Raw genomic sequence first — 55,947 nt, forward strand, 5'->3', positions numbered from 1 at the left:
CGCTTCCCCTCGTTTTCACCGCGCCCCGGCGTGGGATGCCGCCCAAGCATCTCGCGGACCTCGACTCCGCCGAGCGGCGGGAGGCCGTCAAGGAGCTGGGTCTGCCCGGGTTCCGGGCCGACCAGCTGGCCCGGCAGTACTACGCGCGGCTCGAGGCCGATCCGGAGAAGATGACCGATCTCCCCGCCGCTGTGCGCGAGCAGGTGGGCGCGGCCCTGTTCCCGACGCTGCTCACCCCCGTCAAGCACCTGGCCTGCGACGGCGGGGACACCCGCAAGACGCTCTGGAAGGCGAACGACGGGACGCTGCTCGAAAGCGTCCTCATGCGCTACCCCGACCGCGCGACGCTGTGCATCTCCAGTCAGGCGGGGTGCGGAATGGCGTGCCCGTTCTGCGCGACCGGTCAGGGCGGGCTACAGCGCAACCTGTCGACCGCCGAGATCGTCGACCAGGTGCGTGCCGCCGCGGCCGCTCTGCGCGACGGTGACGTCCACGGCGGTCCGGGCCGGTTGTCGAACGTCGTCTTCATGGGGATGGGGGAGCCGCTCGCCAACTACAAGCGAGTGGTCGCCGCGGTCCGTCGCATCACCTCGCCCGCCCCCGACGGCCTCGGGTTGTCGCAGCGCTCCGTGACGGTGTCGACGGTGGGTCTGGCGCCTGCGATCCGCAAGCTCGCCGACGAGGACCTCAGCGTGACGCTGGCCGTGTCTCTGCACACCCCGGACGACGAACTGCGCGACACCCTGGTGCCCGTGAACAACCGCTGGTCGGTGGCGGAGGTCCTCGACGCCGCCCGCTACTACGCGGACAAGTCCGGCCGACGCGTCTCGATCGAGTACGCGCTGATCCGGGACGTGAACGATCAGCCGTGGCGCGCCGACCTGCTGGGCAAGAAGCTGCGCAAGGCACTCGGGTCACTGGTGCACGTGAATCTCATTCCGCTGAACCCCACACCGGGCAGTGAGTGGGACGCGAGCCCGAAGCCGGTGGAGAAGGAATTCGTCCGGCGCGTGCTGGCGCAGGGTGTGTCCTGCACCGTGCGGGACACCCGCGGCCAGGAAATCGCGGCCGCCTGCGGGCAGCTCGCCGCCGAGAACTGAGCGTCCGCCGAACAGGCAGAAACGACGAACCCCTCGCCCGAGTGATCGGGGCGAGGGGTTCGCTCGTGGTTCGTGTTACCGGGGCTTGCGCCGCAGGACGATGTCGCGAACGAGGATCAGGACCATCAGGGCCGCGCAGGCGATCAGCCACAGGTCCTCGACCAGGCCGGTGTGGTTGCCGATGATCATGAGCAGCAGGAACACGGCGAAGAACCATCCGAAGAACCGGAACGTCTTCGGCGCCTCACCGCTCCAGCCCCATGCTGCCGACGGGACCTCCGCGGTGTCGATGTGTGCGGCCACGATGGGGTCGCTGGACGAGGGCTCCAACTGGGTACCGGCCACGATCGATCCTCCTGCAGATTCGGTTGCGCTACTCGACATATCGTGACATACGACTGCCCGTCGTATGTAGTGGGGCCATCCATGGCGGGCCGTCCGCATTTCATCAGGAACAATGGGTGGGTGGATGAAAACAGGCCCACTCGCGTCCTGCTGCTCGGCAGCACAGGTTCGATCGGTACCCAGGCGTTGGAGGTGGTGGCCGCCAACCCGGACAAGTTCACGGTGGTGGGACTCGCGGCCGGTGGCGGAAACGTCGAACTGCTGAACCGGCAGATTCGTGAGACGGGTGTGTCCTCCGTCGCAGTCGCGGATCCGCGGGCGGCTGCATCGCTGGATCGGCCCGGCGTGCTGAGCGGACCGGACGCCGTCACCGAACTCGTGCGGACCACGGAAGCGGACGTCGTGCTCAACGCGCTCGTCGGTTCGCTGGGACTGGAGCCGACGCTCGCCGCACTCGACTCCGGTGCGCGGCTCGCCCTGGCCAACAAGGAGTCGCTCGTCGCCGGCGGCCCCCTCGTCACCGCAGCGGCGGCTCCGGGACAGATCGTGCCGGTCGACTCCGAGCACTCCGCGCTGGCCCAGTGCCTGCGGGGCGGCAGCGCGGACGAGGTGGACCGGCTGGTTCTCACCGCCTCGGGCGGACCGTTCCGCGGCTGGACTTCCGAACGGCTCGAATCGGTCACACCCGAGCAGGCCGGTGCCCACCCCACGTGGTCGATGGGGCCGATGAACACGCTGAACTCCGCGACACTCGTCAACAAGGGGCTCGAACTGATCGAGACCCACCTGCTGTTCGGCGTCGACTACGACCGGATCGACGTCACCGTCCACCCGCAGTCCATCGTGCACTCGATGGTCACGTTCACCGACGGGTCGACGCTGGCGCAGGCCAGCCCACCCGACATGAAACTCCCGATCGCCCTGGCGCTCGGCTGGCCGCACCGTGTCGCCGGCGCCGCCGCGGCCTGCGACTTCAGCACGGCGTCCACCTGGGAGTTCGAGCCACTCGACTCGCAGGTTTTCCCCGCCGTCGACCTCGCCCGCGAGGCAGGTAAGGGTGGGGGATGCCTCACCGCGGTCTACAACGCTGCGAACGAAGTCGCGGCTCAGGCATTCTTGGACGGGATCATCCGGTTCCCGCGCATCGTCCGCACCGTCGCCTCCGTGCTGTCCGAGGCGGACGAGTGGTCGGCGCCACCGGCTACCGTGGAAGACGTACTGGCCGCCGACGGCTGGGCACGTGAGCGAGCACGTCAGCTCGTGAAGCAGGAAGGCTAGAACTGCATGGTGTTCGCAGTGGGCGTTGTTCTCTTCGCCCTCGGGATCGCGCTGTCGATCGCACTTCACGAAGCGGGGCACATGTGGGTGGCGCAGGCCACCGGCATGAAGGTCCGCCGGTACTTCATCGGTTTCGGACCCAAGGTCTTCTCCTTCCGCCGCGGTGAGACCGAGTACGGGCTCAAGGCGCTCCCACTCGGCGGGTTCTGCGACATCGCCGGGATGACGGCGCTGGACGAACTCGACCCGGACGAAGAAGACCGGGCCATGTACAAGAAGCCGACCTGGAAGCGCCTCGCGGTGATGTCCGGCGGCATCGGCATGAACTTCGTCCTCGGGCTCGTGCTGGTCTACGTCCTCGCCGTCGGGTGGGGGCTGCCCGATCTCAACCGGTCCACCGACGCGGTCGTCGGTTCGGTCGGGTGTGCTGCGCCCACCCAGGGTCCCGGCCCCGACTACGCCCTGTCCGAGTGCACCGGACCGGGCCCCGCCGAGCAGGCGGGCATCAGGACCGGCGACGTCATCACCGCGGTCGACGGCAAGGACACGCCCTCGTTCGCCGACGTGGCCGCCGCCACGCGTTCGCTGTCCGGTCCGGTGGACTTCACCATCGAGCGGGACGGCGAAGAGCAGACGATCGTCGTCCCGGTCCAGCAGGTGCAGCGCTGGGTCCAGGAGGAGGGGGACACCGAACCCCACGAGGCGACGGTCGGTGCCATCGGCATCGGCGCGACCCCGAGCGTCGTCGAGCACTCGGCGCTCTCGGCGGTGCCCGCCTCGTTCGAGTTCACCGGCGACATGTTCGTGATGACCGCCGAGCGGCTGGTGCAGATGCCGAGCAAGGCCGTCGACCTGTGGCACGCGGTGACGGGCGGCGAACGCGACCCGGAGACCCCGATCTCCGTATACGGCGCCAGCGTCATCGGCGGTCAGATCGCCGAACAGGGCATCTGGGAAGCGTTCGTGCTGCTGCTCGCGAGCCTGAACTTCTTCCTCGGGATGTTCAACCTCCTGCCGCTGCTGCCGCTCGACGGCGGGCACATGGCGGTCACCGTGTACGAGCGGGTCCGGGACTGGTTCCGCAGCAGGCGCGGACTGCCCAGCGGGGGACCCGTCGACTACATGAAACTTCTGCCCGTCACCTATGTGGTGATCGTCATAGGCGGCGCATACATGCTCCTCACCCTGACCGCCGACATCGTCAACCCGATCAAGCTCTTCCAGTGATCGCTAAACTCGGACTTGAAGCTACGAAAGAAGGCACCCACGTGACCAGCCCTGTCGGATTGGGTATGCCCGAAGGCCCGGCCGCCGTTCTCGCCCCCCGCCGCAAGACTCGCCAGCTCCAGGTCGGAACTGTCGGTGTCGGCAGCGACTTCCCGGTATCCGTGCAGTCGATGTGCACCACCAAGACCCACGACATCAACGCCACCCTGCAGCAGATCGCGGAACTCACGGCGTCGGGCTGCGACATCGTCCGTGTGGCCTGCCCACGGCAGGAGGACGCCGACGCGCTCGCGACCATCGCGAAGAAGAGCCAGATCCCGGTCATCGCCGACATCCACTTCCAGCCCCGGTACATCTTCGCCGCCATCGAGGCGGGCTGCGCGGCCGTCCGCGTGAACCCCGGCAACATCAAGGAGTTCGACGGACGCGTCAAGGAGGTCGCGAAGGCCGCGGGCGACGCAGGCATCCCGATCCGCATCGGTGTCAATGCCGGTTCCCTCGACCCGCGCCTGATGCAGAAGTACGGCAAGGCCACGCCGGAGGCGCTCGTCGAGTCCGCGCTGTGGGAGGCGGGACTGTTCGAGGAACACGGGTTCGGCGACATCAAGATCTCGGTGAAGCACAACGACCCGGTGATCATGGTCGAGGCCTACCGGCAGCTGGCGGCGCAGTGCAACTACCCGCTGCACCTCGGGGTGACCGAGGCCGGTCCGGCCTTCCAGGGCACGATCAAGTCGGCGGTGGCGTTCGGTGCGCTGCTGGCCGACGGCATCGGCGACACCATCCGGGTGTCGCTGTCCGCTCCGCCCGCCGAGGAGATCAAGGTCGGCACGCAGATCCTGCAGTCGCTGAACCTGCGGCCCCGGAAGCTCGAGATCGTCTCCTGCCCGTCGTGCGGGCGCGCCCAGGTAGACGTGTACACGCTCGCCGACGAGGTCACCGCCGGTCTCGAGGGCATGGAGATCCCGCTGCGCGTGGCCGTCATGGGGTGCGTCGTCAACGGTCCCGGTGAGGCCCGCGAGGCCGACCTGGGTGTCGCGTCCGGCAACGGCAAGGGGCAGATCTTCGTCAAGGGCAAGGTCATCAAGACCGTGCCGGAGGCGCAGATCGTCGAAACTCTCATCGAGGAAGCCATGCGGATCGCCGAGGAGATGGAGGGTGATGCGACGTCCGGATCACCCGTCGTGACGGTCAGTTGAGTCGGCGCAGGCAGCGGCCAACGAAACGTCTCCCGTTTCCGGCGAGTTCATGGCAATCTGGTGGGCAGGTCCACTAGCTGACAAGGTTGGGTAGATGCTCAAGCTCCTCGGTGCCAAACAGTTGAGCAGTCGGGACGCAGCACACGTGCTCCGCGTTCTCGACGCCGATCCTGTCGCCGCCTGCATGGTTGCCGCTCGCGTAGAAGAGGGCGGCATCGATCCCCGGATGATCCACGGAGAGTTGTGGAGTCGGGGCGGGCCGCTCGAGTCGTTGTGCTTCTCGGGCGCGAATTTCGTGCCGCTGCGTGGCAGCATCGACGACATGCGGGCGTTCGCCGACCGGGCCTGTCGCACCCCGCGCATGTGTTCGTCGCTGGTCGGCCGGGCCGAACTGACGTTGCCGCTGTGGGAGATGCTCGAGATGGATTGGGGGCCTGCCCGCGAGGTCCGGCCCGACCAGCCGCTGCTGGCGCTGGCGAGTACCCCGCAGTGCCGCCCGGACCCCTTGGTCCGGCAGGTGCGGATGCACGAACTCGAGCAGTACCTGCCTGCCGCGGTCGCGATGTTCATCGAAGAGGTCGGCATCGATCCCCGCGCCAACGACGGAGGACGAGGGTACCGGCGCCGCGTCGCCAATCTCATCGCCGCCGGCCGGGCGTGGGCCAGATTCGACGACGGTCAGGTGGTGTTCAAGGCCGAGGTCGGCTCGGTGTCCTCCCGGGTGGGGCAGATCCAGGGTGTGTGGGTGCATCCGATGTATCGCGGGCACGGGTTCGGGGCGGCGGGTACCGCGACGGTCGCGGAGGCCGTCATCGCGGAGGGCCGCATCGCCAGCCTCTACGTCAACAGCTTCAACACGGTGGCCCGCAGCGCGTACGCGCGCATCGGCTTCAGCCAGGTCGCGACGTTCGCCACAATTCTCCTGGACTGACTCGCTGTCCGCCTACCGTGTCGGCGGTGTCCGCCGACATAGCATGGGCGGCGATGAACCTGCGGCCATATTCTCGCTTACGCGTCGTCCAGTCGATCGCCCTATGCGGCGCCGCTGTGCTGACGGTGGGTCTCACGGCGTGCACGCCGAGACCGGACGGTCCGGAACCGGCCGCGCAGGCGTTTCTGACGGCCTTCGCCGAGCAGGATTCGGGGCAGGCCGCCGATCTGTCGGATCGTCCCGACGTCGCCCGCCAGGCCCTCGAGTCCGCGTGGACGTCGCTGCAGGCCGAGTCTCTCGACGCCCGGACGACGGACGTTCACGTCAGCGGTGACACGGCCACCGTCGGGTACACGTACGAATGGCATCTGCCGAAGGACCGGGTGTGGACGTATTCGGGTGAACTCCAGATGGGGCGGCGCGGCGGAGACTGGGCCGTGCGCTGGAGTTCCACCAACGTCCATCCCCGGCTGGGTGACCGGCAGACGATGTCGCTGCGTTCCACGGCCGCCCCGCGGGCGCGGGTCAACGAGCATTCGGGGTCGGACGTCCTCGTCCCCGGCGTGGTGTACCGCGTGAAGTTCGATGCGGCGCAGTCGGGCAACGTGATCGGCAGTGCCCAGTCCCTCGCGTCGGCGCTCGCCACGTTCGACAACACGCTCACTGCGCAGTCGATCGCCGAATCGGCGACGGCGGTCAAGGGCGACTACCTCGTCACGAGGCTGCGGTCGGACGACTACGAACAGGTCGCCGGCGTGCTCGGCGCCATTCCCGGTGTGAGCGTGTCCGACGAGGCGGATCTCGTGGCCACCGACCGGAACTTCGCACCCGATCTGGTCGGTCAGGTGAAGAAGACCGTGATCGACGAGGTCGACGGCAAGGCCGGCTGGAGTGTGGTGACGGTCAACCAGAACGGTGTCGACACGGACGTGCTCACCGAGACGGCGCCGCAGACCTCCCCGTCGTTCTCGATCAGCCTCGACCGTCCCATCCAGATCGCCGCGCAGAACGCCGTCAATGCTCGCACCGACCAGACGATGATGGTCGTCATCCAGCCGTCGACCGGCGACGTCCTGGCCGTCGCGCAGAACAAGGCCGCGGACAGGGACGGCCCGGTCGCGCTCACCGGCCTGTATCCGCCCGGTTCGACGTTCAAGATCATCACCGCGGGCGCCGCGATCTCGTCGGGCATCGCGACACCCGACACGATGGTGCCGTGTCCGGGACGCATCGAGATCGGTGAGCGCAGCGTCCCGAACTACAACGAATTCGCGCTCGGCACCGTGCCGATGGCCACGGCGTTCGCCCGCTCCTGCAATACGTCGTTCGCGAAACTCGCCAGCGAGATGCGTCCCGACGCGCTGACGGTCGCTGCGTCGCAGTACGGTATCGGCCCCGACTACGAAGTGGTGGGCCTGCCCACCGACTCGGGTTCGGTGCCGCCTGCCGAGGATCTGGTGCAGCGAACCGAGGACGGATTCGGTCAGGGCAAGGTGGTGGTCAGCCCGTTCGGGATGGCGTTGGCCGCCGCGACCATCGCGCACGGTTCGACGCCCGTGCCGCGGTTGATCGCCGGACGGGAAACCACGATCGACGGCGAGCATCCGCAGATCAGCCCGGAAATGGTCGACGGCCTGCGCGGGATGATGCGCCTCGTGGTGACGAGCGGTACCGCCGAGCGGATCGAAGACCAGGGCGAGGTGTACGGCAAGACGGGTGAGGCCGAGGTCGACGGCGGTTCGCACGCCTGGTTCGTCGGCTACCGCGGCGACCTCGCGTTCGCGACGCTGGTGGTGCGCGGCGGCAGTTCCGACAACGCCGTCGCCGTCACCCGCGACATGTTCGCCGCGCTGCCCGAGGGGTACTGACGCGGGCCGCTGTCCACCGATCGAGGGACAGCGGAATTCATCCTGTTCAGGGGCTGATCGGTGGACAGACGCTGCCGCCGGGGCGGTCCATAGTTGGTTGCAGACGGAAGAACCCGCACAGTCGGGATCGAAAAGCCAACGTGGACAGGAAGTCGGACCATGACCATCAGTGCAGAAGTGAATCGCGTGGAGACAGCGAACGGTACCCGGAGGGTGTTGTTCGTTGGGCGCCCGGGCGGCGGCACCGAGCTGACGCGGTGGGTTGCGTTGCGGCAGTGGGCTTCCGACCGCGGAATCGAATCGATCAGCGAATGTGAGGGTGACGTCGTCTGCGCGATCGCGACCGAGGACGTCCTGGACGGACTCTGTTCGCCGTCCGATGCGATGGCGATGCAGCTGGCGCGGGCTCGAGGGGTGCCCTGCGTCGGCGTTCGCGACGCACACGTACTCGAAGATGCGATCTGACATGGGCTTCGAGATCATCGAGCGCGGCGAGACCCTGGTGGCCGGTCTGCCCGTGCGAAGCCCCCAGCGCGCGTTGGGGAAGCTGAGCGACCCGCGCCTGGACCGCGCATGGACGAGAGTGCTCCACCACGAGGTCGGGGGGCCGCTCGCCTCCACCTACATCGACTTCGCTCCCGACGTCGAGTCGTATTACACCCAGATCGTCGGGTACGAGTGCGCGACGGTGGACGACGCCACGCGGGGTCACGTCATTTCGCGGATCCCGCCCGGCACGTACGCCAAGTTCTCCTCGCGGGGAATGTTTCCCGACGTGATGCTGCGGCTGTGGGCGCAGGTCAGCGAGGCGGAGACGAACGGCGACATCGAGCGGACGTACACCGGGGACCTCGAAGCGTATCCGCACGCCTACGCCGTGGACCTGTACATTCCGATCCACGTGGACGAGTCCGGGGCGCCGTCGAGTGCGATGGGTGAGAAGCGATGATCGAGATCGTCAAGCGGCAGGCCGAATCGTTTGTGGGCCTGACCATTCCCGAAGGCAAACCCGGACGACCCGGGCCGGGCCGCGAACTCGTCGACTACACGGTGGAGCGGATCAGGGATCGGGGGATCTCCGAGATCTTCGTCGTCTACGCGGCCTCCCCGCCGCCGCGCACGTTCACGGTGGTCGTCGGATATCCGTGCGATTCGCCCGACAAGATGGAGCCCGGCGACGTCCTGGTCGGCGTACGTTCCGGCTATTTCGCCCGATTCTGTTGCGAGGACGAATCGGAACCGGATGCGCTCGCCGAGACGTGGAGCGTCGCCGACTACGCGGCGGCGCGCGGCCGGATCGAACGCGCCTTCACCGAGGACCTCGAGGTGCATCATCCGGACGGGTCCGTCGATCTGTTCCTCTCACTGCATTGAGCGGCGACCGGGCGGGTCACTCGTGCTCGGCGAGTTTCTCGGGGTCGATCTGGGGCCCGCCCTTGCCGAGCCTCTTGTTCACGAGGACGGTCCCGGCCCACAGCACGACACCGATTCCGAGGAGAACGCCCGCGATCTGGTACTGCACCGCGGGACGGTCGGCGAAAGGAGTGACGAGGAAGCCACACGTGAGGGCGCCGATGATCGGAAAGATGGTCGGCACCCGGAAATGCTTGTGCTCCACCGGCTGCTTGCGCAAGACGAGCACGGTGATGTTGACGATGGTGAACACGCCCAGCAGCAGCAGTGCGGTGGTGCCGCCGAGTTCGGGGACCTCACCGACGAACGTGATGAGGCCGAAGGCGAGGATCGTGGTGAAGACGATGGCCACGTACGGCGTGCGCCGGGTGGCGTGAACCTTGCCGAGCGGGGGAGGCAGGACACCCTCGCGGCTCATGCCGTACAGCAACCGGCTCGCCATCAGCATGTTGATCAGTGCCGTGTTGGCGACGGCGAACATGGTGATGAACGCGAAGATCCCGATCGGGAACCCGGGCGCCCCGGCCTGAACGACCTTCAGCAGCGGAGTGTCACCCTCGCCGAGTTCGGCCACCGGCACGAGCGCGATCGCGGTGATCGACACGAACACGTAGATGCAGCCGGTGATGATCAGGCCGGTCAGCAGGACCTTGGGGAAGATGCGGCTCGGCTCCTTGCATTCTTCGGCCATGTTGACCGAGTCCTCGAACCCGACCATCGCGAAGAAGGCGAGGGCGGTTCCCGCGACGACCGCGCCGAGTGCGGATCGGTCGCCGGTGTCGAACGTGGCCACCCGGGAGAAGTCGCCGTCGCCGACGCCGAGGGCCCACAGCCCGATCATGATGATGATCAGGAGGCCGGACAGCTCGACACAGGTGAGTACGACGTTGGTCTTGACGCTCTCGCTGACCCCGCGGAAGTTGACGAGCCCCACCAGCGTCATGAAGCCGAGACCGAGCAGGGTGATGCCGATCCCGGTGGAGAAGTCGAGGTGGAACGCCTCGACGAAATTGGCGGCGAACGCCCGCGACGCCGTCGACGCGGACGTGATTCCCGAGCACATCACCGCGAACGCGACCATGTACGTGAGGAAGTGCACCCCGAACGCCTTGTGCGTGTACAGCGCGGCGCCGGCGGCCTTCGGGAACTTGGTGACCAGCTCCAGATAACTGAATGCGGTGATGATCGCGACGACGAACGCCACCAGGAACGGCAGCCACACCGCGCCCCCGACCTGGTTGGCGACCTTGCCGGTGAGCGCGTAGATCCCGGTACCCAGGATGTCGCCGACGATGAACAACAGCAGCAGCCCTGGGCCCATCACCCGTTTGAGGCTCGGCTGTTCGGGCGAACTCGAATCCGGTGCGTTCGAACTCGTGGCGTCCGCTGTCGATCCCATGATCCACCGCCTTTCGCTACCGCCTGCGTCCCTCGTTCGAGAAGACTGTGTTCGCTAGGGGAGCAGCCCGAGCCTGCGCGCGGTCACCACCGCCTCGTGCCGCGACCGTGCGTCGAGCTTGCTCATGGCACTACGCAGGTAACTCTTGACCGTCTCGGGTCCCACCGAGAGGCGCTGTGCTGCTTCGCTGTTGGTGCATCCCAGGGCCACGTGGGACAGGACGTCGATCTCACGTGGAGTGAGGCGGACGCCGGGGTCCTCGTCGCCGCCGTCGGCGTCCGGCCGCAGAATGCCCGCCAGTCGCTGCGACAACCCACGGAGACGGGCCTGCAACGAGGTGTCGGCGACGGTCTGCGCCACACTCCGCAGCTCCGCGTGGATGTCGCGGAGCTCCTCGGTGGTGGCGCCGCCGGCACCGCCCACGTCGAGCGTCTTCATCATCTCGAGGCGGCGATCGACCTCGTCCCGGATGGCGATCTCGGTGCCGAGGCGCCGGGATGCCGCGACGACGATGTCGGCGGTGCGGTCGCCGATCGGTGCGCAGTCGCGGATGGCGGCGTAGAGCACGGCGCGCGAGCTGCCCCGCACCATGACCGGTACCGCGAGGATGGACCGGAGCCCCTCACTGAGGACGGGCCGGTCGTAGTGGTGGGTAATGGTCGAGGAGCGGCCGTAGTCGTTGACCGCCGCCGGTGTGCGCTGGGCGACCACGCGGCCGCCGAGACCGGAACGCGAGGGGATGGCGAGGCCCTTGAGGTTGTTGGTGCGAGTGCCGACGAACTCGCTGAGGTGCAGTGTGCCGTCCTGGACCTCGCCGCCGAACAGGACCGGCGCGACGCCGTGAGCTGCGATGGAGCGCAGCTCACCGCGAAGTGCGTCCCCGTCCCGAGGGCGCAGCAGCGACGGTGCACGAGCAACCAAGTCGGTCACCCCTTTCCGGGGGTAGTCACAGCGGTCTGTGAGCTAGATCATAACCGTAGTGAGTTCGGGCGAGGGCCCGACCATCTGTCACGGGCCATGAGAGCACAAGGAGTACCGCATGACCACCGATCCCACCGCACGCGTGCGTGAGCTGCTGGACCAGTACGACACGCCGACGGCGTCCGCCGCGGAACTGCTGTGTGATCGACACCCCGCCGACGACGTGGCATTCACCGTCGTCGAATCGGATCTGTCGTCGACGGACCTCACCTACGGCTACCTGCGCGAGCAGTCGACGCGATTCGCCGCCGCACTCGCGGACCTCGGCGTCGAGCCGGGTGACCACGTCGCGACGCTGATGGGCAAGTCGGCCGAACTGGTCGTCGCGCTGCTCGGCATCTGGCGCCGGGGTGCCGTCCACGTTCCCCTGTTCACCGCGTTTGCGCCGCCCGCGATCGCGTTCCGGCTGGGTGCGAGCGGGGCGAAGGTCGTCGTCTCCGACGCCAACCAGCTCGACAAGCTGACCCCCGGGGAGGACATCCCCGCGGACGCGTCCTGGCAGGTCGTCGTCGTGGGCGGGGCCGGCTGCGATGCTCTCGACTTCGCGACGCTGGTGGAGTCGCACGACGCCGCGGATGCGAAGGGTGCGGCCGTCACGGTCGGCGGCGACGGACCCCTCGTCCAGTTGTTCACGAGCGGCACGACCGGAACACCGAAGGGAGTGCCGGTGCGGCTGCGGGCCCTCGCGTCGTTCCACGCCTACCAGGAGTTCGGCCTCGACGTCCGCAAGGACGACGTGTTCTGGAACGCCGCCGACCCCGGCTGGGCCTACGGCCTCTACTACGCCCTGCTCGGACCCCTCGCCGCGGGCACCCGCAGCATCCTGCTGCACGCCGGATTCTCCGCGCCCCTCACCTGGCAGGTGATGGAACGCTTCGGCGTCACCAACTTCGCCGCCGCGCCGACGGTCTACCGCAGCCTGCGGGCCGACCCCACGCCGATCCCCGAGACGGTGACACTGCGACGCGCGTCGTCGGCGGGTGAACCGCTCACTCCCGACGTGATCTCGTGGGCCGAGGCCAACCTGAACGTGTTCGTGCGCGACCACTACGGCCAGACCGAGCACGGCATGTTCATCGCCAACTCCTGGGCCGACGGACTGCGGGAAGAGGTGCGCGACGGGTCCATGGGCAAACCACTGCCGGGGTGGGCGTGCGCCGTGCTCGAGGACGACTCCGACGCGATCGCCCCGCCGCGGACCCCCGGCCGGGTGGCGATCGACACCCTGGGCAGCCCGCTGATGTGGTTCACCGGCTACGTCGACGCCCCGGAGAAGACCGCGCAGCGGTTCACCGCCGACGGTCGCTGGTACCTCACCGGCGACGCCGGGCAGACCGACGAGGACGGCTTCTACTTCTTCTCCGCCCGCGACGACGACGTGATCATCATGGCCGGCTACCGGATCGGGCCCTTCGACGTGGAGAGTGTGCTCGTCATGCACGACGACGTCGTCGAGGCTGCGGTCGTCGGGATGCCCGACGAGTTGCGGGGTGAGGTACTCGAGGCGTTCGTGGTCCTGCGCGACGGCGTCGACGGGACCGACGAACTGGAGGTCGAGCTGCAGACGCTGGTGAAGAAGAAGTTCGCGGCGCACGCCTACCCGCGCACCGTGCATTTCGTCCCCAACCTGCCGAAGACCCCCAGCGGCAAGGTGCAGCGGTACCTGCTCCGCCAGAAGTAGGCCCTCCGGGCCCGTGCGCCTTTCCGGTAGCTCCAGCTACCGGAAAGGCGCACGGGTGCGTCAGCGCCTGCGGAGGCGGCCGACGACCAGCAGGGCGAGGAGGGTGACCGCCAACAGCAGGGTGGTGTCGGCGGCGGCGAGGAACACCTGACCGCGGTCGGTGAGCCCGAAGATGCTCACCGGCAACGTCTTCCATGTTGCCGGATACACCATCACGGTGGCGCCCAGTTCGCCCATCGACAGCGCGATCGACAGGCCCGCGGCGGCGCCGAGCGCAGGGAGCAGGAGCGGCAGCGTGATCCGCAGCAGGACGCGGGTGGGACCGGCGCCGAGGGATTCGGCCGCCTGCCGGTAGGCCGGATCGAGCCGGTCCAGTGCCGCCGACACGGCACTGAACGTGAAGGCCAGCACGAGGATCGTGTGCGCCAGGATCACGATCCACTTGGTTCCGCCGAGCAGGAGCGGCCGCGAGTTGAACGTGATCAGCAGACCCAGACCGATCGCCACGGACGGGATCGCGATCGGCAGGTGAAAGACGGCGTCGGTGATGCGGCGCAACCACGCCGGCGCCTCCCGCGCAGCGAGTGCCGCCCACGTCCCGACCACCAGCGCCAGTGCGCCCGCGACGAACGCCGTCTGCAGGCTGACGGCAAGGCTGGCGAGATTCTCGTCGGACAGTGCCGCCGCGAAGTTCCGGCCGCCGAGGTTCGAGGGCAGTGGGCCCGTCCAGGATCCGGCCAGCGCGGCAGCGACCACGGTGGCGATCGGTGCCGCGAACACGACGGTCACCACCAGTGCGAACAGGCTCAGGGTCAGCGCCCTAGATCTTGTCGTCCACAGCAGCACGGCTGCCTCCCGTCAGCTTCGCGAACACGAATCGGTACGTGAAGTACAGGGTCAGCGACAGCGCCACCTGGACGGTGGCGATCACGGCGGCGCCCGGCAGGTCGAACGTGACGATGCCGCGCGTGTAGATCAGGACGGGCAGCGTCACCACGTCCTTGGCGCCCGTGAACAGGACGATGCCGAACTCGTTGAGGGTGAGCAGCAGCACCAGCGATCCACCCGCCATCAGTGCGGGCCATGCCTCGGGCATCACCACGGTCCGGAGTACCCGCAGCGGCGACGCCCCGAGACTGGCGGCGACGTCGAGTTGTTCGCGGGGGATCTGGGTGAACGCGGCGAGCAGGGGGCGGACGACGAACGGCGTGAAGAACGTGATCTCCGCGGCGATCACCCCGAGTGGGGTGCCGAGGAAGTTCAGCGGTCCGTCGGCGTCGCCGGTGATCCGCGCGATCAGCGCGTTCACTGCCCCCGCCGTGCCATAGAGGAACGTGAACGCCAGCGTGATCAGGAACGACGGCAGCGACAGCACCGCATCGATCAGCCGTCCCACGACCTTCGATCCCGTGAACGGGACGAACGCCAGCACGAGCGCCAGTAACGTGCCGAGGATCAGGCAGCCGAGGGTGGAGAGGGCGGCGATCTGCACCGTCCGCCACAGCGCCGTGCGGAACAGTTCCGACCCGAGGACGCCGGACCAGGTGTCCAGACCCGAACCGGTATCGGAGTCGAGGGATTCGGTGAGCACCCGGGCCATCGGGTAGGCGGCAAGTACAAGTACGAGCAGCAGGGGTGGGAGCGTCCACGCGATGCCCCGCCACCGGACCGGCTCGGGGCGGGGCGGGGCCGTCGCGGCGGGCGGACGCTCGAGGGTCGCGGTCATGTCGCCGGCACCAGGACGCTGCCGTCGGACGGGAACTGCACGCCGACGACGGTGCCCGGAGCGCGCTGGTCGTGACCGGACACGTCCGCGTCCACCTGCACTCCCTCGAAGTCGTCGACGGCGAGTGTGATCCGCGTGGTCGATCCCCGCCACACCGTCGAGACGATCCGCGCCGAGAACGAACCCCGCGCGCCGGGCGCGGTCAGCGTCACCGCATGCGGGCGGACACACAGGAACGCGGGCAGGTCCGACTCCCATTCCACGTGCCCGATGTCGGGTTGAGGGGCGGTGGCAGTGACGGGAACACCGCCGATCGACACGAGCGCCGACGTCCCGATCACCCGGGTGACGGTGCACGGCAGCAGGTTGGCACCGCCGAGGAATTCCGCGGTGAAACTGCTCGGCGGCCGCTTCCAGAGGTTCTCGGCGGTGTCGATGTCGGCGAGCCGTGAGTTCCGCATGACGGCGATCCGGTCGGCCAGCGCCAGCGCCTCGCTCTGATCGTGCGTGACGTAGAGCATCGCGGTGTCGGGCAGGGCCGCACGCAGTCGCGAGAGCTCACCGAGCATGCTCTCGCGCAGTTGCGCGTCCAGCGCGGCGAGTGGTTCGTCGAGCAGCAGGACTGCGGGCCGGATCGCGAGGGCCCGCGCGATCGCGATCCGCTGCTGCTGTCCGCCCGACAGTTCACGCGGCAGGCGTTTGCCGTAGGCGGCCATGTCGACCATGTCGAGGGCCTCGGCCACCCGCGCGCAGATCTCCGCCCGCGGCACCCGATGGGAGCGGAGGCCGAACGCGACGTTGTCGGCCACCCGCATGTGCGGGAACAGCGCGTACGACTGCACCACGACGCCGATTCCCCGTTTCGCGGGCGGTAGGTCGGTGACGTCGCGGGATCCGAGCCGCACGGAACCCGAAGTGGGGCGGACGAATCCCGCGAGCGCCTTGAGCGCGGTCGACTTCCCGGACCCGCTGGGGCCGAGCAGGGCCACCGTCTCACCGCGGCCGACGCGCAGGTTGAAATCGATCAGGGCGTGGGTGACGCCCTTCCCGCGGCCGTAGGCGACGGTGACGCGGTCGAACGTGACGGCCGGCGCGGAGAAATCGGTGGCTCCGCGGACCGCGGTGGTGTACGACGGGTCTACCCGCCTGGCTGGAAGTCCCGACACGATCAGCTCCCGGTGGCCTTCTGGTACGCGGCGACGTCCGAATCGAGTTCGGTGAGTACGTCGTTCCAGTTCGGCGACCACACCTGGACCCCCTGCAGTGCCCGCGCCGGGGCGCTCTGGCCCGCGGCGGCGCGCACGTCCTCGCGGACCGGCATGCCGAGCGCCTCGTCGGCGACCGTCTTCTGCGACTCCTCGGCGAGCAGGAACTCCATCAGCTGCCTGCCCTGCTCGCTGCGGGGCGCCCCCTTCGCAAGACCCATCACGTACGGCAGGGCGACGGTGGTGCGGGTGGTGCCGTCCGCGGCAGCGGGGAAGAAGAGGTCGAATTTCGAGCCGTCGTCGGCGATCGACGTGAGGTTCATCTGCACGTCACCGTTGGCCACGAGCAGTTCGCCGTTGCTGACCTTCGGCTGCAGCTTGCCGGTCGAGGACGACGGTCCCACGTTGTTGGCCTGCAGCTTCGCGAGGTAGTCGAGCGCGCCCTCCTTGCCCCTCAGATGCTGCAGGAGCAGCAGCACTGCGGTGCCGTCGCCGGCCTGGCCGGGGGTGGAGTATTGGATCTTGCCCTCGAACTGGTCGGACAGCAGGTCGTCCCAGGTCCGGGGAGCAGGTGCGGCCGCCGGGTTGGCGATGAAGGACAGGTAGTTCTCGACGACGGGAACGTAGTGACCGGCCGCGTCCTTCTCCGCCGCGGGAACCGCGGAGGTGTCGACACCGCTCGGAACGAGGAGTCCCTGGGAGTCGGCCTTCTGGATGAATGGCGGCAGCGTCACGACGACGTCGGCCTGCGGGTTCGACTGTTCCTTCTCGAGACGAGAGACGACTTCGCCGGATCCGGCCTCGACGAGGTTCACCGCGATTCCGGTCTGTGCGGTGAAGGCGTCGAAACGCGACTGGTACCAACCGGACAACCCGTCGGCGCTGTAGACGGTGACCGTGTCGGTGCCCGAATCGGCGGCGGTGCCGGTTCCGCCGCAGGCGGTTCCGAGGGTGAGGAGGGTCGCGGCCAGCGCGGCCGCGACGATCCGGGGACGAAGACGCATGGGGTGTTCCTAACGATGAGGGGACTGTGAAAAGGAGCTTGCCGTTTGGTCTAGACCATTGGGCCACTGCGAGGAGAACGCCGGGTGAACAATTGGTATAGACCATTTTTCGGGTACGCTCGGCCGCATGAACGACGACGGCAGCGCGTCCGGAGAGTCCGTGCTGATCGAAACTGCCGGGGCACTGTGGTCGCTGCGCGACGTCTACGACGGCGAGGCGATCGACGAACTCGACCACGCCCTCCAGTCCGCGGGGCGGGCGATGGACGACGGTGCCGACGACGAGTTGATCCTCGCCGCCGCACTGCACGACATCGCCCGCAGTCCCGCGCTCGGGTTTCCCGACGACTGCGCGCACGATCGCGAGGCGCGTGACTGGCTCACGCCGCGATTCGGGGAACGCGCCGGGTGGCTCGCCGGGGCGCACGTCGCGGCCAAGCGCTATCTGGTGGCCACCGAATCCGGTTATGCGGCAACCCTCTCCGCGCAATCGGTGACGACATTGGAAGTTCGGGGCGGCGCCGCCGTGGACGCCGCGTTCACCGGCCACCCGTACTGGCCCGACGCCGTCCGGCTCCGGCGCTACGACGACGCCGCGAAAATCCCCGGGGCGCAGGCCCCGAGCGTCCCCGACGTGATCGCCGTCGCGCGCAGAGTGCGGCTTGCGGTGACAGCCACGCTATGACGGAAACGCCGAACGTCCCCAAGTACTACCGGGTCCGCACCGAACTCGAGTCGATCCTCGCCGAACTCGAGGTGGGCGACGCGATCCCTGCGGAGCGGGAACTGGCCCTGCGGTTCACGGTGTCCCGCGAAACGGTGCGGCAGGCCATCCACGAACTGCTGGTCGAGGGTCGCGTCGAGCGTCGCGGCCGCGGCACCGTCGTCGCCAGCCCGAAGCTCGTGCAACCGCTGTCGTTGCGGTCCTACACCGAGGGTGCGGTCAGTCAGGGCCGGGTGCCCGGGCGCGAACTGGTGACGTTCGAGGAACTCGGCGCCGACGCGGATCTCGCCGAGGCGCTCGGTCTCGCGTTCGGAGCGCCGGTCATCCACCTCGAACGCGTCCTGCTCGCGGACGACGAGAAGATCGGGCTCGAGAGCACCCATCTGCCCGCCGGCCGGTTCGGGGAGATGGCGCGCCGATTCGATCCGGGTACCTCGCTGTACGCGGCGATCCGCGAGACCGGCGTGGTGTTCGCGTCGGCGACCGAGCGGATCGAGACCGTGCTGGCCTCCCCGCGGGAGGCCGCGCTGCTCGACTCGACCACCGCGATGCCGATGCTTCGGCTCCACCGCGTCTCGCTCGACACCGACGGCGTGCCGATCGAACGGGTGCGTTCCCTCTACCGCGGCGACCGGATCGCCTTCCTCACCACACTGCGGGAGTGACGTCGACGCGCCCGACGGGTCCGGAGGCGACCGGGCCGTGCACGGGGCTAACCTGGTACCCATGTCTGTCCGCACAGCACTGAGCCCCGGAACCGTGTCTCCCGTCCTCGCCGTACCGGCGGGGATCGAGCGTCCCGAGTACGCGTGGAAGCCCACGGCGAAGGAAGGCAACGAGCCGTGGGTTCAGACCCCGGAGACCATCGAGGCCATGCGGGTGGCGAGCAAGATCGCCGCCCGGGCCCTGCAGGAGGCCGGTAAGGCGGTGGCGCCGGGTGTCACCACCGACGAGCTCGACCGCATCGCGCACGAGTACATGATCGATCACGGCGCCTATCCGTCGACGCTCGGCTACAAGAGCTTCCCCAAGTCGTGCTGCACGTCGCTGAACGAGGTGATCTGCCACGGCATCCCCGACTCGACGGTGATCCAGGACGGCGACATCGTCAACATCGACGTCACCGCCTACATCGGCGGCGTGCACGGAGACACCAACGCCACGTTCCTCGCCGGGGACGTCGCCGAGGAGAACCGGTTGCTGGTGGAGCGGACCCACGAGGCGACGATGCGCGCCATCAAGGCCGTCAAGCCGGGCCGCGCGCTCAACGTCATCGGCCGCGTCATCGAGTCGTACGCGCACCGCTTCGGCTACGGCGTGGTCCGCGACTTCACCGGACACGGCATCGGCACCACCTTCCACAACGGCCTCGTCGTCCTCCACTACGACGAGCCCTCCGTGGACACGGTCATCGAACCCGGCATGGTGTTCACGATCGAACCGATGATCAACCTCGGCGGCATCGGCTGGGAGATCTGGGACGACGACTGGACCGTCGTCACCAAGGATCGCAAGTGGACGGCTCAGTTCGAGCACACCATCGTGGTCACCGAGACCGGCAACGAGATCCTCACCCTGCCTTGAGCGAGAGCCGGTGGAAGGGCGCCCTGCTCGTCGCCGGCACCACGTCCGACGCGGGCAAGAGTGTGCTCGTCGCGGGACTGTGCCGGATGCTCGCGCGGCGAGGTGTCCGGGTGGCGCCGTTCAAGGCGCAGAACATGTCGAACAACTCCGTCGTCACGCTGGACGGCGGCGAGATCGGCCGGGCGCAGGCCCTGCAGGCCGCGGCCTGCGGACTGGAGCCGAGTGTCCGCTTCAACCCCGTGCTGCTGAAGCCGGGTAGCGACCGCACGTCGCAACTGGTGGTGCGCGGCCGCGCGGTGACGACCGTCGGAGCCCGCGACTACATCGAGCACCGGCAGCACCTGCGCGCGGTGGTGGCCGAGGAACTGGGCTCGCTGCGCGCCGAGTACGACGTCGTGATCTGCGAGGGAGCGGGCTCACCCGCCGAGATCAACCTGCGAGCCACGGACCTCGCGAACATGGGCCTCGCCCGGGCCGCCGACCTGCCGGTGGTCGTCGTCGGCGACATCGACCGCGGTGGAGTGCTCGCCCACCTGTTCGGCACCGTGGCGGTCCTCGAGCCCGAAGACCAGGCGTTGATCGCGGGATTCGTGATCAACAAGTTCCGCGGCGACGTGTCGTTGCTGGCGCCGGGCCTCGAGCAGTTGACGGCCATGACGGGACGCCCGACGCTCGGGGTGATTCCCTTCGCCGAGGACCTGTGGCTCGACGCGGAGGATTCGCTCGGTGTGGTGGCGGACGCCCCGGTCGGACGTCCGGCACCACCGATCGGCGACGACTGGCTGCGCGTGGCCGCGATCCGCCTGCCCCGCATCTCCAATTCGACGGACGTCGAGGCGCTCGCGTGCGAACCCGGGGTGTCGGTGCGCTGGGTCACCGACCCGTCGCGGCTGGAGGACACCGACCTGATCGTCCTGCCCGGCAGCAAGTCGACCGTGTCGGATCTGGAATGGTTGCGCCGCAACGGCATCGCGGATGCGATCGCCGCGCACGCGAAACGCGGCGGCCCGGTGCTCGGCGTGTGTGGCGGCTACCAGATGCTCGGTTCCGTGATCGTCGACGACGTCGAATCCGGCCGGGGTACGGTGGCCGGCCTCGGACTGCTCGACCTCGAGGTCGAGTTCGCCCCGGACAAGGTGCTCGCGCAGGCGCGCGGCGACGCCCACGGAGTTCCGGTGTCCGGGTACGAGATCCATCACGGCCGGGTGCGGCGCAACGGCGACCAGCCGCTGCTCCACGCGAGCAGCGGCGCCGCGGAGGGCAGTATCCGCGGCGCCGTCTACGGCACGCACTGGCACGGACTGCTCGAGACCGACCGCTTCCGCCGGCTCCTGCTGGAAGACGTGGCCGAACACGCGGGGAGAACTGGTTTCGTCACTGCGCCGGACACGGATGTTGCCGCGATCCGGACGGCTCAACTCGATCTGCTGGCGGACCTGGTGGAGCAGAATCTCGATCTCCGCGCCCTCGAGGACCTCCTCGGCGCGGGCGCCCCGAAAATCCTCCCGGCCATCGCGTCGACCCTGGTGCGTTAGGCCGTCGCGCGCCGGACGAGTGCCCACGCCGCGACGATCCCTGCCACCGCGGCCAGTGCCGGAAGCCACACCAGCGGCACCGACCGGGGCACGTCGGCGAACCAGTGGCCGATGTCCGGCCACCACTTCTGCCACGTGATCACGAACGCGGCGGCGCCCGCGGCGAGGAGAGTGCCGACGCCGAGCGTGAAGAGTCCCACCACCCGCCACCGGTGATGCAGTGCGCCCAGGAACATTCCCGCCGCCGCCGTCAGCGACAGGAAGGCGAAGTCGGCGGCCAGCTGGATCGCCGGGTCGGACGTGAAGTAGTTGGGTATCGCGAACATCCGCATCCCGACACCCCAGCCGCCGGTGGCCTCCTCGATCAGCGACAGTCCGTAGAGCATCACCCCGAACACGAAGACCTGGACGGCGGCGACGATCAGGGTGGCCGCGAAATAGTCGCGCCGGGTGACGCTCATCCCCAGTGCGAATGGGAACGTCTGTGTCATGGCCTGCAGGTAGAACACGAGGGCGAACCCGAACAGCGAGAAGACGCCGCCGGTGAAGTTGGTGTCGCTGCCGGTGTCGCCGACCATCGCGAAGATGGCCGCCCCGATCGTGAACGACGCGACCAGCACGCCCAGTGGCCACGCGACGAGCAGGGGCCAGGCGACGGTGTGGATGCGGGAGACGGTCAGGACCCGGTTCGTCATCGTGCGTCCTCCTTGGTGGCCGTGGTGCTGCGGACCACGAGTTGTTGAAGGCTGAGCGGCTCGAAATGCAGGCCGTCGTCCATCGCTCGGTCCCGTTCGGAGTCCGACAGGCTGGCCTGCACGGTCGCCCGTTCGTGATTGCCCAGCGATTCACGGTGCAGGACAGTCTTGTTCGAGGTGAAGTCGGCGACAAGCGGGGCCAGGCCGGAGACGACGACGGCGCCTTCCCGAAGCGCGTCGGTGTCCTCGTCGAGGACGATCCGTCCCTTGTCGATCAGGATCACGTGTTCGATCAGGTCGCTGACCTCGTCGATGAGGTGTGTGGAGAGCACGACCGTGCGCGGGTGTTCGGCGTAGTCGGCGAGAAGGCGGTCGTAGAAGAGGTGCCGTGCCACCGCGTCGAGGCCGAGATACGGCTCGTCGAACAGGGTGAGCGGTGCGCGGGAGGCCAGACCGACCGTCACACCGAGCGCGGACGTCATGCCCCGCGACAACTTCTTCACCTTGCGGCACAACGGAAGATCGAAATCCTCCAGCAGTGTCTGTGCGAGTTCCTCGTTCCAGTGGGGGAGCAGGTGCCGTGCGGTCGCGAGGACGTGCCCGACCCTGAAGTCGTCCGGGTACTTCTGGCTCTCCTTGACGAAGCAGACGTCGGTGAGTACCCGGGAATTCTCGTGCGGGTCCTGACCGAAGATCTCGACCACACCCGAAGTCTGGAACTCCTGGCCGGTGAGGATCTGCATGAGCGTGGTCTTGCCGGCGCCGTTTCGGCCGAGGAGACCGTAGATCTTGTTCTCCTGCAGGGAGAAGTCGATCCCGTCGAGTGCGATGAAGTCGCCGAATCTCTTGCCGAGGCCCCGCGCCGAGGCGACCGTCTTCGTGTCGAACGCTGTGCCGATCATCGTGCTCCCTCCCGTTGGTCGAGCATGGTCTTGAGTTCGGCGATGCTGACGCCGAGTTTGTCCGCCTCGGTGACGAGCGGATCGATGAACTGGCGCGCGAACCGCTCGCGTCGCCGGAAGCGCAGCGCGTTCCGGGCGCCGGAGGTGACGAACATTCCGATTCCCCTCTTCTTGTAGAGGATCCCGTCGGCGACGAGCTGATTCAGTCCCTTGGCTGCGGTCGCCGGGTTGATCCGGTGGAAGGCGGCGAGCTCGTTGGTGGACGGCACCTGGCCTTCCTCGGGAAGGGTTCCGTCGATGATCGAGTTCTCGATGAGTTCTGCGATCTGCTGGAACAGCGGTCTGCCGTTGTCGATCATCGACGCCCGCCCCGCCGGTTGATCGGTTCATTACTCATGTAATGAACCATAGAACCAGGGAGGTCCGAGCGCAAGACGTCCCCGATCGCGTAGTTTTTAGCCCATGGAACTGACGCACGTGGCGGTGGGAAATGGAACCTGCACGGTCCGCATCGACGGACCGGAGAGCAAACACACCGTTCTCCTGCTACCGGGGGCCGGCGACGGACCGGATGTCTACGACGGCGTCTGCGAGCGCCTGCACAATTCCGATCTGCGCACGATCGTGCCCGAGGACATCACCGGTCTCGACGAGACGACGATCATGGCGCTGCTCGACGAACTGAAGGTCGGGTGGGTCAACCTCGTCGGCAGCCGGGAAGGAGCCGAACTGGCGTGGTCGCTGGCGGCTCGCCAGTTCGGACGCTTCGCCAGCCTCGTGGTGGCCGACCGGGGGCATCCGGCCGCACCCGACGCCGCCGGTGCGGTGCGCGGATCCGACTGCCCGCCGGTCGAACTCCCCACGACCGTGATGATCGGCAGCCCCGACCGGCGTGCCGAGGCGGATGCGAGCGGACGCTTCGTCTACTCCGACTTCCGCGTCGTACAACTCGACAACGTCACCAACGTCCCGGCGGCCGCGGCGGCGGAGCTGGCCACCGAGATCGTTCTCCGCACCAGCCCCTGGTAGATCCCGGCCCCACGCCGAGTGCGACCGTGCTCAGCGTGGGGCGTACATGATGACGGCCATGCCCAGCAGGCAGATCAGGGCGCCCGAGACGTCCCAGCGGTCCGGGCGGAAACCGTCGGCCACCATGCCCCAGATCAGCGAGCCCGCGACGAACACCCCGCCGTACGCGGCGAGGACGCGGCCGAAGTTGGCGTCCGGCTGCATCGTCGCGACGAACCCGTACGCCCCGAGTGCCGCGACACCGGCGCCGATCCAGATCCAGCCCCGGTGCTCGCGGACGCCCTGCCACACCAGCCACGCGCCGCCGATCTCGAACAGCGCCGCGATGGCGAACAGCGCGACGGATTTGGCGACCGTCACTCGGCCGGTAGGTCGAGGCCGAGGAGAGCGTTCTCGACGACTTCGGGCAGCGCCGGGTGGATCCAGTACTGCCCCCGCGCCATCTGCTGCGCCGTCAGCCCGAAACTCATTGCCTGGATCAGCGGCTGGATCACCGTGGGCGCCTGGGCGCCGATCACGTGCGCTCCGAGCAGCCGCCCGGTGCCGCGTTCGGCGATGACCTTGCACAGACCCTCGTCGTCCTCCATCGCCCACCCGTAGGCGACGTCGCCGTACGCCTGTACCTTCACGGTGATGTCCCAGCCAGCCTCCCGGGCCTCGGCCTCGGTCAGCCCGACGTGCGCGATCTGCGGGTCGGTGAACACGGCGGCGGGAACGAACCGGTGGTCCGCGGCGCGCAGACCCGACGTGTCTCTCCACGCGTCCTGCAGGAGGTTGTGCTGAACGACACGCGCCTCGTGGTTCGCCACGTGCTTGAGCTGGTACGGCGAGGAGACGTCACCGAGCGCGAAAACGCCTTCGGCACTGGTCCGTTGATAGTCGTCGACCACGACACGTCCCTCGTCGTCGAGGTCGATGCCACCGGCGGCGGCCCCGATGGCGTCCCCGTTCGACTGCCGCCCGGTCGCCACCAGGAGAACGTCACCCGAGACGACGCTGCCGTCCTCGAGTTCGACCGCGACGCCGTCACCGTCGCTGCGCACGGCTGCGACGGCGCTGCCGCGGTGCACGTCCCATTTCTTCTGAGCGAGATCCGTGAACCGGCGGGAGACGTCCTCGTCGAGGTGCCGCAGCAGGTGAGCGCTGCGCGCGATCAGCGACACCCGGGTGCCCAGCGCGGAGAAGACGTGTGCGAACTCGGCGGCGATGTATCCCGCGCCGATGATCACCATGCGTTCGGGCAGCTCCGGCAACCGCATGATGTCGTCGTTCGTGTAGTACCGCACGCCGGATTCCCGGACCACGTCGGGAATGATCGGGCGGGACCCTGCCGCGATCACCACCTGGTCGGCGGTGACGACCTCCCCGGTTCCGGTGTCGAGGGTCCGTGGGCCCACGAACGTCGCGTGCCCGCGGAACAGCGTGGTGTTCGGGCTGTCCTCGGCGCGGTAGCGCTCCCCGCCGGCCGAGATCGGGTCGATGCGGCCGAAGACCCGTTTGACGATGTCCGGCCAGCGCACCCCCTCGAGCTCCGCGTCGACGCCGTACTTCGCGGAATTGCCGACCGTCCGGGCCACCTCAGCGGCGTAGACGAACATCTTCGTCGGGATGCAGCCCACGTTCAGGCACGTCCCACCGAACGTGCCCTCCTCCAGGATCGCGACCGTCTTGTCCGCGAACCGATCGTCGGGCAGCGAGTTGCCGGACCCTGAACCGATGATCGCCAGATCGAAATGTGTCATCGGTTGGCCTCCGCGGCGTTGTGGCCGTGCAGCCAGTCGAGCCAGAGGTCCACTTCGGCGAACGCCTCCGCCCGCGGCTGATCGGCGGACAGGAATACGTCGTGCCGGGCGCCCGCGATGGGGACGATCGTGGTGCGGTCGCCGAGGCACCCCGCCCAGCGGGCGATCTGCCGGACGTCGAGGACGGCGTCGGCCGTGTCGACCCTGGGGTCGTACCGCGGCGCGAAGTACGACGCCTTGGACCGGAGGATCAGGGCGGGAACCCCGATGTCGAGACCACGGTGTAGTTGGGCATGGCCGCGGCGTACCGCGCGCAGCCACCCGAACGTGACCGGGAAACCGCTCAGCGGCTTCCAGTCGAGGTTGTAGTTCCAGATGCCGTTGCCCTCCACGTGCAGGCTCACGCCGTACGTGTCGAGCCCGGTCTTCGGGATGATCGACTTGCGTTTGACGCGCCCGAGCGCGTCGACGGCCACCGTCCCCACGTTCCGCAGGTACGACGGACCCTGCAGGTCGAACCACGGGCTGTTGAGGATGACCCCGCTGATGCCGAGCGCGGCGGTGCCGCCCGGCCTGCGCTGCAGGCGGTGCAGCCACAGCGGCAGAACCAGACCGCCCGTCGAATGCGCGACCAGCAGAACCTCCCCGTCACCGGTCTGTTCCCGGACCTGGCGCAACGCCTCGTTCAGTTCGGCGTCGTACAGCGTCAGATCGGAGACGAAGTGCGGCGTCTGGCCGGGTTCGAGCGAGCGCCCGCACTTGCGCAGATCGAGTGCGAAGAAGGCGTAACCCTGTTCGGCGAAGTGCTCGGCCAGGTGTTTCTGGAAGAAGTAGTCGGTGAATCCGTGGACGTAGAGCACGGCGCGGCCGGTCTTCTTCGTCTCCTGCGCGGGCTGGTAGCGGATCAGCGTCGCCTTCACCTCGCCCTCGCCGTCGGGGTCGGTGCCGAGAGGGATGGTCAGCTGTTGATAACCGTCGCCGAGAACGTCGGGAGCCCATGTAGTCACAGATCACAATCTAATGTGCGATTCCGGGGCGCGGGGAGGCGCACAATTGGGGCAGGTGATTCTCGCTCATACGCGCGGGTAACCTATCCGGCGAACACGGCAGGCGTATGCGCGTACGGCTATGGACAAGGAAGTCGATACTCCAGTGTCAGATCAGAATGCGGTAGAGACGAAAACGGATGTAGTGCTGGTTGGCGCGGGCATCATGAGCGCGACGCTGGGAGCGATCCTGCGTCAGGTGCAGCCCGATTGGTCGATCACCACATTCGAGCGGCTCGACGCAGTAGCCGCCGAGAGCAGCGACCCGTGGAACAACGCGGGCACCGGCCACTCCGCGCTGTGTGAGCTCAATTACACCCCGCAGAACGCCGACGGCACCGTGGACATCACGAAGGCCGTCAACGTGAACGAGCAGTTCCAGGTGTCGCGGCAGTTCTGGGCGCACGGCGTCGAGAGTGGTGTGCTGACGCAGCCCAAGGAGTTCATCAACCCCATCCCGCACGTGAGCTTCGTGCACGGCGAGGCCAACGCGAAGTACCTGCGGGCCCGCTACGACGCCCTCGCCGGTCACCCCCTGTTCGCGGGCATGGAGTACATCGACGCCCCCGACGAGTTCACCCGTCGCCTGCCGTTGATGGCGAAGGGCCGCGACTTCAGCGACCCCGTCGCTCTCAACTGGACCCAGGACGGCACCGACGTCGACTTCGGTGCCCTGACCAAGCAGCTCCTCGGTTACGTCGGCGCATCCGGCGGCGTCGTCCACTTCGGGCACGAGGTCACCGACCTCACCAAGCAGTCCGATGGCAGCTGGGTGGTCAAGGTCACCAACCGCCGCAACGGTGTGAAGAAGGCCGTGCGCGCCAAGTTCGTGTTCGTCGGCGCCGGTGGCGGTGCGCTGCACCTGCTGCAGAAGTCCGGCATCGGGGAGGCGAAGGGCTTCGGCGGGTTCCCCGTGAGCGGTGCGTTCCTGCGCTGCACCAACCCGGAGCTCATCGACCAGCACCGCGCCAAGGTCTACGGCAAGGCTGCCGTCGGCGCGCCGCCCATGTCGGTTCCGCACCTCGACACCCGCGTGATCGGCAACAAGCCCGGACTGCTGTTCGGGCCCTACGCCGGCTGGTCGCCCAAGTTCCTCAAGCAGGGCCGCGTGACCGATCTGCCCAGTTCGGTCAAGCCGAACAACCTGCTGTCGATGCTCGGGGTCGGCGTCAGCGAACTCGGTCTCGTCAAGTACCTGATCAGTGAGCTCGCGATGTCCGAGGCCGGTCGGATCGAGACCCTGCGGGAGTTCGTCCCGAAGGCGCTCGGCAAGGACTGGGAGCTGATCACCGCGGGCCAGCGCGTCCAGGTCATCCGTCGAGCCAAGGGCAAGGGCGGTGTCCTCGAGTTCGGCACCGCCGTCGTCAACGCCGCCGACGGCAGCATCGCGGGACTGCTCGGCGCGTCGCCGGGTGCGTCCACCGCGGTGCCCGCCATGCTCGACGTGCTGCAGCGCTGCTTCCCGACCCAGTACGAGTCGTGGAAGCCGAAGCTCCAGGAAATGGTTCCGTCGCTGGGCATCAAGCTCTCCGACGACACCGCGTTGTTCTCGCAGGTGTGGGACTGGACGTCGAAGGTGCTCCAGCTCGACACCAGCAAGGTGGAGGACGCGTCGGTCGCGGTCTGACGCACCGCCCGGCCCGGGTCCACGGGCGCGCACACTTGCCGGTGCTGTGCGATAGTTGCCTGTCATGACGGCAACTGCAGCACTCAAGCGTTCGTGGGCACTCGATCTCGACAACAAGACGCTCTACGAGTTGCTCAAGCTCCGCGTAGAGGTCTTCGTCGTCGAGCAGGCGTGCCCGTACCCGGAACTCGACGGCCGTGATCTGCTGGTCGAGACCCGCCACTTCTGGCTGGAACAGGACGGTCAGGTGGTCTGCACTCTCCGGCTCCTCGAGGAGCACGCCGACGGCACCAAGTCGTTCCGGATCGGTCGGCTGTGCACGTCGCGGCCGGCGCGCGGTCAGGGACACACGACGCGTCTGCTGCGCGCCGCGCTCGCGGAGGTCGGCGACGCGCCGTGCCGCATCAACGCGCAGACGTATCTGGTGGACATGTACGCCAAGCACGGTTTCAAGCCGGACGGCGAAGAGTTCGTCGAGGACGGCATCCCGCACGTCCCCATGCGGCGCGGCGGCGGTGCCGCCTTCGGCGACGGCGGTGTCGCGTACGAGGCGGCGGAGGCGGCCCCGTCGAGCGCCGGGCAGTAGGCCCCGACTAGGGTCGTCAGGTGAATGTCCGCGGGGAAGTCCTGTTCGAATCAGGCGCGGTCCCGCCACTGTGACGGATCTCTGACCGGCTGCCACCACCCTGGTTGCCGATCCGGTCTCCCAGCCAGATTGCCGCGGCGTTCGTACCGGCCAAAGCTCTCGGCGAGGAAACCGGGACGTGAAGGGATGCAGCGTGCGTACGGATCGTGAAGTGGACCAGGTTCGACCCGACTTTTCGTGGGGATTCCCGTTCAGTGCGGTGGTCGGGCAGGACCGGTTGCGGCTGGCCCTCATCCTCTGCGCGGTCCATCCCGGTATCGGCGGCGTCCTCGTCCGCGGTGAGAAGGGGACGGCCAAATCGACGGTGGTCCGTGCTCTCACCGCACTGCTGCCCGCGGTGCACGACGAGAACGGGACGCGCCCGGCGCGACTGATCGAACTGCCGGTCGGAGCCACGGAAGACCGTGTCGTCGGTTCCCTCGACCTCGAGAAGGTCCTGCGCGACGGTGAGCGCGCGTTCCAACCCGGACTGCTGTCGGCCGCCCATCAGGGTGTTCTCTACGTCGACGAGGTCAATCTTCTGCACGACCATCTGGTCGACGTGCTCCTCGACGCGGCGGCGATGGGCCGCGTCCACATCGAGCGCGACGGCATCTCGCATTCGCACGCCGCGCGGTTCGTGCTGGTCGGCACGATGAACCCGGAGGAGGGCGAGCTCCGGCCGCAGCTCCTCGACCGGTTCGGGCTGGCCGTCGACGTCGCCGCGTCGCGGGAGGTGGACGTGCGCATGGAGGTGGTCCGGCGTCGACTGGACTTCGAGCGTGACCCCGCACGCTTCGCCGAGCGCTACGCCGAGCAGGACGCCGCCTTGGCCGCCGCCATCCTCGAGGCCCGCGACCGGCTCGACTCCGTCGTGCTCGACGACATCGAGTTGCGCCGAATCTCTTCTCTCTGTGCGTCGTTCGACGTGGACGGCATGCGCGCCGATCTCGTCCTCGCCCGGACCGCGACCGCGCACGCCGCATGGCGGGGCGCAGGCGCCGTCACCGCGGAGGACGTGCGGGTCGCCGCCGAGCTGACCTTGCCGCACCGCCGTCGCCGGGATCCGTTCGACGAACCCGGCCTCGATGAACAGCAGCTCGACGACGCCCTCCGCCAGGCCGACGAGGACGCCAGGTCCGGTGCCGAGGAACCACCGGAGCAGGAGCCGGGAACTCCGCCCGGCACCCCGACCGAACCGGACGGCGGTGGCACCGACCCCGACGATCCCGACGGGCCCGGAGGCGGGGCTCCGGCACCCCCGGAACGCCCGGCCGGGCCGACCGGCACGCAGTTCACCACCAAACTCCTCGAGGTACCCGGAGTCGGCGAGGGCGCGCCGGGCCGGCGTTCCCGATCGCGCTCGTCCCGCGGTCGCGCGGTCCGCTCGACCGCCGAACAGGGGCACGGACTCCACCTGGTCGGCACGCTCTTCGCCGCCGCCGAGCGGCAGGTGGCCCGCGGCCGGAGCACCGGTCGGATGATCCTCGACTCCGCCGACCTGCGCGGGGCGATTCGCGAGGGCCGCGAGGGCAACCTCGTGGTGTTCGTCGTGGACGCGTCCGGGTCGATGGCAGCCCGCGACCGATTGTCGGCCGTCACCGGTGCCGTCGTCTCACTGCTGCGCGACGCCTACCAGCGCCGCGACAAGGTGGCGGTGATCACGGTTCGCGGACGAGCCGCGGAACTGGTTCTGCCGCCCACCTCGTCGGTGGACATCGCCGTCCGCCGCCTGCGAGGAATGAAGACAGGCGGCAAATCCCCACTGGCAGAAGGGTTCCTGCGCGCGCGTGAGGTCGTGTTGCGGGAACGTCTCCGCGACCCGCAGCGTCGCGCGCTCGTCGTCGCGCTGACGGACGGGCGGGCGACGGGCGGCAAGGACGCACTGCACCGGGCCAAGGTGGCCGCGGGGCTGCTCGCCGACAGCTCGGTCGCGTCGGTGGTCGTCGACTGCGAGACCGGCATGGTCCGGCTCGGGCTGGCCGCGGAGCTGGCCCGCCGGCTGCGGGGCGGCTACGTCCGCCTCGGTGAATTGTCCGCGCAGCAGGTCGCGGGCGTCGTCCGCGCCGCGGCGTGATCCGGACGCGGATTCGGTAGGGGAGAGAGAAGACACATGCCCAAGGGTGTTCCCGAGAACGTTCCGAACGACGGCCTCACCACACGTCAACGACGCAACGCTCCCGTGCTCGCGGTCCACACCGGACCGGGCAAGGGGAAGTCGACGGCCGCGTTCGGCATGGCGCTGCGTGCCTGGAATCAGGGATTCGACGTCGGGGTGTTCCAGTTCGTCAAGAGCGCCAAGTGGAAGGTGGGGGAGGAAGCAGCCTTCCGCGCCCTCGGCCAGCTGCACGAGGACACCGGTGTCGGTGGGGCGGTGCAGTGGCACAAGATGGGCGAGGGCTGGTCGTGGACGCGCAAGCACGGCAGCGAGGAAGACCACGCCGCCGCGGCCGCCGAGGGATGGCGCGAGATCGCCCGCCGGCTGGGAGCCGAGGAACACCGGTTCTACGTGCTGGACGAGTTCACGTATCCCCTGAAGTGGGGGTGGGTGGATGTCGACGAGGTGGTCGAGGTCCTGCAGAACCGGCCCGGCAACCAGCACGTGGTGATCACGGGCCGCGACGCCCCGCAGGCGCTGATCGACGCGGCGGATCTGGTGACGGAGATGACCAAGATCAAGCATCCGATGGACGCCGGCCGGAAGGGCCAGCGGGGCATCGAGTGGTGACCACGCTCCCCGCGGCGCCCGCAGTGGTCATCGCCGCCCCCGCGTCGGGTAGCGGAAAGACCACCGTCGCAACCGGTCTGGTCGGAGCCCTGCGTGGGTCGGGTTGTGCGGTGGCACCGTTCAAGGTGGGCCCCGACTACATCGACCCCGGATACCACGGGCTCGCGGCCGGACGGCCGGGACGCAATCTCGACCCGGTCATGGTGGGCGCGCAGCGGATCGCCCCGCTGTACCGGCACGGCAGTTCGGGGTGCGACCTCGCGGTCGTCGAGGGCGTCATGGGCCTGTTCGACGGCAAGATCGACGCCGCGGCGCAGGAGCCGTCGGCCGAGGGATCGACGGCCCAGGTGGCGGCGCTGCTCGGCGCCCCGGTCGTGCTCGTGGTCGACGCCCGCGGGCACAGTCAGAGCCTGGCCGCGGTCCTGCACGGCTTCTCGACCTACGACTCCGGGGTCCGCATCGGCGGGGTGATCCTCAACCGGGTGGGAAGCCCGCGGCACGAACAGGTGCTGCGGCAGGCATGCGAGCGCGTCGGACTTCCCGTGCTCGGCGCCGTGCCGCGGATGGCCGAACTGGAGGTCCCGTCCCGGCACCTCGGGCTGATCCCGGCGGCGGAGCACGGTGCCGACGCGGTCGACGCCGTCGACGCGATGACCCGATTGGCCGCCCGCCACCTCGACCTGCCCGCCATCCGCGCGCTCGCGGCCTCGGCGGTCGACGGGCCGGTGTGGGACCCCGCCGCCGAGGTCGGCCCGATTCCGCCCGGCCCGCGCCCGACCGTGGCGATCGCCGGGGGCCGGGCGTTCACGTTCGGGTACGCCGAACACCGCGAACTCCTGGGTGCCGCCGGTGCGGACGTCGTCACGTTCGACCCCCTGCACGACGCGTTGCCGCCCGGCACGAGCGGCGTGGTGCTGCCCGGTGGTTTCCCTGAGGAGCACGCCGTCGCCCTCGCGGAGAACTCCGCGCTCCTGACGCAGATACGCGAACTCGCGACGGCGGGGGCGCCGATCCATGCGGAGTGCGCCGGTCTGCTCTACCTCGCCCGAAGCCTCGACGGGCACGCGATGGCCTCCGTGGTCGGGGTCGACGCCTCGTTCGGGTCTCGTCTCACGCTCGGGTACCGCGAGGCGGTGGCGGTCACGGACTCCATCCTCTTCGCGGCAGGTGAGCGGGTGGTCGGACACGAGTTCCATCGCACGTCGCTCGCGGCGGCCGAGGCGGACGGCTGTGCACCGGCCTGGGGCTGGCGGCCCTGGGACGGCCACCCTGCGCGCGAGGGTTTCGTGCGCGGCGGCGTGCACGCGTCGTACCTGCACACGCACCCCGCGGGTCACCCGGAGGCGATCACCCGTTTCGTGGCCGCGGCCCGCACCTTCGCCGCGCATGGGTGACGTCTGCGTCGGCGTCGGCTTCCGTGCGGCAGCGGGCATCGCGGACATCCTCGCCGCAGTCCGGCACGTGCTGACGTCCGCGAACCTGGGTCCGGACGCGACACTGGACTGCCTGTGCACCCTCGACCGCAAGGCCGCGGACCCGGCTGTCCGCGATGCGGCAGCGGCGTTGGATGTCCCCGTCCGCGGATTCGCCGCGGGGGAACTGGCCGGCGTCGAGGTGGCGAACCCGTCGGACCGGGTGCACTCGGCGACGGGATCGCCGAGCGTCGCGGAAGCGGCGGCGGTGCTCGGCGCGGACGGCGGGCCCCTGATCGTGACCAAGTGGTCCGCGAATGGCGTCGTCGTCGCGGCAGCCCGTAAAGTTTCGTAGGTTCGAGACGAGACGTGCAGGATTTTCTGGAGAAACGGGGAGAGCGCGTGACTGCTGCCACCGGAGACGAGACCAACTACCTGGTCGGACTCAATTTGGCCGATCGTCGTGTGGTCGTCGTCGGTGGCGGAACAGTGGCACAGCGCAGGCTCGGGCTCCTGATCGCATCGGGTGCGCGGGTGCACCTGATCAGCCGCGCGGTCACGCCGGCGGTCGAGGGAATGGCCACCGCGGGACAGATCACAGTGGAACTTCGCGAATACCGGGACGGCGACCTCGCCGACGCCTGGTACGCCATCGCGTGCACGGACGAACCGGACACCAACGCGGCGATCGTCGCCGAGGCGGAGCGGAATCGTGTCTTCTGCGTCCGCGCCGACAACGCCCGCTACGGCACTGCCGTCACTCCGGCGAGCGCGAGCTACGACGGGATGAGCATCGGCGTCCTGGCCGGCGGCGACCACCGCCGGTCCGCCGCAGTGCGCACCGCCCTCGTCGAGGGCCTGCAATCCGGTGCGGTCGCCGACACCGCCGAGTCACCGGCGGCCGGTGTCGCACTGGTGGGCGGCGGTCCGGGCGACCCCGATCTCATCACCGTGCGCGGCCGGCGACTGCTGGCCCGGGCCGACGTGGTGGTCGCCGACCGCCTCGCCCCGCCGGAACTGCTGGCCGAACTGGGCTCCGACGTCGAGGTCATCGACGCGGCGAAGATTCCCTACGGCCGTGCGATGGCGCAGGAGGCGATCAACGCCGCCCTCATCGAGGGCGCGAAGGCCGGAAAGTTCGTGGTGCGGCTCAAGGGCGGCGACCCGTACGTGTTCGGGCGCGGCTACGAGGAACTCGAGGCGTGCACCGCGGCGGGTGTGCCCGTCACGGTCGTCCCCGGGATCACCAGTGCCATCTCGGTGCCGTCGGCCGCCGGCATCCCGGTCACTCACCGGGGCGTCACCCACGAGTTCGTCGTCGTCAGCGGTCACGTCGCCCCCGACCACCCGGATTCACTCGTCGACTGGTCGGCGCTGGCCCGGTTGAAGGGCACGATCGTGTTGCTGATGGCCGTCGAGCGCATCGAGGCGTTCGCGACGGTCCTGATGCAGGGTGGCCGTCCGGTGGACACACCGGTCACGGTCATCCAGGAGGGCACGCTGCGCACGCAGCGCACCGTGCGCGCCGATCTGCAGACCGTCGCCGCCCGGGTGAAGGAAGAGCAGATCCGGCCGCCCGCCATCGTGGTCATCGGGCCGGTGGCCGGGTTTTCTGTGGACGCTGGGTAACGTGAACCCTCGTGTCTGATTCCGGAATGCCCGAAACCACCTCAGCGTCGAAGAAGTCTGCGGTGATTCCGACTCCCGCCACCCGTGTGATGGGGCTGGCGATCATCGTGCTGAGCGGGCTGCAGATGATGGTGGTCCTCGACGGCACCGTCGCCAACCTGGCGCTCGCGCCGCTGCAAGCCGATCTCGGTCTCAGCGACAGCGGCCGCAACTGGGTGCTGACGTCCTACGCGCTGGCGTTCGGTGGCCTCATGCTCCTCGGCGGACGGCTCGGCGACGCGTTCGGCCGGAAGAAGATGTTCGTCGGCGGTGTTGCCCTGTTCACCGTCGCCTCGCTGCTGTGCGGTCTCGCGGTGGGCGAGTTCATGCTGATCGCCGCCCGGTTCCTGCAGGGTGTCGGCGCCGCGGTGGCGTCCCCGACGGCGCTGGCCCTGGTCGCGACCACGTTCGCGGCCGGACCTGCGCGTAACCAGGCCATCGCGATCTTCGCGGCCATGACGGGCATCGGGTCGATCGCGGGCCTGATCATCGGTGGCGCGCTCACCGAGGTGTCGTGGCGACTGATCTTCCTCATCAACGTGCCCATCGGTGTCGTCATCGTGGGGTGCGCGTTCGTGGCGTTGAAGGAGACCGCGGGCGAGCGCCTGGCCCTCGACGTTCCCGGTGCGGTCCTCGCCACGGTCGCGGCGACGGGCGTCGTGTTCGCGCTGACGGAGGGGCCGGAACTCGGCTGGGGGAGTCCCTACGTGATCGGGGCGCTCATCGCCGGTCTGCTGCTGTTCGGCGCGTTCCTGTACGTCGAACGGACCGCAGACAACCCGCTGCTGCCGTTCTCCCTGTTCCGCGACAAGAATCGGGTGGCGACCCTCGTCGCGATCTTCTTCGCCGGTGCCGTCATGTTCACGGTCGCCGCCTTCGTCGCGTTGTTCGTCCAGGACATTCTCGGTTACAGCCCCCTCGAGGCGGGCCTCGCGTTCATCCCGTTCGCGTTCGGCCTCGGCAGTGCGGCGGCGGTGGCGTCCAAGCTCGCCGTGCGGATCCAACCCCGGTGGCTCGTGGTCACCGGCGCCGGGATCATGGTGGTCGGGCTGCTCTACGGCTCGACCCTCGACAGTTCCGCCACCTACCTCGGCAACCTGTTCGTGCCGGTCATCGGGATCGGATTCGGTGTCGGACTCGCCGTCGTCCCGCTCCCGCTGTGCGCGATCGCCGGAGTGTCGGAGACCGAGATCGGTCCGCTCGCCGCCATCGCCCAGGTGGCGCAAACCCTCGGCGGACCCCTCGCCCTGGCCGTCATCGGGGCGATGGCCACCTCACGCACGCTGTCCCTCGGCGGCATCTCCGGCAAGGTCGCCGACATGAATCCGACGCAACTCGAGGCGCTCGGCAACGGGTACACCTTCGCCCTCGTCGGCAGCGCAGGCTGCGCCCTCATCGCGGGACTGGCCGCGATGTTCATCCGCTTCACCCCGCAACAGGTCGCGCAGGCGCAGGCCGCCGAGAAGGCCGCGCAACAGGCGTGAACGCGGTCCGGTCCGGTTTCGGCCCGGTGGTCGTACGCCGTCTATAGCATCCGGTCATGGACTACAAAATCGAGCTGATCATCCTGCCGGTGTCCGACGTGGACCGGGCCAAGGCGTTCTACGCCGACCAGGTCGGCTTCGTCGTCGACCACGACCACCGCGTGAACGAGAACGTGCGTTTCGTCCAGCTCACACCGCCCGGGTCGGCGTGCTCGATCGCCGTCGGCGAGGGCCTGGTCGACACCCCGCCCGGCTCGGTGCACGGGTTGCAGATCGTCATCGACGACGCCGATGCCGCCCACGCCGAGCTGTCGGCCCGCGGCGTTCCCGTCAGCGAGGTGCAGGACCTGGCGTGGGGGCGCTTCGTGTACTTCGCCGATCCCGACGGCAACGAGTGGGCGCTGCAGCAGCTTCCGCCACGCAGCTGACCGGCGGCCGGTAGCAGAAATCGGCCTACCCGAGCGTGACGAGCGGTGCATGATGATCCTGTGGTCACGCCCTCCCGCTCGTCCGTCACGGGGGCGGCCGCGGCGGTCCTGCTCCTGGCTTCCTGCGTAGCCGGGGGTCCGGCCGCCGCCGCGCCTGCGCCCGCCGCACCGGATCCTCGCGTCGGCCCGCTGTTCCTGGCCGGCACACTGCTCCACGTCTGCACCGGATCGGTTCTGGACAGCGCGGACGGCGACCTCGTGCTCACTGCCGCGCACTGCATCGCAGGGTCCGGCGGCGCGCTGTCGTTCGCACCCGGATTCGACCGCGGCGTGTCCCCGTTCGGACTGTGGACGGTGTCCCAGATCTATGTCGACCCCGCCTGGCTGGAGTCGCAGGATCCGCAGCACGACTACGCCGTTCTCCGGGTGGCCCCGAGCGGAACCACCGTGCCGGCGTCCGTCGAGTCGGTGGTCGGTGGGGGATTCGAGTTGGCGTCCGCGCCGGAACCCGCGACCACCGTGGCCGTGACCGGCTATCCGACCCTCGGTGACGGTCCGGTGTCGTGCACCGCCGTGACCACGTCGACGGACAGCTACCCCACGGTGGTCTGCGACGGGCTGGGCGAGGGAACGAGCGGCGGCCCGTGGATCACGGGTTCGCGGGTCGTCGCCCTCGTCGGCGGCCTCGACCACGGCGGGTGCACCGACTCGGTGTCCTACTCGCCGACGTTCGGTTCCGGCACGCTCGCCCTGCTGGACCGCGCGGAGCGCCGCGGTGCCGGTGACTCGACACCGTTCGCCCTCGCCGGCGCCTGCACCCGATCCTGACCGACCGTGTCAGCGTGGGGCAGGCCGGTACCGGCGGACGGGCCTGCCGGCGCCCCCGTATTCGAGCCGGACCTCCAGCAGACCCTCGGACAGGTAGTGCTCGAGGTAACGGCGCACGCTGACCCGGGACAGTCCGGCGAGTTCGGCGCATTCGGTCGACGACAGCTCGCCCTTCGACCGCAGGATGTCGAGCACCAGGCGCCCGGTTTCGGCGCTGAGCCCCTTGGGGAGCCGGCTCGGTTCCGGATTCTTGCCCTTGCCCCCGAACAGGGAGTCGATCAGGGATTGGTCTGCGCCGGACTGTGATTCGAGGGCGCGGGCACGGCGGCGGAAGTTCTCGAGTTTCTCCTGCAGCTGCGTGTAGTCGAACGGTTTGACCAGATAATCGGAGGCGCCGCCGTGTAGTGCGCGGCTGACGGTGTCGATCTCCCGGGCGGCGGTGATCATGATGACGCCGACCGCGTTGCCCTCCGCGCGCAGTCGTTGCAGGACGTCGAGGCCGGACATGTCCGGCAGGTACACGTCGAGGAGCACGAGGTCGGGGTGTGCGGTGCGCACCGATTCGAGGGCCTCGGCGGCGGTGCGTGCCACCCCGACGGTGGTGAACCCCGGTGTCTTGTCGACGAATCGGCGGTGGATCTCCGCGACCATGAAGTCGTCGTCGACGACCAGGACCTCATACATCGTCACGCCGTCCCGTCATGATCGGAGAGTCTAGCTACGCGGCACGTGCACGGTGAACAAGGCACCACCGGTGCCGGGTGCGTCCGAGACGGCTGCGGAGCCGCCGTGCTGGGAGCTGACGAGACGGACCAGGGCGAGCCCGATTCCGCGGCCACCGGGTGTGCCCGGCTTCGAGGTGACACCGCGCGAGAAGATCTCCTCCCGCATCGTCTCGGGAACTCCGGGGCCGGAATCGGCGACCTCGATGAGAATACCGTCGTCGTCGGTGATCCGGATCGAGATCCGCGCGTCCCGGCCGCCCTCGGACACGTCGACGGCGTTGTCGATGAGGTTGCCGAGGACGGTGATCACGTCGGTGGCGAGCTCGGGGTCGAGGGCGTGCAGGTGCGAGTCGGGTTCCAATGTCAGCGACACCCCGGTCTCGGCGGCGAGCGACGTCTTCGCGATCAGCAGCGCGGCGACAGCCGGATCCGAAATGCGTTGCGTGACAGCATCACTGATCTCGGCTCGACGGCGGGTGAGGGTGCCGACGAATTCGGTGACGGCGTCGTAGTCACCGAGCTGCGTCAGGCCCGAGATCGTGTGCAGCTGGTTGGCGAACTCGTGCGTCTGCGCCCGCAGGGTGTCGGTGACACTCTTGTGCGAAGACAGCTGACTCTGCATCGACGCCAGTTCGGTGCTGTCGCGCATCGTGGTGACGGTGCCGATCTTGTGCCCCTGGCTGGTGGCCGCACGCCGGCTCAGCGCGAGCATGCGCGACGACGTCGACAGCACCACGTCGCGGCCGTCCTCCCCGTTGAGGAGGTACTGCCGGACGGCGGGGTCGAGTGCGACGTCGTCGACGTGTCGGCCGACGGCGTCGTCGGTGAGGTCGAGCAGTTCCTGGGCGCTGTCGTTGAGCACGGTGATCACCCCGTCGGGGTTCACCGCGACCACACCCTCGCGGATGCTGTGCAGCAGTGCCTCGCGATGGTCGGCAAGGCTCGCGATCTCGGCGATCTCGAGTCCGCGGGTGTGGGTCTTGATCCGGCGGGACAGCAGCCACGAGCCGAGAAGCCCGAGACCGGCACCGATTCCGAGATACAGGAGCAGGCGCGCCCCGGCGCTGCTGAGCAGGTCCCAGATCGACGGGTAGTCGTCGCTGACCGAGACGACCGCGAGGACGTCCCCGGTGGCGGACAGGATCGGAACGTGTCCGACGATGGCGCGGCGTCCGTCGACGTCCACGTCTCCCGACCAGGCCCGCCCGGTCATCACATCGCTGGCGCCGAGTTCCGCGGGCACCCCGAGCCGCGTCGGATCGGAGGACACGGTCACCGCCCCGTTCGGCGCGACGATCTCGGCGAGTGTGGCGCCCGACAGGTTGACGGCGCGATCGACCTCGGGCGCCAGCACGCGCTCGACCGAGCGGTCCGACAGCTGGTCGCGCACCACCGGCGTCGACGCCACGTTCTCGGCCACCGCGATCATGCGCTGCCCCTGGAGGTCGCGGAACTCCACGGTCGACTGGTGGACCGACACGGCGGCCACCGCGAGCAGCACGACGCCGACGACGACGAGCTGGAGGAGCAGGACCTGGCCCGCGAGGCTACGCACGCGGGGGTGAAGTGGTGACCACAATGAACTTAAGTTCCGTTTCGTTCGCATAGGTGACGTGCATCACCCCTGGGGTTCAGTATTGCGGAAGATCACATTCATGGCGAAATGAGGAACGATGTCGAGAACAGGTAGCGGGAGCAGGGTACGCGCGCTGCTCCTGCTCGCGCTCGTAGGCCTCCTCGTGGCCGGCTGCGGGGTCACCCGCGGCGAGGACGAGGGCCTGCACAGGGTGCGGATGATGGTTCCGAACAGTCCGGGCGGCGGCTACGACCTCACGGCGCGGACCGCGGTGAAGATCATGGAAGACGAGGGCATCACCGGTCGCGTCGAGGTGTTCAACGTGATCGGCGCAGGTGGAACGGTCGCGATGGCCAGGCTGATGAACGAGGCCGGCAACGACGACCTCATGATGATGATGGGCCTGGGCGTCGTCGGCGCCGGCTACACCAACGGATCCACCGCACGCGTGTCCGAGGCCACCGCGCTGGCCAAGGTGGTCGAGGAGCAGGAGGGCATCCTCGTGCCCGCGGATTCACCGTTGCAGACCATCGACGACTTCGTGGCCGCATGGCGTGCCGACCCGGCGTCGATCACCATCGGCGGCGGTTCCTCGCCCGGCGGGCCGGACCACCTGTTCCCGATGGAGACGGCGCGCGCGGTCGGAGTGGACCCGAACGCGGTGAACTACGTGTCCTACGACGGCGGTGGCGACCTGCTGACAGCCCTTCTCGGCCAGAAGATCACCGCAGGCACGTCGGGACTCGGCGAGTACGTCGACCAGATCGAGGCAGGCCAGGTCCGGGTCCTCGCGGTGTCGGGGAACGAACGGGTCGAAGGAATCGATGCGCCGACGCTCACGGAGGCAGGCGTGGACCTGACCTTCACCAACTGGCGGGGAATCCTGGCGCCGCCCGGACTGTCCGACGGTGCCAAGGCCGACATGGTCGAGGCGCTCGAAAAGTTGCACGACACACCGGAATGGAAGGAGGCCCTGGTGAAGAACGGTTGGAGTGACGCCTTCACGACGGGACCGGAGTTCGAGCAGTTCCTCCGGGACCAGGACGAACGGGTCTCGTCCACCCTGGCCGAATTGGGGCTGACATGACCGCGCCCGCAGAACCGTCCGCCGTCTCCGCGGACACGGCCCCGGCGCCGAAGCGGAGGGACTACGCACAGTTCATCGTCTGCGCGGTGATGGCCGTGATCGGGGTGTTCCTCATCGTCGACGCACTGTCGCTCAGCGACGGCTTCGCGAAGGTCGACCCGGTGGGTCCGCGACTGTTCCCGCTCGTCATCGGTGGGGGACTGCTGGTCTTCGCCGTGGTGCTCGCCGTCGCGATCATGAGGGGCTCCACCGGCGAAGCCGACAGCGGCGAAGACGTCGATCCGGAGTCTCCGGGCGACTGGAAGACGGTGGGCCTGCTCGTCGGGTTGTTCGTCGTGACCATCGCGCTCGTCGACTTCCTGGGCTGGGCGATCATCGGCACCGTCCTGTTCGCCGGGGCCGCAACCATTCTGGGCAGCCGCCACTGGGTGCGGAACATCGCCATCGGGGCCGTGCTCGGATTCGGCAGCTTCTACGCGTTCTACGTCGGGCTCGGAATACCGCTGCCCGCAGGCATTCTGGACGGAATTCTCTGACATGGACAATCTGAACTGGCTGCTGCAGGGGTTCGAGCAAGCAGCCACCCCCATGAATCTGCTCTACGCGTGCATCGGCGTCCTTCTCGGCACGGCGGTCGGCGTCCTCCCGGGCATCGGACCGGCCATGACCGTGGCCCTCCTGCTTCCCGTCACCTACAACGTCAGCCCGAGCGCAGCGTTCATCATGTTCGCCGGCATCTACTACGGCGGCATGTACGGCGGGTCGACGACGTCGATCCTGCTGAACACGCCGGGGGAGTCGTCGTCGGTGATCACGGCGATCGAGGGCAACAAGATGGCGAAGGCAGGCAGGGCCGCGCAGGCCCTGGCGACCGCCGCCATCGGGTCGTTCGTCGCCGGGTCGATCGGCACGATGCTCCTGGTGCTGTTCGCGCCCATGGTGTCGAGTTTCGCGGTCACCCTCGGAGCCCCGTCCTACCTCGCGATCATGCTGCTCGCCCTCGTGGCCGTCACGGCCGTCCTCGGAACCTCGAAGCTCCGCGGATGCATCTCGCTGCTGCTCGGTCTCGCGATCGGGTTGGTCGGTATCGACTTCCTCACCGGCCAGCCGCGTGCCACGTTCGGCATCCCGCAGCTGTCCGACGGGATCGACATCGTCGTCGTCGCGGTCGCCGTGTTCGCACTCGGTGAGGCCCTCTGGGTGGCCGCTCATCTCCGCCGCAAGCCGGCCGAGGTCATTCCTGTCGGCAGGCCGTGGATGGGCAAGAGCGACTGGAAGCGTTCGTGGAAGCCGTGGTTGCGGGGCACCGCCTACGGGTTCCCGTTCGGCGCACTTCCCGCAGGCGGCGCCGAGCTGCCCACCTTCCTCTCCTACATCACCGAGAAGAAGCTGTCGAAGCACAAGGACGAATTCGGCAAGGGCGCCATCGAAGGTGTCGCCGGGCCGGAGGCCGCCAACAACGCGTCCGCGGCAGGCACACTCGTGCCGATGCTGTCGCTGGGCCTGCCGACCAACGCCACGGCCGCGGTCATGCTGACGGCATTCGTGTCGTACGGAATCCAGCCGGGCCCGACACTGTTCGAGAAGGAACCGCTGCTGATCTGGACGCTGATCGCGAGCCTGTTCATCGGCAACTTCCTGCTCCTGGTGCTCAACCTTCCGCTCGCACCGCTGTGGGCGAAGCTGCTCCGCACGCCGCGCCCCTACCTCTACGCGGGCATCCTGTTCTTCGCCGCGCTGGGCGCGTTCGCCGTGAACCTCCAGTGGCTGGACCTCGCGCTGCTGCTGACGTTCGGGCTGATGGGTCTGATGATGCGGAGGTTCGGGCTGCCGGTGCTGCCGCTCATCATCGGCGTCATCCTCGGACCGCGCATCGAACGGCAACTGCGGCAGAGCCTGCAGCTCGGTGGCGGTGACTGGGGCAGCCTGTTCACCGAGCCCGTCGCGATCATCGTCTATATCGTGATCGCAGTGCTCCTCATCGCACCCCTCGTCGCCAAGGTCGTCCGCGCGCACTACCCCGTCGCGGCACCCGATTTCCCCGACGGACCGGCCGGTGGCGACTCCACCGACACCAGAGAGAAGGCACACGCATGATCGTCGTCGGATACACCCCCGACCAGTTCGGAGGGGCGGCCCTCGAACACGGCGTCGCGGAGGCGCAGCTGCGCGGTACGTCGCTGCTCGTGATCAACACGTCGAAGGGCGACTCCCTCGCCGACCAGTCGTTCGCCGACAACGCCCACCTGGAGGAACTCGAAGGCAAGCTGGCCGCGAGCGGGGTCGACCACGAGGTCCGGCAGATCGTGGGAGACGAGACCGTCGACGTGATTCTCGAGGCCATGACGGCGCCCAGCGCGGAACTGCTCGTGATCGGCATCCGCGACCGCACCCCGGTCGGGAAGCTCCTGATGGGCAGCACCGCCCAGCGCCTGCTGCTGTCCTGCCGCAAACCGGTCCTGGCAGTCAAGCCCGAATGAAGCCCCTGTGAGTACTTGTCAACCGCGGGCGGTTGACAAGTACTCACAGGTCAGTCGGTGAGGATGATCAGCTCGCGGTCCGACGCCACCTCGACGCGCAGGCCGGCCTTCGAGGCCACCCGCGCTACCCCGCGCACGTCCTGAGGTTCGGCGCGGGAGACGGTGAGCGCGCGCGCCAGCAGACCCTTGTGGTGCTTGTTGAAATGACTGACGACGGTGCGGGTGCCGTCCTGCTTCTCTGTGAGGACGGTGGCGATCACGGCCTCGGGGATCGGTCCGAGTTGCTGGTACGTCCCCGAGCGCAGGTCGACGACGAGGCCGTCCGCTTCCGCGGCGATCGCCCGGCTCAGTTCCGGCTTCCACAACGCCCGGAGAGTGCCCAGCCCCGGGAGCTTCGATCCGCCCGACAGCCGGTAGGCGGGGATCAGATCACCCGCGCGCACCGCACCGAACAGCGCGGACCCCATTGCCAGCCGCGACAGCGCCTTGGACTTCTGCGCCTTGGTGAACGACTTCGCGTCGAGCGCGTCGAACAGCACACCGGTGTAGCGCTCGAGTGCGGGCCGGGTGGGGGAGACCCACAGTTTGGCGTTCCGCTCGATCTCGTCGGCCTGGGTGGGGCCGAGGCCGAGCGCGAGCTGCGACGCCTCCCCGTCCGCCGCCAGCGCGACCAGCGCCTGGACCAGCACTTCGCGGGTTTCGGTGAGCTGCGGCATCGACAGCTCGGCCAGGTCGAGGGGCGCGTCGGCGCCGCCGTCGGACTTGGTTTCGGAGGGAGGAAGTAGCACCAGCACGCACGAAACCCTACCGACGCGCCCGGCCCCGTCCCAGCCGACTATTCTGGTATCCCGTGATTACCCGCCTGTCCCACCTGTTCCTCCGCACTCTGCGCGACGACCCCGCCGACGCCGAGGTCCCCAGCCACAAGCTGCTGGTCCGCGCCGGTTATGTGCGTCGCATCGCGCCCGGCGTCTACTCGTGGTTGCCGCTGGGTCTGCGCGTGCTGCGTGAGGTCGAGCGGGTGGTGCGGGAAGAGATGAACGGCATCGGTGCCCAGGAGATCTCCCTGCCCGCGCTCCTGCCGCGCGAACCGTACGAGGCGTCCAACCGCTGGACCGAGTACGGCGACGGACTGTTCCGCCTGAAGGACCGCAAGGGCGGCGACTACCTGCTCGGCCCCACCCACGAGGAACTGTTCGCGCTCACCGTCAAGGGCGAGTACAACTCGTACAAGGATTTCCCGGTCACCCTGTACCAGGTGCAGACCAAGTACCGCGACGAGGAGCGCCCGCGGGCCGGCATTCTCCGCGGCCGCGAGTTCGTCATGAAGGACTCGTACTCCTTCGACCTCACCGACGAAGGACTCACCGAGTCGTACCGGGCGCACCGCGACGCCTACGAGCGCATCTTCAGCCGGCTCGGCGTCAAATACGTGATCGTGTCGGCGACGTCCGGTGCGATGGGTGGCAGCGCGTCGGAGGAGTTCCTCGCGGAGAGCGAGATCGGTGAGGACACCTACGTCCGCTGCCTCGAGTCGGGCTACGCCGCCAACGTCGAGGCGGTGAAGACGCTGGCTCCCGAGGCCGTCCCGTTCGACGGACTGCCCGCCGCGAAGGTGCACGACACCCCGGACACCCCCACGATTGCGACGCTCGTCGACTGGGCCAACGGCGCCGACCTGGGCTGGACCGTCACCGCCGCGGACACCCTGAAGAACATCCTGGTCAAGACCCGGCAGCCCGGTGGCAAGTGGGAACTGCTCGGCATCGGTGTTCCCGGCGACCGTGAGGTGGACGACAAGCGTCTCGGTGCCTCCCTCGAGCCCGCGGAGTTCGAGCTGCTCACCGAGGCCGACTTCGCGGCCAACCCCTTCCTGGTCAAGGGCTATATCGGACCGAAGGCGCTGCAAGCCAACGGCGTTCGTTTCCTCGTCGACCCGCGCATCGTCGACGGCACCAGCTGGATCACCGGAGCCGACGAGAAGGGCAAGCACGTGGTGGGGCTCGTCGCGGGCCGCGACTTCACCCCGGACGGCACCATCGAGGCCGCCGAGGTCCGCGACGGCGACCCGTCCCCCGACGGCGCCGGTGCGCTCGTCGCGGCCCGCGGCATCGAGATCGGTCACGTCTTCCAGCTCGGCCGCAAGTACACCGACGTGTTCTCCGTGGACGTGCTCGGCGAGAACGGCAAGCCCGTCCGCCCGACCATGGGCTCCTACGGCGTGGGCGTCTCCCGCCTCGTCGCCGTGATCGCGGAACAGCATTACGACGAGAAGGGCCTCCGCTGGCCGGCCGAGGTGTCGCCCGCCGACGTGCACGTGGTGATCGCCAACAAGGACGAGACGGCCCGGGAAGGCGCCGAGGGGCTCGCCGCCGAACTCGACAAGGCCGGTCTCGAGGTGATCCTCGACGATCGCAAGGCGTCGCCCGGCGTGAAGTTCAAGGACTCCGAACTGCTCGGTGTCCCGCTCGTCGTGGTCGTCGGCCGCGGCTGGGGCGAGGGCAAGGTGGAGGTCCGCGACCGCTTCACCGGCGAGAGCCGCGAGGTGGCCGCCGAGTCTGCGCTGAGCGAGATCGTCGAGACCGTCAGGGGCTGATCAAACCGCCCCACGCCTTTCGTCCGGACTGTTAGCTTGGCCTGACACGTCCGGACGAAAGGCCTGCTGTGACGAATTCCCTGCTGTTCGATCCGACCTCCTACGATCCCGAGCATTTCGATCCGGAGACGCGCAGACTGCTGCGGGCGCTGATCGAGTGGTTCGAGTCGCGGGGCAAGAAGCGGCTGCTCGAGGACGATCTCGAGGCCGTGTGGCCCGACGACTTCCTGGAGTTCGTGAAACGGGAGAAGCTTTTCGCGAAGTTCCTCACCCCCGCCGACCTGGCGGGCGGCGATCCGGACAAGCGCTGGGATGCCGCACGCAACGCCGCCCTCAGTGAGATCTTCGGTTTCTACGGGCTGGCGTACTGGTACGCGTGGCAGGTGACCATCCTGGGTCTCGGCCCCATCTGGATGAGCGGGAACCGCGCCGCAAAGGAACGGGCCGCGGAGCTCCTCGACGACGGCGGGGTGCTGGCGTTCGGTCTGTCGGAGAAGGAACACGGCGCGGACGTCTACTCGACGGACATGCTGCTGACCCCCGCCGACAACGACCCGGATCTCGCGTTCACCGCGAGCGGCGACAAGTACTACATCGGCAACGGCAACGTAGCGGGCATGGTGTCGGTGTTCGGCAGGCGCACCGATGTGGAGGGCAGCGACGGGTACGTCTTCTTCGTCGCGGACAGCCGCCACCCGGCATACCACCTGCAGGGCAATGTGGTGCACGGCCAGATGTACGTCAGCACGTTCCGGCTCGAGGACTACCCGGTGCGGGAAGAGGACATTCTCCATACGGGGGTGGCTGCGTTCGAGGCGGCGCTCAACACGGTCAACGTCGGCAAGTTCAACCTGTGCACAGGATCCATCGGGATCTCCGAGCACGCGTTCTACGAGTCGATCACTCACGCGCACAACAGGATTCTGTACGGCAACCCCGTCACCGACTTCGCGCACGTGCGCGGAAACTTCGTCGACGCCTACAGCCGGCTGATCGCGATGAAGCTGTTCAGCGCACGCTCCGTCGACTATTTCCGCAGCGCGAGTCTCGACGATCGTCGGTACCTGCTGTTCAACCCGATGACGAAGGCGAAGGTCACCTCCGAAGGGGAGAAGGTGATCGCGCTGCTGCACGACGTGATCGCGGCGAAGGGCTACGAGAAGAACACCTACTTCCGCGAGGCCGCCCAGCTGATCGGCACTCTGCCGAAGCTCGAGGGCACCGTGCACGTCAACGTCGGCCTCATCCTCAAGTTCATGCCGAACTACCTGCTCAACCCGGCGGAGTACCCGGAGATCGGCACCCGGCTCGACGCCGCCGACGATGCGTTCTTCTGGGTCCAGGGCCCGACCCGCGGTGCCGGCAAGATTCGTTTCCACGACTGGGCGAAGACCTACGAGGCGCACTCGGACGTCCCCAACGTGGCCCGCTTCCACGAGCAGGCGACCGCGCTGAGGGAACTGCTCACCACCGCCCCGCCCGACGCGGCCCAGCAGAAGGATCTCGACTTCCTGCTCGACCTCGGGCACTTGTTCTCGCTCGTGGTCTACGGGCACCTGATTCTCGAGCAGGCCACGATCGCCGGCATCGACCGTGATCTGATCGACCAGATCTTCGATTTCCAGATCCGCGATTTCTCCGGTTATGCCGTTGCGCTGCACGGCAAATCGTCCGCCACCGAGGCGCAGCAGAAGTGGGCGCTCGGCGCGATACGCCGCCCGGTGGTGGACGCGGAGCGGTTCTCCCGGGTGTGGGCGCAGGTGGAGAACTACGACGGCGCCTACGAAATGCGGCCGTAGACACGGCTTAACGGGGGTGGGGTGGCGTCATCCCTCGGGGTGCCGGTTGCGCCCCCTGGGGTACCTGTTCGGGTGGGTGCGATCGGCGCATTCTTATGTGGCAAGCAAAACCCCACCCCCACAGAAAGATCCACACATGGCACACACCCTCAAGCGCACCCTTTCCGCTCTCGCCATCGCGGGCTTCGCCCTCACTGCCGGAGCAGGAATCGCCTCGGCCGACCCCGCTGGTGGAGCCGGCGGTGCCGGGGCTCCGGGTAGTTCGCAGGGCGGCGCCGGCGGCGCAGGCGGTAGCGCCAACGGCGGCTCCGCAAATGGCAACGTCGACAACTCCGGCGGCGTCATCATCGGTGGCGCAGCGGTCGGGGACGGTGCGACGGTCAACACGAACGTCGGTAACGGCGGCAACGCCAACGGCGGCAACGCCAACGGTGGCAACGGTGGCAATGGTGGTCCTGCCACCGGTGGTGCGGGTGGCGCCGGCGGCGCGGGCGCCGGGGACAGCACCGAAAACTGCTCGTTCATCTTCTGCTTCTGACCGAGTTGTGATTGCGCGATCTTCCTGAAGTTCGAGGGGCCGCCACCCGCGGGTGCCGGCCCCTCGGCGTCAGTACTGCCCACCCCGCCTCCCCGGCACCACGCACTGTGAAAGGTTCTTTCATGTCGATGTCCTTCGACTTCACCACTGCTCTGACGCGCACGGGTGCCACCGTCGCGGCCGCATTCTTCGTCCTCGCCGCAGGCGCCGGCATCGCGTCGGCGGCACCCGACGCCCCCTCCGACGACCCTTCCGTGAGCAACCTCGCGCCCGGACAGAACCCTCAGGGCGGCACCGTGACGATCGGCGGAGCGGCTGTCGGCACCGTGATCGCGATCGACGGCATCAACGCCGGTCCGGACGGAGCCAGCGTCGGCGGCTACGACTTCGGCGGCGGCCAGGGGCAACCCTGGGGGTGACGGGATTCGCACCCCAGGGTGCCTGGCCACGCCGGTCCGTGCACCGCATTCTGAAGTGGCAGTAGAGAATACCCTCCAGTCGCGAGCGGCCCGGACCGGTCGGTACGTCGCGGCGAGGACCCCGGAACCGGACCTCACAAGGCGAAGATTCCGGGGTCCTCCCGAACTGGCACTCTCGGGTGCCGAGTGCTAAATTAGCGATGCACAGTGAATCTGGCTGCCCGTCGAGGTGGCGGGCGCCTCGAGTGATGCGGGAGGTGTGTTGCTGTGCTTCGCTTCGATCCTTTCAATGACCTCGAATCCATGACCAAGAGTCTCCTCGGCACGGAAACCGGAACCGCGCGGGTACCACGATTCATGCCGATGGATCTGTACAAGGTCGACGACCACTACGTCCTGCACGCCGACCTGCCGGGCGTCGATCCGGGTTCCGTCGACGTCAGTGTCGACAACGGCACGCTCACCTTGACGGCTCATCGCAGCGCGCCGTCCGAGGAGAACGTGCAATGGATCGCCTCCGAGCGGTTCAGCGGAACGTTTCGGCGCCAGCTGTCGCTCGGCGACGGCGTCGACCCGGACCGCATTTCGGCGTCCTACGAGAACGGTGTCCTGAGCGTGACCATCCCGCTCGCCGAACGGGCGAAGCCGCGGCGGATCGAGGTCTCCAGCCTCGGAACCGGTGAGCCTCGCACGATCGAGGCGGGTCCCGCGAGCGAGACGACCTGACGCTGCGGCGGGAACATCTGCTGTGCGGAAGCCCCCTCGCCGAGGGGGCTTCGGCGTGCCCGCGTCCACCCACCCCAGGGGTGGAAGGCACAACACCTCCGGGTGCACCAGCCACCACTGGGGGTCCTGGTCGGACCGGACCGTGCGCGGCACAGTAGAGGACAAGCAAGAACGTAACGCTTTACCAGCCGCGAGCGAAGAAACCGAGGAGGCCATCATGACGAACACCCCGGTTGCACACGAGCACGAGGGCCGTCGCCTCACGGTCCGGACCGACGACGGGATCGCGCTGGCGGTTCGCGAGTTCGGTTCGCCCGACGCAGCCACCACCGTGGTGTTCGTTCACGGTCACTGCCTCCGCACCGAATCCTGGTGGGCACTGCGTGAACAGCTGGTTCGTTTCTGGCGCAACGATGTTCGTATGGTCTTCTACGATCACCGCGGACACGGAGAGTCGGGGGAGGCGCCGGCCGCCACCTACACGATCGATCAGCTCGGCCGCGACCTCGGCTCCGTACTCGACGCCGTCGCCCCGCACGGTCCGGTCGTCCTCATCGGGCACTCGATGGGCGGCATGACCGCGCTGTCCTACACGCGGCAGAACCCGCACACGATCGGTTCGCGGATCGTCGGCATGGCCCTGATCTCCACTGCGGCGTTCGATCTCGCCGAGGCCGGTCTCGGTCGTCACCTGCGTAGCCCCGCGGTGTCGCTGTTCCGCACCGCGGTGCGCCGGGCACCCCGGGTCGTGCACGGATCGAAGCGGGTGGGACGCACCGTCTGCACGGCGATTGCCCGCGCAGCGAGCGCCCGCAATCGGGCCGTCGATCCGAGGCTTGCCGCTCTGGTCTCGGCCATGGTCAACACGACATCCGTCGTCACCATGTCGAGTTTCCTCGAATCCCTGCTCGGGTTCGACGAGCGGCACTCCCTGGCCGCACTCGCTCACATTCCGTCGCTGATCTTGTGCGGCTCGGTGGACATGCTCACCCCGTTCCAGCATTCGGTCGCCATGGCCTCGAAGCTCCCCGCTTCGGAGCTCGTGAGCGTCGACGGAGCCGGGCACTCGGTAATCCTCGAGCGCGCCGCCGACGTCGCCCTCGCGATCATCGGCCTCGTCGAGCGCATCGCGCACGGTGAGATCGCCGCTTTCGACCGCGAACTGATGGCCGTCGGCTGATCAGAGATCGCGCTCGTTGATGATGCCGCTGCGCATGGCCCGCTCGGCGAGGCTGACCCGCTTCTGATTCTGCGGGAGATCGCCGACGCCGAATTTCGCGAACAACGCCCGGAGGTGAGTCTTGATCGCGTCGACACTGAGGAACAGTTCCTGGGCGATCTGCTGATTCGACGCGGGATTCGCGAATGCGGCGCCGTGCTTGTACGGCCGGCACAGTGCCGTGAGGACCGCGCGCTGGGTGTCGGTGAGGGACCGGACCTCGGGCATGTCGGTGCCCATCCGGGTGGCCTCGTCGAGAGAGCCGCCGAATTCCAGGTACCGGATCTTCGTCCCGCCGATGCGGATGCTGTCGCCCTGGCGGAGCCGTCGACGCCCCGCCAGCCGTTCGCCGTTGACGAACGTGCCGTTGCGGGAGAGCCCGTCGTCGAGGATGGTCCAGTGCGAGCCGACGCATTCGAGGACGGCATGGAGCCGCGAGACCTCGTCGTCCTCGGTGAGGAGCAGATCGGAACCGGGCGACCGTCCGATCGTGACGCGCGCGGAAGCGGGGGAGAGGTCCACGGTGTGGTGGTGACCCTCCCTGTCGGAATAGCTCAGTCGAGACTCAACGGCTCGGTCCACGGCGACGCCCCTTCCGCACGCTTCCATCGTGCCCCGCCGTGTGTCCGATGAGCAAGATCAAGAGCGGAAATCGCCGATCTCGGATGCGTTCTCGGAGCCCGCCGCGTCCAGGGCGTTGCCGAACGCGCACACGGCGAGCTCCTCGAGCGCCGGATCCTGCCCGGCATGCTCGGGTACCTGCATGGCGAGCAGGGTGTTGAGCAGCATTCCGTTGGCGATGAACGTGCGGGCCTGTTCGGGGCTGCACCCGGTGCGCGTTCGGATCTGCGTGTAGAGCCGGGACATCCAGTCGCGGGCCAGCGCGCCGATCTCCGGGTTCGCGCCGGACGTGAAGCCGTGCATCATCACGAGCAGGAGGTCGCGGTCCTCGAGCAGTTCGGTGTACGCGATGCCCATCGGGAGCCACGACTCGTCGTTCTCCGGGTCTGTGGCGACATCGTCGAAGTACGGCTCGAAGGTGTCCATGATCCGACGCATCGCCCGGTCGAAGACGTCGGCGAACAGCCGCGACTTCGAACCGAACATGCGCACCACGTAGGGCTGGGACACGCCCGCCTCGCGTGCGACGGCGTCGGTGCTGGTGCCGTGATATCCGTCCCTGGCGAACGCGCGGGAGGCTGCGGCCAGTACGAGTTCGCGACGTTCGGTCGCGCTCATGCGGGTCTGTTTCACGGGCGATGCCATGTTGACATGTTATCAGTCGATTACTAGTCTTCGAAATAAGTAATCATCTGATGCTTACAAGTTCCTTCTTCCCGTACTCACGAATTGGATACGAGGACCCGTCATGACGACACTCTCCGAACGCCTGGAACACGAATCGGCGGCGCCTCCCTCGGGGCGGGGCCACGGCCGGCTGGTGCCGGTATGGCTGGCGATCGTCGCCGCCTCGATACCGATGTTCATGGCCACACTCGACAATCTGGTGATGACCAGTGCCATCCCGGTGATCCAGCGCGACCTCGGTGCGTCGGTAGGGCAGTTGCAGTGGTTCATGAACGCCTACACGCTCGCCTTCGCGACGTTGATGCTGACGCTGTCCGCGCTGGGCGACCGCCTCGGGCGCCGCCGTGTATTTCTCTGGGGCATAGTGCTCTTCGCGCTGGCGTCGATCGCATCGGCCCTGTCGACCACCTCCGAGATGCTGATCGCCGCGCGCGCCGTCCAGGGCGTCGGCGCGGCTGCGATCATGCCGCTCTCCCTCACCCTGCTCGCCGGTGCCGTGCCGCTCGCCAAACGCGCGTTCGCCATCGGGATCTGGGGCGGCGTCTCCGGACTGGGCGTTGCCCTCGGCCCCGTGGTCGGCGGCGCCGTCGTCGACGGGGTGTCGTGGCAGGCCGTGTTCTGGATCAACGTCCCCGTTGCAGCGGTCGCGATCCCGTTGGCGCTCTACGCGCTCGGCGAGTCGAAGGGAAAGCGGCAGCCGCTGGATCCGCTCGGCGTCGTCCTGGCCGGAGCCGCCGTGTTCCTCGGAGTCTGGGGCATCGTGCACGGCAACGACGACGGCTGGACCAGCGCCACGGTGCTCGGTGCTCTCGTCGCATCGGCGGTGCTGCTCGCGGCGTTCGTGGTGCGCGAGTTGCGCACCCCCTTCCCCGTGATGCCGCTGCGGCTGTTCCGGTCCCGGCAGTTCTCCCTGGCCAACGTGATCGGGCTGACGTTCACGCTGGGAATGATGGGCGCCGTATTCCTCCTGTCGCAATACCTCCAGATCGTCATGGGGTACTCGCCGTTCGAAGCCGGCCTGCGGACCTTGCCGTGGACGGCCGCACCCATGCTGGTGGCGCCGATCGCAGGCCTGCTCGCGCCGCGGCTGGGAGTCCGGACCCTCCTCGTCACCGGACTGGTCCTGCAGGGGTTGTCGCTGCTCTGGATGGCGTCGCTCATCGTTCCCGGCGCCACGTACGGCAGCATGATTCCGGCGTTCGTGATGGCGGGCGCAGGGATGGGTCTGACGTTCGCCCCCAACGCGACCGCCGTCCTCGCCGACATGCCCGAGGCCGACCACGGCACGGCCAGTTCGACCAACGCAACGCTCCGCGAGATCGGCGTCGCGCTGGGGATCGCGCTCCTGACCGCGGTCTTCCTCGGTGCGGGCGGCAGTCTGACGCCGACGGGATACATCGACGCCCTCGCGCCCGCCCTGTACGTGGGAGCCGGATTCGTGGCGGTCGCGGTCGTCGCCGCCGCCCTCATGCCGGGACGATCGAAGGCGGTCCTGGCGTCGACGTGACCGGAAAGTGGGTCAGTCCTGCCAGCCCGGCCGGACCAGCCCCCACTCGTACGCCATGACCACCAGCTGGGTGCGGTCGCGGGCACCGAGTTTCACCAGAATCCGGCTGACGTGGGTGCGGGCGGTGGCGGGGCTCAGGAACAGTCGTGAGCCGATCTCGGCGTTGGTGAGCCCCTCGGCGATCAGGGTCATCACCTCGCGTTCGCGGTCGGTCAGGTCGTCGAGACGGGTGGGCTGCGGCGGCCGTTTGGCGTGGGTCGCGAACTCCGCGACCAGCTTCCGGGTCACCGACGGTGACAGCAGGGCGTCCCCGTCGGCCACCACGTGGACCGCCCGCACCAGTTCGGCGGGTTCGGTGTGTTTGACGAGGAAACCCGTCGCTCCCGCGCGCATCGCCTCGAACACGTACTCGTCCAGCTCGAACGTGGTGAGCACCACCACCCGCACGCCGGACAGCGCGGGATCGGCGGCGATACGGTGGGTCGCCTCCAGCCCGTCGAGCACCGGCATCCGGATGTCCATGAGGACGACATCGGGGACTAGCGAGCGAGTCAGGCTCACCGCTTGTTCACCGTTCTCGGCCTGGCCCGCCACGGTGATGTCGGCCTGCGCGTCGAGCAGGGCGACGAACCCCGCCCGCACGAGGGCCTGGTCGTCGGCGACGAGCACGCGAATCGTCATGCCCGGCCCGCCGTGTCGCCGGGGAACGGGAGCGTCGCCTGCACCCGGAAGCCGCCACCCGGTCCGATCCCGGCGGTCAGCTCACCACCCAGAGCGCGTGCGCGTTCCCGCATGCCGGGGATGCCGTTCCCGCCGCCACCGGTGGCCGTGCCGACGGGACCCCGGCCGTCGTCGTCGATCCGGACGCGGACGAACGTGGGCGCGTACGACACGGTCACGTCGGCCGACGAGCCCCCGGAGTGGCGCGCCACGTTGGTCAGCGACTCCTGGACGATCCGCGCCGCAGCCACGTCGACCACGGCGGGCAGCGGCCTCGGTGCGCCTTCGACGACGGTCGTCACCGCGAGACCCGCGGCACGGGCGCGCTCGACCACACCGTCCAGGTCCCCGATCCCGGCGGTGGGCGCGATCGGCGGGCTGTCCTCGCCGCCCCGCAGCGATGCCAGCAGCGCATGGACGTCGCCGATCGCGTCGCGGCTCGCGACCTTGATCGCGGACAGCGCCTCCTGCGACTGTTCGGGTCTGCTGTCCCACAGCTCGAGTGCGACCGACGCCTGCACGTTGATCAGGGAGAGGCTGTGTGCCAGAACGTCGTGCAGTTCGCGGGCGATCGCGAGCCGCTCCTCGCTGGCCCGTCGACGCTGCTCGTCCAGGACGCTGCGTTGCGCCGCCTCGGCGCGTTGCCTGCGGGCGTCGAGCGTCCCGCGGCGCTGACGGATGATCTCGGCGGCGGCGAGGAGCACCAGCAGCCACGCGGCGATGCCCGTGAGGGCGGCGAGTGACGGCGCCTCAGCACTCGACACGGCAGGCACGGCGAAGACGATCAGGACGTAGCCGATCGCGAGGACCGGATAGGTGAGCCATCGGGATCCGGCCGTCGCGGCGCCGAGAAATGCGACGACGAGCGACAGGAAGACCGGGCCGTACCCGTAACCCCGCGCGACGTAGAGGACCGTGACGGCCAGGACGACGAACAGGACCGCGACAGGACGCCGTCGCCGGAAGACCAGCGCGACCGGACCGCACACCAGCAACACGAAGCCGGCGGCGTCCAACGGCTCCGCCCACGACTGGTTCTGGTTGGCGCCGATACTGCCGACCACCTGCACGGTCGCGATGCCCAGGGCGATCAGGAGGTCCCGCGGGGCGATCGACGTGTCCCTCCGGTCAGTGCGCACCACCCGAACGTAGACCCGATCCGGCGGGCCTGTCATCGTCCGCGACGCGTACACGAGAAGACGCGCACAGACGGATGTGCGCGACTCGCGCCGAGCCGACGCTGGAGGCATGACTTCCGGCATCGTGGTCACCGACAAGTTGACCAAACGCTACGGCGAACACACGGCGGTCGACGCCGTCAGCCTGACCGTGCGGGCAGGGGAGGTGTACGGGTTCCTCGGACCGAACGGCGCAGGCAAGACCACCACACTGCGCATGCTCACCGGTCTGGTCCGGCCGACCTCCGGGAGCGCGACACTTTTCGGGCGTTCACCCGGTGACAGCGCGGTGGCGGCGCGCACCGGCGTGCTGATCGAGGGACCCGGCTTCTTCCCCTACCTGTCCGGTCGCGACAACCTGCGGGTGCTCAGCAGATACCGCCGACTGCCGGACGATGCGGCGGAGGCCGCGCTGCACCGGGTGGGGCTGCGCGAGCGGGGACACGACCGTTTCCGCACCTACTCGCTCGGGATGAAGCAGCGGCTCGGTGTCGCGGCCGCACTCCTCGGCGAACCCGATCTGCTGATCCTCGACGAACCCACCAACGGTCTCGACCCGGCCGGCATGGCCGAGATGCGGGAACTGATAGTCGAACTCGCGCACTCCGGGCATTCGGTGATGCTCTCCAGCCACATGCTCAGCGAGGTTCAGGAG

Annotated in this window: 57 protein-coding genes (2 of these 57 only partly in view); 37 read left to right on the plus strand and 20 right to left on the minus strand. The window is 68.6% G+C overall.

The genetic code is table 11. From position 1 onward, the window contains the following. A protein-coding gene (gene rlmN / locus CJ177_RS06130; RefSeq protein ID WP_061701006.1) for a 23S rRNA (adenine(2503)-C(2))-methyltransferase RlmN crosses the window boundary here: on the plus strand, window positions 1–1,100 show its 3' portion. Its footprint begins 10 nt before the window's first position; 1,100 of the gene's 1,110 nt are visible here — the last part of the coding sequence; the start codon falls outside the window, past its left edge; the stop codon is at window positions 1,098–1,100. Window positions 1,101–1,175: 75 nt separating this feature from the next. On the opposite strand, the gene CJ177_RS06135 is transcribed toward rlmN, so the two are convergent. Beyond that, window positions 1,176–1,445 (minus strand): DUF2631 domain-containing protein, encoded by a 270-nt coding sequence (locus tag CJ177_RS06135; RefSeq protein ID WP_025432355.1) that lies wholly within the window; start codon window positions 1,443–1,445, stop codon window positions 1,176–1,178. Window positions 1,446–1,526: 81 nt separating this feature from the next. On the opposite strand from CJ177_RS06135, the gene dxr reads away from it, so the two are divergent. The 8 genes from dxr (at window position 1,527) to CJ177_RS06175 (ending at window position 9,322) form a co-directional block, all read left to right on the plus strand. Next, window positions 1,527–2,723, plus strand: a complete 1,197-nt coding sequence (gene dxr, locus CJ177_RS06140; protein WP_373560034.1) for a 1-deoxy-D-xylulose-5-phosphate reductoisomerase — start codon at window positions 1,527–1,529, stop codon at window positions 2,721–2,723. A 6-nt stretch (window positions 2,724–2,729) separates the two neighbouring features. Further along, window positions 2,730–3,950 carry an RIP metalloprotease gene (locus CJ177_RS06145; RefSeq protein ID WP_005240555.1) on the plus strand — a complete coding sequence of 407 codons (1,221 nt, stop codon included), beginning with the start codon at window positions 2,730–2,732 and terminating at the stop codon, window positions 3,948–3,950. A 41-nt stretch (window positions 3,951–3,991) separates the two neighbouring features. Further along, window positions 3,992–5,149, plus strand: a complete 1,158-nt coding sequence (ispG, locus tag CJ177_RS06150; protein WP_005240557.1) for a flavodoxin-dependent (E)-4-hydroxy-3-methylbut-2-enyl-diphosphate synthase — start codon at window positions 3,992–3,994, stop codon at window positions 5,147–5,149. 94 nt (window positions 5,150–5,243) lie between these two features. After that, on the plus strand, window positions 5,244–6,080 hold the full coding sequence (locus CJ177_RS06155) for a GNAT family N-acetyltransferase (protein ID WP_005240559.1): 837 nt from the start codon (window positions 5,244–5,246) through the stop codon (window positions 6,078–6,080). A 53-nt stretch (window positions 6,081–6,133) separates the two neighbouring features. Continuing rightward, the gene (locus tag CJ177_RS06160; protein WP_179443162.1) at window positions 6,134–7,948 is read left to right on the plus strand and encodes a penicillin-binding transpeptidase domain-containing protein; all 1,815 of its coding nucleotides are present in this window, start codon (window positions 6,134–6,136) and stop codon (window positions 7,946–7,948) included. Window positions 7,949–8,107: 159 nt separating this feature from the next. Next, window positions 8,108–8,413: a hypothetical protein gene (locus CJ177_RS06165; protein WP_037179142.1), complete on the plus strand. Its 306-nt coding sequence runs from the start codon at window positions 8,108–8,110 to the stop codon at window positions 8,411–8,413. A 1-nt stretch (window position 8,414) separates the two neighbouring features. Further along, window positions 8,415–8,897 carry a GyrI-like domain-containing protein gene (locus CJ177_RS06170; protein WP_061701005.1) on the plus strand — a complete coding sequence of 161 codons (483 nt, stop codon included), beginning with the start codon at window positions 8,415–8,417 and terminating at the stop codon, window positions 8,895–8,897. Next, a complete protein-coding gene (locus tag CJ177_RS06175) occupies window positions 8,894–9,322 on the plus strand; it encodes a GyrI-like domain-containing protein (RefSeq protein WP_005240566.1) in 429 nt (142 codons plus the stop codon). Before CJ177_RS06170 ends, CJ177_RS06175 begins: the two co-directional genes overlap by 4 nt. A gap of 16 nt (window positions 9,323–9,338) precedes the next feature. Here the strand turns inward: CJ177_RS06175 and CJ177_RS06180 are convergent, their stop codons facing one another. Both CJ177_RS06180 and CJ177_RS06185 read right to left on the minus strand, forming a co-directional pair. Beyond that, window positions 9,339–10,760, minus strand: coding sequence for an APC family permease (locus CJ177_RS06180; protein WP_095867410.1), 1,422 nt, complete (start codon window positions 10,758–10,760; stop codon window positions 9,339–9,341). Between the two features lie 54 nt (window positions 10,761–10,814). Further along, window positions 10,815–11,690, minus strand: a complete 876-nt coding sequence (locus tag CJ177_RS06185) for a LuxR C-terminal-related transcriptional regulator (RefSeq protein WP_061701003.1) — start codon at window positions 11,688–11,690, stop codon at window positions 10,815–10,817. 109 nt (window positions 11,691–11,799) lie between these two features. Here CJ177_RS06185 and CJ177_RS06190 point away from each other — a divergent pair, with 109 nt between their 5' ends. After that, entirely contained in the window at window positions 11,800–13,422 is a 1,623-nt protein-coding gene (locus tag CJ177_RS06190; RefSeq protein WP_061701002.1) for an AMP-binding protein, read from the plus strand. 60 nt (window positions 13,423–13,482) lie between these two features. On the opposite strand, the gene CJ177_RS06195 is transcribed toward CJ177_RS06190, so the two are convergent. From CJ177_RS06195 to CJ177_RS06210, 4 genes are read right to left on the minus strand one after another with little or no spacing between them, the layout of a single operon-like run. Further along, on the minus strand, window positions 13,483–14,268 hold the full coding sequence (locus CJ177_RS06195; RefSeq protein WP_061046010.1) for an ABC transporter permease: 786 nt from the start codon (window positions 14,266–14,268) through the stop codon (window positions 13,483–13,485). Then, window positions 14,243–15,148, minus strand: a complete 906-nt coding sequence (locus CJ177_RS06200; RefSeq protein ID WP_095867411.1) for a 2-aminoethylphosphonate ABC transporter permease subunit — start codon at window positions 15,146–15,148, stop codon at window positions 14,243–14,245. Before CJ177_RS06200 ends, CJ177_RS06195 begins: the two co-directional genes overlap by 26 nt. Next, window positions 15,145–16,314 (minus strand): ABC transporter ATP-binding protein, encoded by a 1,170-nt coding sequence (locus CJ177_RS06205; protein WP_095867412.1) that lies wholly within the window; start codon window positions 16,312–16,314, stop codon window positions 15,145–15,147. Before CJ177_RS06205 ends, CJ177_RS06200 begins: the two co-directional genes overlap by 4 nt. 2 nt (window positions 16,315–16,316) lie before the next feature. Further along, window positions 16,317–17,357 carry a 2-aminoethylphosphonate ABC transporter substrate-binding protein gene (locus tag CJ177_RS06210; protein ID WP_005240579.1) on the minus strand — a complete coding sequence of 347 codons (1,041 nt, stop codon included), beginning with the start codon at window positions 17,355–17,357 and terminating at the stop codon, window positions 16,317–16,319. A gap of 127 nt (window positions 17,358–17,484) precedes the next feature. Here CJ177_RS06210 and CJ177_RS06215 point away from each other — a divergent pair, with 127 nt between their 5' ends. The 4 genes from CJ177_RS06215 to CJ177_RS06230 all read left to right on the plus strand — a co-directional run bounded on the left by CJ177_RS06215 (window position 17,485) and on the right by CJ177_RS06230 (window position 21,200). Beyond that, window positions 17,485–18,042, plus strand: a complete 558-nt coding sequence (locus CJ177_RS06215; RefSeq protein WP_061701000.1) for a hypothetical protein — start codon at window positions 17,485–17,487, stop codon at window positions 18,040–18,042. Then, window positions 18,039–18,746, plus strand: coding sequence for a GntR family transcriptional regulator (locus CJ177_RS06220; RefSeq protein WP_005240583.1), 708 nt, complete (start codon window positions 18,039–18,041; stop codon window positions 18,744–18,746). Before CJ177_RS06215 ends, CJ177_RS06220 begins: the two co-directional genes overlap by 4 nt. Window positions 18,747–18,807: 61 nt before the next feature. Beyond that, entirely contained in the window at window positions 18,808–19,665 is an 858-nt protein-coding gene (gene map, locus CJ177_RS06225) for a type I methionyl aminopeptidase (protein ID WP_095867413.1), read from the plus strand. Then, window positions 19,662–21,200, plus strand: a complete 1,539-nt coding sequence (locus CJ177_RS06230; RefSeq protein WP_095867414.1) for a cobyric acid synthase — start codon at window positions 19,662–19,664, stop codon at window positions 21,198–21,200. The genes map and CJ177_RS06230 overlap by 4 nt, the downstream gene beginning before the upstream one ends. Here the strand turns inward: CJ177_RS06230 and CJ177_RS06235 are convergent. Genes CJ177_RS06235 through CJ177_RS06245 form a run of 3 tightly spaced genes read right to left on the minus strand, consistent with a single transcriptional unit; the run spans window position 21,197 to window position 23,156 of the window. Then, window positions 21,197–21,895, minus strand: coding sequence for a hypothetical protein (locus CJ177_RS06235; protein WP_061046013.1), 699 nt, complete (start codon window positions 21,893–21,895; stop codon window positions 21,197–21,199). The genes CJ177_RS06230 and CJ177_RS06235 overlap by 4 nt on opposite strands. Next, complete coding sequence (locus CJ177_RS06240) at window positions 21,892–22,797, minus strand: ABC transporter ATP-binding protein (protein WP_095867415.1); 906 nt, start codon at window positions 22,795–22,797, stop codon at window positions 21,892–21,894. Before CJ177_RS06240 ends, CJ177_RS06235 begins: the two co-directional genes overlap by 4 nt. Beyond that, complete coding sequence (locus CJ177_RS06245) at window positions 22,794–23,156, minus strand: GntR family transcriptional regulator (protein ID WP_005259287.1); 363 nt, start codon at window positions 23,154–23,156, stop codon at window positions 22,794–22,796. The genes CJ177_RS06240 and CJ177_RS06245 overlap by 4 nt, the downstream gene beginning before the upstream one ends. Window positions 23,157–23,259: 103 nt before the next feature. Here CJ177_RS06245 and CJ177_RS06250 point away from each other — a divergent pair, with 103 nt between their 5' ends. Beyond that, a complete protein-coding gene (locus tag CJ177_RS06250; RefSeq protein WP_025432360.1) occupies window positions 23,260–23,826 on the plus strand; it encodes an alpha/beta fold hydrolase in 567 nt (188 codons plus the stop codon). Between the two features lie 30 nt (window positions 23,827–23,856). Here CJ177_RS06250 and CJ177_RS06255 read toward each other — a convergent pair whose 3' ends face one another. Genes CJ177_RS06255 through CJ177_RS06265 form a run of 3 tightly spaced genes read right to left on the minus strand, consistent with a single transcriptional unit; the run spans window position 23,857 to window position 26,575 of the window. Beyond that, on the minus strand, window positions 23,857–24,186 hold the full coding sequence (locus tag CJ177_RS06255) for a YnfA family protein (RefSeq protein ID WP_061046015.1): 330 nt from the start codon (window positions 24,184–24,186) through the stop codon (window positions 23,857–23,859). Then, window positions 24,183–25,568 carry a mycothione reductase gene (mtr, locus tag CJ177_RS06260; protein WP_061046016.1) on the minus strand — a complete coding sequence of 462 codons (1,386 nt, stop codon included), beginning with the start codon at window positions 25,566–25,568 and terminating at the stop codon, window positions 24,183–24,185. The genes CJ177_RS06255 and mtr overlap by 4 nt, the downstream gene beginning before the upstream one ends. After that, window positions 25,565–26,575 carry an alpha/beta hydrolase gene (locus CJ177_RS06265; RefSeq protein ID WP_005240600.1) on the minus strand — a complete coding sequence of 337 codons (1,011 nt, stop codon included), beginning with the start codon at window positions 26,573–26,575 and terminating at the stop codon, window positions 25,565–25,567. Before CJ177_RS06265 ends, mtr begins: the two co-directional genes overlap by 4 nt. 121 nt (window positions 26,576–26,696) lie before the next feature. Here CJ177_RS06265 and mqo point away from each other — a divergent pair, with 121 nt between their 5' ends. The 10 genes from mqo (at window position 26,697) to CJ177_RS06315 (ending at window position 37,414) form a co-directional block, all read left to right on the plus strand. After that, on the plus strand, window positions 26,697–28,241 hold the full coding sequence (gene mqo / locus CJ177_RS06270; protein WP_095867416.1) for a malate dehydrogenase (quinone): 1,545 nt from the start codon (window positions 26,697–26,699) through the stop codon (window positions 28,239–28,241). A 64-nt stretch (window positions 28,242–28,305) separates the two neighbouring features. Beyond that, window positions 28,306–28,827 (plus strand): GNAT family N-acetyltransferase, encoded by a 522-nt coding sequence (locus CJ177_RS06275; RefSeq protein WP_005240604.1) that lies wholly within the window; start codon window positions 28,306–28,308, stop codon window positions 28,825–28,827. A 211-nt stretch (window positions 28,828–29,038) separates the two neighbouring features. Further along, window positions 29,039–30,943 carry a magnesium chelatase subunit D family protein gene (locus CJ177_RS06280; protein ID WP_095867417.1) on the plus strand — a complete coding sequence of 635 codons (1,905 nt, stop codon included), beginning with the start codon at window positions 29,039–29,041 and terminating at the stop codon, window positions 30,941–30,943. 36 nt (window positions 30,944–30,979) lie between these two features. Further along, complete coding sequence (gene cobO, locus CJ177_RS06285) at window positions 30,980–31,594, plus strand: cob(I)yrinic acid a,c-diamide adenosyltransferase (protein ID WP_005240608.1); 615 nt, start codon at window positions 30,980–30,982, stop codon at window positions 31,592–31,594. Beyond that, entirely contained in the window at window positions 31,588–32,988 is a 1,401-nt protein-coding gene (locus tag CJ177_RS06290; protein WP_061046018.1) for a cobyrinate a,c-diamide synthase, read from the plus strand. The genes cobO and CJ177_RS06290 overlap by 7 nt, the downstream gene beginning before the upstream one ends. Continuing rightward, on the plus strand, window positions 32,981–33,361 hold the full coding sequence (locus tag CJ177_RS06295) for a cobalamin biosynthesis protein (RefSeq protein ID WP_005240613.1): 381 nt from the start codon (window positions 32,981–32,983) through the stop codon (window positions 33,359–33,361). Before CJ177_RS06290 ends, CJ177_RS06295 begins: the two co-directional genes overlap by 8 nt. Window positions 33,362–33,408: 47 nt before the next feature. Further along, complete coding sequence (gene cobA / locus CJ177_RS06300; protein ID WP_005240615.1) at window positions 33,409–34,635, plus strand: uroporphyrinogen-III C-methyltransferase; 1,227 nt, start codon at window positions 33,409–33,411, stop codon at window positions 34,633–34,635. Between the two features lie 26 nt (window positions 34,636–34,661). Beyond that, window positions 34,662–36,158 (plus strand): MFS transporter, encoded by a 1,497-nt coding sequence (locus CJ177_RS06305; RefSeq protein ID WP_061046019.1) that lies wholly within the window; start codon window positions 34,662–34,664, stop codon window positions 36,156–36,158. A 56-nt stretch (window positions 36,159–36,214) separates the two neighbouring features. Next, window positions 36,215–36,586, plus strand: a complete 372-nt coding sequence (locus CJ177_RS06310) for a glyoxalase superfamily protein (RefSeq protein ID WP_005240620.1) — start codon at window positions 36,215–36,217, stop codon at window positions 36,584–36,586. A gap of 60 nt (window positions 36,587–36,646) precedes the next feature. Beyond that, entirely contained in the window at window positions 36,647–37,414 is a 768-nt protein-coding gene (locus CJ177_RS06315) for a serine protease (RefSeq protein ID WP_061046020.1), read from the plus strand. A 9-nt stretch (window positions 37,415–37,423) separates the two neighbouring features. Here the strand turns inward: CJ177_RS06315 and CJ177_RS06320 are convergent, their stop codons facing one another. Together CJ177_RS06320 and CJ177_RS06325 are read right to left on the minus strand one after the other, a co-directional pair. Then, entirely contained in the window at window positions 37,424–38,098 is a 675-nt protein-coding gene (locus CJ177_RS06320; protein WP_025432363.1) for a response regulator, read from the minus strand. 30 nt (window positions 38,099–38,128) lie between these two features. After that, window positions 38,129–39,745 carry an ATP-binding protein gene (locus CJ177_RS06325; protein ID WP_005240626.1) on the minus strand — a complete coding sequence of 539 codons (1,617 nt, stop codon included), beginning with the start codon at window positions 39,743–39,745 and terminating at the stop codon, window positions 38,129–38,131. Between the two features lie 67 nt (window positions 39,746–39,812). On the opposite strand from CJ177_RS06325, the gene CJ177_RS06330 reads away from it, so the two are divergent. The 4 genes from CJ177_RS06330 to CJ177_RS06345 are packed head-to-tail and all read left to right on the plus strand — an operon-like array spanning window position 39,813 to window position 43,282. Continuing rightward, window positions 39,813–40,802: a tripartite tricarboxylate transporter substrate binding protein gene (locus CJ177_RS06330; protein WP_005259246.1), complete on the plus strand. Its 990-nt coding sequence runs from the start codon at window positions 39,813–39,815 to the stop codon at window positions 40,800–40,802. Then, window positions 40,799–41,338 (plus strand): tripartite tricarboxylate transporter TctB family protein, encoded by a 540-nt coding sequence (locus tag CJ177_RS06335; RefSeq protein WP_061046021.1) that lies wholly within the window; start codon window positions 40,799–40,801, stop codon window positions 41,336–41,338. Before CJ177_RS06330 ends, CJ177_RS06335 begins: the two co-directional genes overlap by 4 nt. A gap of 1 nt (window position 41,339) precedes the next feature. Further along, window positions 41,340–42,899 (plus strand): tripartite tricarboxylate transporter permease, encoded by a 1,560-nt coding sequence (locus CJ177_RS06340; RefSeq protein WP_005240632.1) that lies wholly within the window; start codon window positions 41,340–41,342, stop codon window positions 42,897–42,899. Continuing rightward, on the plus strand, window positions 42,896–43,282 hold the full coding sequence (locus CJ177_RS06345; protein ID WP_005240634.1) for a universal stress protein: 387 nt from the start codon (window positions 42,896–42,898) through the stop codon (window positions 43,280–43,282). The genes CJ177_RS06340 and CJ177_RS06345 overlap by 4 nt, the downstream gene beginning before the upstream one ends. Window positions 43,283–43,332: 50 nt before the next feature. On the opposite strand, the gene yaaA is transcribed toward CJ177_RS06345, so the two are convergent. Further along, window positions 43,333–44,076: a peroxide stress protein YaaA gene (gene yaaA, locus CJ177_RS06350; RefSeq protein WP_095867418.1), complete on the minus strand. Its 744-nt coding sequence runs from the start codon at window positions 44,074–44,076 to the stop codon at window positions 43,333–43,335. Window positions 44,077–44,132: 56 nt separating this feature from the next. Between yaaA and CJ177_RS06355 the strand changes: the two genes are divergently transcribed. The 6 genes from CJ177_RS06355 to CJ177_RS06380 all read left to right on the plus strand — a co-directional run bounded on the left by CJ177_RS06355 (window position 44,133) and on the right by CJ177_RS06380 (window position 50,540). Next, entirely contained in the window at window positions 44,133–45,878 is a 1,746-nt protein-coding gene (locus CJ177_RS06355) for a proline--tRNA ligase (RefSeq protein ID WP_095867419.1), read from the plus strand. Window positions 45,879–45,946: 68 nt separating this feature from the next. Next, window positions 45,947–47,677 (plus strand): acyl-CoA dehydrogenase family protein, encoded by a 1,731-nt coding sequence (locus CJ177_RS06360; protein WP_005240640.1) that lies wholly within the window; start codon window positions 45,947–45,949, stop codon window positions 47,675–47,677. 136 nt (window positions 47,678–47,813) lie between these two features. Next, complete coding sequence (locus CJ177_RS06365; RefSeq protein WP_025432364.1) at window positions 47,814–48,215, plus strand: hypothetical protein; 402 nt, start codon at window positions 47,814–47,816, stop codon at window positions 48,213–48,215. 122 nt (window positions 48,216–48,337) lie between these two features. Beyond that, the gene (locus tag CJ177_RS06370) at window positions 48,338–48,634 is read left to right on the plus strand and encodes a hypothetical protein (RefSeq protein WP_025432365.1); all 297 of its coding nucleotides are present in this window, start codon (window positions 48,338–48,340) and stop codon (window positions 48,632–48,634) included. Between the two features lie 267 nt (window positions 48,635–48,901). After that, window positions 48,902–49,360: an Hsp20/alpha crystallin family protein gene (locus CJ177_RS06375; RefSeq protein WP_095867420.1), complete on the plus strand. Its 459-nt coding sequence runs from the start codon at window positions 48,902–48,904 to the stop codon at window positions 49,358–49,360. A gap of 217 nt (window positions 49,361–49,577) precedes the next feature. Next, window positions 49,578–50,540 carry an alpha/beta fold hydrolase gene (locus CJ177_RS06380; protein ID WP_005240647.1) on the plus strand — a complete coding sequence of 321 codons (963 nt, stop codon included), beginning with the start codon at window positions 49,578–49,580 and terminating at the stop codon, window positions 50,538–50,540. Here CJ177_RS06380 and CJ177_RS06385 read toward each other — a convergent pair whose 3' ends face one another. Both CJ177_RS06385 and CJ177_RS06390 read right to left on the minus strand, forming a co-directional pair. Then, a complete protein-coding gene (locus CJ177_RS06385; protein ID WP_043943784.1) occupies window positions 50,541–51,188 on the minus strand; it encodes an FHA domain-containing protein in 648 nt (215 codons plus the stop codon). It abuts the gene before it with no gap. 30 nt (window positions 51,189–51,218) lie between these two features. Then, window positions 51,219–51,845, minus strand: coding sequence for a TetR/AcrR family transcriptional regulator (locus CJ177_RS06390; protein WP_025432366.1), 627 nt, complete (start codon window positions 51,843–51,845; stop codon window positions 51,219–51,221). 103 nt (window positions 51,846–51,948) lie between these two features. Here CJ177_RS06390 and CJ177_RS06395 point away from each other — a divergent pair, with 103 nt between their 5' ends. Next, window positions 51,949–53,394, plus strand: a complete 1,446-nt coding sequence (locus tag CJ177_RS06395) for a DHA2 family efflux MFS transporter permease subunit (protein ID WP_095867421.1) — start codon at window positions 51,949–51,951, stop codon at window positions 53,392–53,394. 12 nt (window positions 53,395–53,406) lie between these two features. On the opposite strand, the gene CJ177_RS06400 is transcribed toward CJ177_RS06395, so the two are convergent. After that, the gene (locus CJ177_RS06400) at window positions 53,407–54,075 is read right to left on the minus strand and encodes a response regulator transcription factor (RefSeq protein WP_005240658.1); all 669 of its coding nucleotides are present in this window, start codon (window positions 54,073–54,075) and stop codon (window positions 53,407–53,409) included. Further along, window positions 54,072–55,253: a sensor histidine kinase gene (locus CJ177_RS06405; RefSeq protein WP_226955731.1), complete on the minus strand. Its 1,182-nt coding sequence runs from the start codon at window positions 55,251–55,253 to the stop codon at window positions 54,072–54,074. Before CJ177_RS06405 ends, CJ177_RS06400 begins: the two co-directional genes overlap by 4 nt. Before the next feature lie 109 nt (window positions 55,254–55,362). Between CJ177_RS06405 and CJ177_RS06410 the strand changes: the two genes are divergently transcribed. Then, window positions 55,363–55,947, plus strand: partial view of an ATP-binding cassette domain-containing protein gene (locus CJ177_RS06410; RefSeq protein ID WP_095867422.1) — the 5' portion only. The gene runs 351 nt beyond the window's last position; the window shows 585 of its 936 coding nt (coding positions 1–585); the start codon lies at window positions 55,363–55,365; its stop codon lies beyond the right edge, outside the window.

Origin of the sequence: Rhodococcus sp. ACPA1, assembly GCF_002300195.1 — a bacterium.
Lineage (GTDB): Bacteria > Actinomycetota > Actinomycetes > Mycobacteriales > Mycobacteriaceae > Rhodococcus_F > Rhodococcus_F opacus.

Coding starts and splice junctions, on each gene's coding strand:
- dxr (WP_373560034.1), top strand. CDS start 1,527: ATGGCGGGCCGTCCGCATTTCATCAGGAACAATGGGTGGGTGGATGAA.
- CJ177_RS06145 (WP_005240555.1), top strand. CDS start 2,730: ATGGTGTTCGCAGTGGGCGTTGTTCTCTTCGCCCTCGGGATCGCGCTG.
- CJ177_RS06155 (WP_005240559.1), top strand. CDS start 5,244: ATGCTCAAGCTCCTCGGTGCCAAACAGTTGAGCAGTCGGGACGCAGCA.
- CJ177_RS06160 (WP_179443162.1), top strand. CDS start 6,134: ATGAACCTGCGGCCATATTCTCGCTTACGCGTCGTCCAGTCGATCGCC.
- CJ177_RS06165 (WP_037179142.1), top strand. CDS start 8,108: ATGACCATCAGTGCAGAAGTGAATCGCGTGGAGACAGCGAACGGTACC.
- CJ177_RS06170 (WP_061701005.1), top strand. CDS start 8,415: ATGGGCTTCGAGATCATCGAGCGCGGCGAGACCCTGGTGGCCGGTCTG.
- CJ177_RS06175 (WP_005240566.1), top strand. CDS start 8,894: ATGATCGAGATCGTCAAGCGGCAGGCCGAATCGTTTGTGGGCCTGACC.
- CJ177_RS06180 (WP_095867410.1), bottom strand. CDS start 10,760: ATGGGATCGACAGCGGACGCCACGAGTTCGAACGCACCGGATTCGAGT.
- CJ177_RS06190 (WP_061701002.1), top strand. CDS start 11,800: ATGACCACCGATCCCACCGCACGCGTGCGTGAGCTGCTGGACCAGTAC.
- CJ177_RS06200 (WP_095867411.1), bottom strand. CDS start 15,148: ATGACCGCGACCCTCGAGCGTCCGCCCGCCGCGACGGCCCCGCCCCGC.
- CJ177_RS06210 (WP_005240579.1), bottom strand. CDS start 17,357: ATGCGTCTTCGTCCCCGGATCGTCGCGGCCGCGCTGGCCGCGACCCTC.
- CJ177_RS06215 (WP_061701000.1), top strand. CDS start 17,485: ATGAACGACGACGGCAGCGCGTCCGGAGAGTCCGTGCTGATCGAAACT.
- CJ177_RS06220 (WP_005240583.1), top strand. CDS start 18,039: ATGACGGAAACGCCGAACGTCCCCAAGTACTACCGGGTCCGCACCGAA.
- map (WP_095867413.1), top strand. CDS start 18,808: ATGTCTGTCCGCACAGCACTGAGCCCCGGAACCGTGTCTCCCGTCCTC.
- CJ177_RS06235 (WP_061046013.1), bottom strand. CDS start 21,895: ATGACGAACCGGGTCCTGACCGTCTCCCGCATCCACACCGTCGCCTGG.
- CJ177_RS06240 (WP_095867415.1), bottom strand. CDS start 22,797: ATGATCGGCACAGCGTTCGACACGAAGACGGTCGCCTCGGCGCGGGGC.
- CJ177_RS06245 (WP_005259287.1), bottom strand. CDS start 23,156: ATGATCGACAACGGCAGACCGCTGTTCCAGCAGATCGCAGAACTCATC.
- CJ177_RS06250 (WP_025432360.1), top strand. CDS start 23,260: ATGGAACTGACGCACGTGGCGGTGGGAAATGGAACCTGCACGGTCCGC.
- mtr (WP_061046016.1), bottom strand. CDS start 25,568: ATGACACATTTCGATCTGGCGATCATCGGTTCAGGGTCCGGCAACTCG.
- mqo (WP_095867416.1), top strand. CDS start 26,697: ATGGACAAGGAAGTCGATACTCCAGTGTCAGATCAGAATGCGGTAGAG.
- CJ177_RS06275 (WP_005240604.1), top strand. CDS start 28,306: ATGACGGCAACTGCAGCACTCAAGCGTTCGTGGGCACTCGATCTCGAC.
- cobO (WP_005240608.1), top strand. CDS start 30,980: ATGCCCAAGGGTGTTCCCGAGAACGTTCCGAACGACGGCCTCACCACA.
- CJ177_RS06295 (WP_005240613.1), top strand. CDS start 32,981: ATGGGTGACGTCTGCGTCGGCGTCGGCTTCCGTGCGGCAGCGGGCATC.
- CJ177_RS06305 (WP_061046019.1), top strand. CDS start 34,662: ATGCCCGAAACCACCTCAGCGTCGAAGAAGTCTGCGGTGATTCCGACT.
- CJ177_RS06310 (WP_005240620.1), top strand. CDS start 36,215: ATGGACTACAAAATCGAGCTGATCATCCTGCCGGTGTCCGACGTGGAC.
- CJ177_RS06320 (WP_025432363.1), bottom strand. CDS start 38,098: ATGTATGAGGTCCTGGTCGTCGACGACGACTTCATGGTCGCGGAGATC.
- CJ177_RS06325 (WP_005240626.1), bottom strand. CDS start 39,745: ATGCGAACGAAACGGAACTTAAGTTCATTGTGGTCACCACTTCACCCC.
- CJ177_RS06330 (WP_005259246.1), top strand. CDS start 39,813: ATGTCGAGAACAGGTAGCGGGAGCAGGGTACGCGCGCTGCTCCTGCTC.
- CJ177_RS06335 (WP_061046021.1), top strand. CDS start 40,799: ATGACCGCGCCCGCAGAACCGTCCGCCGTCTCCGCGGACACGGCCCCG.
- CJ177_RS06340 (WP_005240632.1), top strand. CDS start 41,340: ATGGACAATCTGAACTGGCTGCTGCAGGGGTTCGAGCAAGCAGCCACC.
- CJ177_RS06345 (WP_005240634.1), top strand. CDS start 42,896: ATGATCGTCGTCGGATACACCCCCGACCAGTTCGGAGGGGCGGCCCTC.
- CJ177_RS06365 (WP_025432364.1), top strand. CDS start 47,814: ATGGCACACACCCTCAAGCGCACCCTTTCCGCTCTCGCCATCGCGGGC.
- CJ177_RS06370 (WP_025432365.1), top strand. CDS start 48,338: ATGTCGATGTCCTTCGACTTCACCACTGCTCTGACGCGCACGGGTGCC.
- CJ177_RS06380 (WP_005240647.1), top strand. CDS start 49,578: ATGACGAACACCCCGGTTGCACACGAGCACGAGGGCCGTCGCCTCACG.
- CJ177_RS06385 (WP_043943784.1), bottom strand. CDS start 51,188: ATGGAAGCGTGCGGAAGGGGCGTCGCCGTGGACCGAGCCGTTGAGTCT.
- CJ177_RS06390 (WP_025432366.1), bottom strand. CDS start 51,845: ATGGCATCGCCCGTGAAACAGACCCGCATGAGCGCGACCGAACGTCGC.
- CJ177_RS06395 (WP_095867421.1), top strand. CDS start 51,949: ATGACGACACTCTCCGAACGCCTGGAACACGAATCGGCGGCGCCTCCC.
- CJ177_RS06400 (WP_005240658.1), bottom strand. CDS start 54,075: ATGACGATTCGCGTGCTCGTCGCCGACGACCAGGCCCTCGTGCGGGCG.